46 protein-coding genes (1 of these 46 running past the window's edge) are annotated in these 57671 nt (G+C 33.4%); 26 read left to right on the plus strand and 20 right to left on the minus strand.

Translation table 11 applies throughout. The annotated features are described in order from the left end of the window. The first annotated feature begins 191 nt into the window (after positions 1 to 191). Positions 192 to 923, plus strand: coding sequence for an SDR family NAD(P)-dependent oxidoreductase (locus ASG22_RS05065; protein ID WP_055981543.1), 732 nt, complete (start codon positions 192 to 194; stop codon positions 921 to 923). A gap of 503 nt (positions 924 to 1426) precedes the next feature. On the opposite strand, the gene ligD is transcribed toward ASG22_RS05065, so the two are convergent. The 7 genes from ligD to ASG22_RS05100 all read right to left on the minus strand — a co-directional run bounded on the left by ligD (position 1427) and on the right by ASG22_RS05100 (position 9322). Then, on the minus strand, positions 1427 to 3283 hold the full coding sequence (gene ligD / locus ASG22_RS05070; protein WP_055981546.1) for a DNA ligase D: 1857 nt from the start codon (positions 3281 to 3283) through the stop codon (positions 1427 to 1429). Between the two features lie 77 nt (positions 3284 to 3360). Then, positions 3361 to 3963, minus strand: coding sequence for a DNA polymerase ligase N-terminal domain-containing protein (locus ASG22_RS05075; protein ID WP_055981549.1), 603 nt, complete (start codon positions 3961 to 3963; stop codon positions 3361 to 3363). Then, positions 3963 to 4748 carry a Ku protein gene (locus tag ASG22_RS05080; protein ID WP_055981552.1) on the minus strand — a complete coding sequence of 262 codons (786 nt, stop codon included), beginning with the start codon at positions 4746 to 4748 and terminating at the stop codon, positions 3963 to 3965. The genes ASG22_RS05075 and ASG22_RS05080 overlap by 1 nt, the downstream gene beginning before the upstream one ends. Before the next feature lie 177 nt (positions 4749 to 4925). Then, positions 4926 to 6680, minus strand: coding sequence for an aspartate--tRNA ligase (gene aspS / locus ASG22_RS05085; RefSeq protein ID WP_055981555.1), 1755 nt, complete (start codon positions 6678 to 6680; stop codon positions 4926 to 4928). A 127-nt stretch (positions 6681 to 6807) separates the two neighbouring features. Beyond that, entirely contained in the window at positions 6808 to 8511 is a 1704-nt protein-coding gene (locus ASG22_RS05090; RefSeq protein ID WP_055981558.1) for a S41 family peptidase, read from the minus strand. Positions 8512 to 8522: 11 nt separating this feature from the next. Further along, positions 8523 to 8729: a helix-turn-helix domain-containing protein gene (locus ASG22_RS05095; RefSeq protein WP_055981561.1), complete on the minus strand. Its 207-nt coding sequence runs from the start codon at positions 8727 to 8729 to the stop codon at positions 8523 to 8525. 2 nt (positions 8730 to 8731) lie between these two features. Continuing rightward, positions 8732 to 9322 (minus strand): DUF2975 domain-containing protein, encoded by a 591-nt coding sequence (locus ASG22_RS05100; RefSeq protein ID WP_055981564.1) that lies wholly within the window; start codon positions 9320 to 9322, stop codon positions 8732 to 8734. A gap of 216 nt (positions 9323 to 9538) precedes the next feature. On the opposite strand from ASG22_RS05100, the gene ASG22_RS20685 reads away from it, so the two are divergent. Continuing rightward, positions 9539 to 9655, plus strand: coding sequence for a 30S ribosomal protein THX (locus ASG22_RS20685; protein ID WP_082504945.1), 117 nt, complete (start codon positions 9539 to 9541; stop codon positions 9653 to 9655). Positions 9656 to 9711: 56 nt separating this feature from the next. Here ASG22_RS20685 and ASG22_RS05105 read toward each other — a convergent pair whose 3' ends face one another. Together ASG22_RS05105 and ASG22_RS05110 are read right to left on the minus strand one after the other, a co-directional pair. Further along, positions 9712 to 10365 (minus strand): DUF937 domain-containing protein, encoded by a 654-nt coding sequence (locus ASG22_RS05105; RefSeq protein WP_055981567.1) that lies wholly within the window; start codon positions 10363 to 10365, stop codon positions 9712 to 9714. Between the two features lie 109 nt (positions 10366 to 10474). Then, positions 10475 to 10984: a DUF2480 family protein gene (locus ASG22_RS05110; RefSeq protein WP_055981569.1), complete on the minus strand. Its 510-nt coding sequence runs from the start codon at positions 10982 to 10984 to the stop codon at positions 10475 to 10477. Positions 10985 to 11062: 78 nt separating this feature from the next. Here ASG22_RS05110 and lpxB point away from each other — a divergent pair, with 78 nt between their 5' ends. The 9 genes from lpxB to ASG22_RS05155 all read left to right on the plus strand — a co-directional run bounded on the left by lpxB (position 11063) and on the right by ASG22_RS05155 (position 22100). Then, on the plus strand, positions 11063 to 12172 hold the full coding sequence (gene lpxB / locus ASG22_RS05115; RefSeq protein ID WP_055981573.1) for a lipid-A-disaccharide synthase: 1110 nt from the start codon (positions 11063 to 11065) through the stop codon (positions 12170 to 12172). A gap of 134 nt (positions 12173 to 12306) precedes the next feature. Continuing rightward, positions 12307 to 14076 carry a ComEC/Rec2 family competence protein gene (locus ASG22_RS05120; RefSeq protein WP_055981575.1) on the plus strand — a complete coding sequence of 590 codons (1770 nt, stop codon included), beginning with the start codon at positions 12307 to 12309 and terminating at the stop codon, positions 14074 to 14076. Positions 14077 to 14218: 142 nt separating this feature from the next. Then, positions 14219 to 14881 carry a succinate dehydrogenase cytochrome b subunit gene (locus ASG22_RS05125; protein WP_055981579.1) on the plus strand — a complete coding sequence of 221 codons (663 nt, stop codon included), beginning with the start codon at positions 14219 to 14221 and terminating at the stop codon, positions 14879 to 14881. Between the two features lie 15 nt (positions 14882 to 14896). Continuing rightward, positions 14897 to 16909: a fumarate reductase/succinate dehydrogenase flavoprotein subunit gene (locus ASG22_RS05130; RefSeq protein WP_055981582.1), complete on the plus strand. Its 2013-nt coding sequence runs from the start codon at positions 14897 to 14899 to the stop codon at positions 16907 to 16909. 24 nt (positions 16910 to 16933) lie between these two features. Next, positions 16934 to 17701 (plus strand): succinate dehydrogenase/fumarate reductase iron-sulfur subunit, encoded by a 768-nt coding sequence (locus ASG22_RS05135; RefSeq protein ID WP_055981584.1) that lies wholly within the window; start codon positions 16934 to 16936, stop codon positions 17699 to 17701. Positions 17702 to 17838: 137 nt separating this feature from the next. Then, the gene (locus tag ASG22_RS05140; RefSeq protein WP_055981587.1) at positions 17839 to 19392 is read left to right on the plus strand and encodes a TlpA family protein disulfide reductase; all 1554 of its coding nucleotides are present in this window, start codon (positions 17839 to 17841) and stop codon (positions 19390 to 19392) included. 159 nt (positions 19393 to 19551) lie between these two features. Continuing rightward, positions 19552 to 20958, plus strand: coding sequence for a 23S rRNA (uracil(1939)-C(5))-methyltransferase RlmD (gene rlmD, locus ASG22_RS05145; protein WP_055981590.1), 1407 nt, complete (start codon positions 19552 to 19554; stop codon positions 20956 to 20958). 34 nt (positions 20959 to 20992) lie between these two features. Then, positions 20993 to 21475: a DUF6452 family protein gene (locus ASG22_RS05150; protein ID WP_055981593.1), complete on the plus strand. Its 483-nt coding sequence runs from the start codon at positions 20993 to 20995 to the stop codon at positions 21473 to 21475. After that, positions 21441 to 22100, plus strand: coding sequence for a DUF6048 family protein (locus ASG22_RS05155; protein ID WP_055981596.1), 660 nt, complete (start codon positions 21441 to 21443; stop codon positions 22098 to 22100). The genes ASG22_RS05150 and ASG22_RS05155 overlap by 35 nt, the downstream gene beginning before the upstream one ends. Here ASG22_RS05155 and ASG22_RS05160 read toward each other — a convergent pair. Further along, positions 22097 to 22585 (minus strand): hypothetical protein, encoded by a 489-nt coding sequence (locus tag ASG22_RS05160; RefSeq protein ID WP_055981599.1) that lies wholly within the window; start codon positions 22583 to 22585, stop codon positions 22097 to 22099. The two genes, ASG22_RS05155 and ASG22_RS05160, sit on opposite strands and share 4 nt — an antisense overlap. A gap of 96 nt (positions 22586 to 22681) precedes the next feature. On the opposite strand from ASG22_RS05160, the gene ASG22_RS05165 reads away from it, so the two are divergent. From ASG22_RS05165 to ASG22_RS05180, 4 genes are all read left to right on the plus strand, one after another. Continuing rightward, the gene (locus ASG22_RS05165) at positions 22682 to 24754 is read left to right on the plus strand and encodes a M43 family zinc metalloprotease (protein WP_055981602.1); all 2073 of its coding nucleotides are present in this window, start codon (positions 22682 to 22684) and stop codon (positions 24752 to 24754) included. Between the two features lie 209 nt (positions 24755 to 24963). Next, complete coding sequence (locus ASG22_RS05170) at positions 24964 to 27006, plus strand: M43 family zinc metalloprotease (RefSeq protein ID WP_055981604.1); 2043 nt, start codon at positions 24964 to 24966, stop codon at positions 27004 to 27006. A 162-nt stretch (positions 27007 to 27168) separates the two neighbouring features. Then, positions 27169 to 30207: a reprolysin-like metallopeptidase gene (locus ASG22_RS05175; RefSeq protein WP_055981608.1), complete on the plus strand. Its 3039-nt coding sequence runs from the start codon at positions 27169 to 27171 to the stop codon at positions 30205 to 30207. 561 nt (positions 30208 to 30768) lie between these two features. Beyond that, positions 30769 to 34476, plus strand: a complete 3708-nt coding sequence (locus tag ASG22_RS05180; protein ID WP_055981609.1) for a fibronectin type III domain-containing protein — start codon at positions 30769 to 30771, stop codon at positions 34474 to 34476. Between the two features lie 109 nt (positions 34477 to 34585). Here the strand turns inward: ASG22_RS05180 and coaE are convergent, their stop codons facing one another. From coaE to ruvB, 3 genes are read right to left on the minus strand one after another with little or no spacing between them, the layout of a single operon-like run. Beyond that, complete coding sequence (coaE, locus tag ASG22_RS05185; RefSeq protein ID WP_055981612.1) at positions 34586 to 35221, minus strand: dephospho-CoA kinase; 636 nt, start codon at positions 35219 to 35221, stop codon at positions 34586 to 34588. An 8-nt stretch (positions 35222 to 35229) separates the two neighbouring features. Next, positions 35230 to 36096, minus strand: coding sequence for an MBL fold metallo-hydrolase (locus ASG22_RS05190; RefSeq protein ID WP_055981614.1), 867 nt, complete (start codon positions 36094 to 36096; stop codon positions 35230 to 35232). Between the two features lie 56 nt (positions 36097 to 36152). Further along, positions 36153 to 37175, minus strand: coding sequence for a Holliday junction branch migration DNA helicase RuvB (gene ruvB / locus ASG22_RS05195; protein ID WP_055981617.1), 1023 nt, complete (start codon positions 37173 to 37175; stop codon positions 36153 to 36155). Between the two features lie 230 nt (positions 37176 to 37405). Between ruvB and hutI the strand changes: the two genes are divergently transcribed. The 3 genes from hutI (at position 37406) to ASG22_RS05210 (ending at position 41031) form a co-directional block, all read left to right on the plus strand. Further along, a complete protein-coding gene (gene hutI, locus ASG22_RS05200) occupies positions 37406 to 38629 on the plus strand; it encodes an imidazolonepropionase (protein WP_055981620.1) in 1224 nt (407 codons plus the stop codon). A 51-nt stretch (positions 38630 to 38680) separates the two neighbouring features. Continuing rightward, complete coding sequence (gene hutG / locus ASG22_RS05205) at positions 38681 to 39601, plus strand: formimidoylglutamase (protein WP_055981623.1); 921 nt, start codon at positions 38681 to 38683, stop codon at positions 39599 to 39601. A 137-nt stretch (positions 39602 to 39738) separates the two neighbouring features. Next, complete coding sequence (locus ASG22_RS05210) at positions 39739 to 41031, plus strand: aldehyde dehydrogenase family protein (protein WP_055981626.1); 1293 nt, start codon at positions 39739 to 39741, stop codon at positions 41029 to 41031. A 91-nt stretch (positions 41032 to 41122) separates the two neighbouring features. Here ASG22_RS05210 and pyk read toward each other — a convergent pair whose 3' ends face one another. The 5 genes from pyk to ASG22_RS05235 are packed head-to-tail and all read right to left on the minus strand — an operon-like array spanning position 41123 to position 45301. Beyond that, positions 41123 to 42568, minus strand: a complete 1446-nt coding sequence (gene pyk, locus ASG22_RS05215; protein ID WP_055981629.1) for a pyruvate kinase — start codon at positions 42566 to 42568, stop codon at positions 41123 to 41125. Continuing rightward, positions 42561 to 43034, minus strand: a complete 474-nt coding sequence (locus tag ASG22_RS05220; RefSeq protein ID WP_055981632.1) for an IPExxxVDY family protein — start codon at positions 43032 to 43034, stop codon at positions 42561 to 42563. The genes pyk and ASG22_RS05220 overlap by 8 nt, the downstream gene beginning before the upstream one ends. Further along, entirely contained in the window at positions 43012 to 43773 is a 762-nt protein-coding gene (gene rnc / locus ASG22_RS05225; RefSeq protein WP_055981635.1) for a ribonuclease III, read from the minus strand. Before rnc ends, ASG22_RS05220 begins: the two co-directional genes overlap by 23 nt. A 9-nt stretch (positions 43774 to 43782) precedes the next feature. Then, complete coding sequence (gene fabF / locus ASG22_RS05230) at positions 43783 to 45027, minus strand: beta-ketoacyl-ACP synthase II (protein WP_055981637.1); 1245 nt, start codon at positions 45025 to 45027, stop codon at positions 43783 to 43785. 34 nt (positions 45028 to 45061) lie between these two features. Next, complete coding sequence (locus ASG22_RS05235) at positions 45062 to 45301, minus strand: acyl carrier protein (RefSeq protein WP_002976354.1); 240 nt, start codon at positions 45299 to 45301, stop codon at positions 45062 to 45064. Positions 45302 to 45719: 418 nt separating this feature from the next. On the opposite strand from ASG22_RS05235, the gene ASG22_RS05240 reads away from it, so the two are divergent. From ASG22_RS05240 to ASG22_RS05275, 8 genes are all read left to right on the plus strand, one after another. After that, positions 45720 to 46199 carry a thermonuclease family protein gene (locus ASG22_RS05240; RefSeq protein WP_055981640.1) on the plus strand — a complete coding sequence of 160 codons (480 nt, stop codon included), beginning with the start codon at positions 45720 to 45722 and terminating at the stop codon, positions 46197 to 46199. A gap of 239 nt (positions 46200 to 46438) precedes the next feature. Beyond that, the gene (locus ASG22_RS05245) at positions 46439 to 47731 is read left to right on the plus strand and encodes a phage integrase SAM-like domain-containing protein (RefSeq protein WP_055981642.1); all 1293 of its coding nucleotides are present in this window, start codon (positions 46439 to 46441) and stop codon (positions 47729 to 47731) included. Between the two features lie 10 nt (positions 47732 to 47741). Further along, positions 47742 to 49232 carry a hypothetical protein gene (locus ASG22_RS05250; protein WP_055981645.1) on the plus strand — a complete coding sequence of 497 codons (1491 nt, stop codon included), beginning with the start codon at positions 47742 to 47744 and terminating at the stop codon, positions 49230 to 49232. Positions 49233 to 49348: 116 nt separating this feature from the next. Then, complete coding sequence (locus ASG22_RS05255) at positions 49349 to 49624, plus strand: helix-turn-helix transcriptional regulator (protein ID WP_055981647.1); 276 nt, start codon at positions 49349 to 49351, stop codon at positions 49622 to 49624. 127 nt (positions 49625 to 49751) lie between these two features. Further along, complete coding sequence (locus ASG22_RS05260; protein ID WP_055981651.1) at positions 49752 to 50534, plus strand: DUF5131 family protein; 783 nt, start codon at positions 49752 to 49754, stop codon at positions 50532 to 50534. Beyond that, a complete protein-coding gene (locus tag ASG22_RS05265) occupies positions 50531 to 51385 on the plus strand; it encodes a ParB/RepB/Spo0J family partition protein (protein WP_055981653.1) in 855 nt (284 codons plus the stop codon). Before ASG22_RS05260 ends, ASG22_RS05265 begins: the two co-directional genes overlap by 4 nt. 190 nt (positions 51386 to 51575) lie before the next feature. Further along, positions 51576 to 52877 (plus strand): BT4734/BF3469 family protein, encoded by a 1302-nt coding sequence (locus ASG22_RS05270; protein WP_055981656.1) that lies wholly within the window; start codon positions 51576 to 51578, stop codon positions 52875 to 52877. A 203-nt stretch (positions 52878 to 53080) separates the two neighbouring features. After that, positions 53081 to 56683 (plus strand): YecA family protein, encoded by a 3603-nt coding sequence (locus ASG22_RS05275; RefSeq protein WP_055981659.1) that lies wholly within the window; start codon positions 53081 to 53083, stop codon positions 56681 to 56683. Positions 56684 to 56711: 28 nt separating this feature from the next. Here ASG22_RS05275 and ASG22_RS05280 read toward each other — a convergent pair whose 3' ends face one another. Together ASG22_RS05280 and ASG22_RS05285 are read right to left on the minus strand one after the other, a co-directional pair. Next, positions 56712 to 57530 carry an endonuclease domain-containing protein gene (locus ASG22_RS05280; RefSeq protein WP_055981660.1) on the minus strand — a complete coding sequence of 273 codons (819 nt, stop codon included), beginning with the start codon at positions 57528 to 57530 and terminating at the stop codon, positions 56712 to 56714. A gap of 35 nt (positions 57531 to 57565) precedes the next feature. Continuing rightward, positions 57566 to 57671, minus strand: the end of a protein-coding gene (locus ASG22_RS05285; protein WP_055981663.1) for a phospholipase D family protein. Its footprint extends 944 nt past the window's final position; the window shows 106 of its 1050 coding nt (coding positions 945–1050); the start codon falls outside the window, past its right edge; it ends in the stop codon at positions 57566 to 57568.

A 57671-nucleotide genomic window follows, 5' to 3' on the forward strand; every position in this document is an offset into this window, starting at 1 on the left:
AATGAAAATACAATAGAGATGTAGGAAGAGGTAAAAGTGATTTTATTGAATCAGTCTAACTTGGAACTGTTATTCAAAACATAGCAAAATGTAATGAAGAATTCATTGACAAATTATAAGAATGCATTTCTACTTCGTCGAAATGACACCGTTTGTGAAATTAATACTTAATAAAAAATTATCTTTGCCTCATGAATCAAAACACAAACAAAACCGTTCTCATTTTAGGTGCCAATTCCGATGTTGCCAAACAAAGCATTAAGCAATATTTTCAAAAAGGATTTTCCATCATTGCGGCTTCCAGAAATACAAAATCTTTGGAAGAGTTTGTTCAAAAAAATAATTTAAATTCAAAAGTGACGGTTTTATCTTTCGATTCAGTGGATTTTGATTCTCATCAAAAATTTTATGACGAACTTTCTGTAAAACCTCATATTGTTATGTACGCAGCGGGATTTTTAGTGGATAACGAAACGGCTTTAAAAGACTTTAAAGGAACTCAACAAATGATGTTGGTAAATTATATGGGTGCAGTTTCCATTCTGAATATTATAGCGACAGATGAAAGCAATAAGAATTTAGAAAGAGTCATCGGATTGTCATCACTTTCAGGAGTGAGAGGCCGAAAAAGTAATTTTGTTTATGGAAGTACAAAAGCAGCTTTTACAACGTATTTAGCTGGTTTGCGACAAGAATTAGCTTCAAGAAACATTAAAGTCAATGCTTTAGTAATCGGGTATATCAGAACAAAAATCAATGAAGGATTACAATTGAATGAATCTTTAATTATGGAGCCTGATTATGTAGCAAAATATATCGTAAATGCAGGAAACTCCTTCACCATTGTTCCCAATTTTAAATGGAAAATGATTTATTTGATTTTGAAAATGTTGCCGGCGAGTTTGGTAGCGAAGTTACCTTAAATTTTTCCGATTATGAAAGATGAATTTTTAGAAATAAGAAACTATATTGACAATATAAATTACTATGCTAGTTCGGAGAATTTCGAATATGAACATTATCCTTATTTAAAAAATATTTTGTAAAGCTTTACATCAAAACATCATGATGATTTTGTTGAAGAACTTTTTAAATGGTCTGATTATCAGTTAGATTTTATTGCAAGTTTTTTAAGTTTTACAGATTATGCTTTACAGGGAAAATATAAATCTTCTTATGTTTTCTGTGAATGTTTTTCTAAAATTAATAATGTTGAATGTCTAAAATATCTTGCTCAAAACTTAGAACTCCAATTAATATTCTGTCAAAATAAAAAGGAGTTATCTATTGAGGGAATTGTTAATAATCTTTACTCAGTAATAAATGAAACAAAGGATATTAGCTGGATTGAGACTTATCTAAAAATAATTAATGATTTAAGTAATTGATTTTCTTTGTTGGACAAAAAAACACTTAAAGAAGAATATTATTCGCTTTCCTGCAACAATTCCAACCCCTTCATCATATCAATCCCCTTACCCAAAACAGGTTTAAACAAATCACCTTTTTCCTTAATTCTTTCCAACGCATTATGAATATTAAAATCCGTCGGCCTCAACCCTTTTTTCAATTCCTCCCATTCCAAAGGCATTGAAACGGAAGCTCCTTCTTTCGGTCTTAAACTGTAAACACTTGCCAACGTTTGTCCGGAACGGTTCTGAAGATAATCGAGGTAAATTTTCTTGTCGTTTCTTTTTTGTAAACTTCTTTCTAGAGTGGTTAGTTTCGGTAATTTTTCATTCACCTGTTTCATCAGAATATAGGCAAAATCTTTTACCTGGTCAAAATCATATTTTCCACCCATCTGAATATACACATGAATTCCCGTACTTCCGGAAGTTTTGCAATATCCTTTAATTTTTATAGATTCTAAAACTTCATTTACTTGTAAAGCGGTTTCAATCACATCATCAAAGTTATTTTTCTTCGAAGGATCGAGGTCTAAAACCAAATAATCTGGGTGCTCCAAATCGGGAAGTGACGAGTTCCATGGATTCATATCGATGCAGCCTAAATTATTCAGATAAGCCAAAGTTGCTTTGTCATTACAGTAAATATAATCGATATTTTTGTCGGTAGATTCCGAATAAACTTGCGTCGTTTTCACCCAATCCGGAATATTGTCACTGGCATCTTTCTGATAAAAATTTTGTTCTTCAATGCCATTTGGAAAACGATTCATAGAAAGCGGTCGGTTCTTCAAATGTGGCAAAATATATTCTGCAACCGATTGATAATAATCAATAACATCACCTTTTGTTACCTCATCTTTCGGAAAATAAATCTTATCCTGATTGGTCAGTTTTACTTTATGTCGGTTTAACGTAATTTCGCTTTCTGTCTCAGAAGTTTTAGTTTTTTTTGATGAAGTTTGTGCTTTCATTTCTTTTGGTTTTTCATTAATATCTTTTGGATTTTTATCTTCTCTTATCGCAACAAATACCGGATGTCTAAAAATGCCATCTTTGGTAATTTCAGAATATTTGATTTCGCATACTAATTCAGGTTTAATCCACGTTACCGGCATATTGGTTTTAGGAGCGATGTTGAAAGGTGACTTTTTTACTGCCAGTTTCTCCAGCCGTTGATGAATTTCTTGTAATGATTCTTTATTAAATCCCGTTCCGGTATGTCCTGCGTAGGTCAGTGTCCCATTAATATATTTTCCTAAAATCAAAGCTCCGAAACCTTCCCTTGATCCTCGAGGCTCTGTAAATCCACAGATAATCACCTCTTCAGTATTAGTGAATTTTATTTTAAGCCAATCCGAGCTTCTGCTGTTTTCGGTGTAAATGCTGTCAGATTTTTTAGCAATCATTCCTTCCAGCTGCATTTTTTTCATTTGATTAAAAAAATCAATGCCATTTTCAGAGATATGATCACAGTATTTGATGACATCGGTTTCTATCAAAGCATCTTTCAGCAGTTCTTTTCGTTGTAGTAAGGGAAGTTCCTCGGTAGAATGACCATTCAGCCAAAGCAAGTCGAAAACCTGATAAGTCAAAGCTAAATTCGGATTATCCCCAATCTGTTGGAGCAGTTGAAAATTGGGTTTTCCGTTTTCGTCATAAGCAACAATTTCTCCGTCGAGAATCATTTTATATTTCTGTTGGCTGAAATCGTTAGAAACTTTTTCAAATTTTGATAAGAAAGAAATACCGTTTCGGGAGTAGAAGAGCGGTTGTTTTTTACTGAGATCAGCAATAGCACGATAGCCGTCCCATTTTATCTCGAAAATCCAGTCTTCATCATCAAATGCTTTATCAGACAATTTGGTGAGCATGGGTTTAGTGAAGTTCTCCAGTTTTTTCTCATCAATCAAAGAATTAAATCTTTGAAAATGAGGTTTTAATGCTGAATTTATGACTTTTTTTTGTTGCTTTTTAGGCTTTTTTTTTCCTCTAAAAATTTGGTAACCTCTGAATTTTTAGAAGTATTTTCTTCTGCATCATAATGTTCTTCTGCAAAATCGTCTTTATGTTTAATGAGAAGCCATGCGTTGTTTTCTGCATTTTTCATTTTAACTAAAGCAAATTCTCCTTTCAGTTTTTTGCCGTGAAGAATAAATTTTAAAGAACCTGCTTTTAATTCTTTCAACAGTTCTTTTTCGTCAGAAAGTTTACTGGTTTCATCTAAAGGCTCATACGTTCCGCTGTCCCAGACTTCAACCTGCCCGGCTCCATAATTTCCCTCAGGAATGTTTCCTTCAAAATCTTTATAATCATAAGGATGATCTTCCACCATCATCGCCAAACGTTTGTCATTTGGGTTTAAAGACGGACCTTTAGGAACTGCCCAACTTTTCAGAACGCCTTCCATTTCTAATCTGAAATCATAATGAAGCCGGGAAGCTGCGTGTCTTTGAATCACAAAAATGAGCTGATCTTTACTTTTTTTTGTTTTCCCTTTGGGTTCGGTAGTTTCGTCGAATTTTCGTTTTTGATTATAATCTTTAAGAGCCATTACGATGCGGTTTTAGAGGTTGGACGTTGTAAACTTGCCTTTAACTGCGCCATTAAATCAATCACTTTACCTTCTTTTGCAGGTTCAGATTTTTTAAGTTTTACATTTTTTCCTTTGGCTTTTTTCTTAATGATTTTTAAAAGATCTGCACTGTAATTATTTTTGTAAAATGTAGGATCAAAAGGTTCTGAAAGTTGCTCGATCAGATTTTTTGCCATTTTGAGTTCGGCAGGTTTTGGGGCTTTTTTAGCAGGGATCTTAAGTTCTTTGTAATCTCTGATCTCCTGAGCAAAGCGTAATCTGTTCAGCACTAAAACATCATCATTGTAAGGTCGAATCATACCAATCGCTTCACTGTCTCGGAGTACAAATGTGCCAATTCCGACCATTTTTGTCTGCTGGAGCGCTTTAATTAAAAGGCGATAGGCATTTTCTCCGTTTTTCTGAGGTTCAAGAAAATAAGGCGTTTCAAAATACACAGAATCTACCTCAGCTTCTTTCACAAAATGTTCTATGGAAAGTATTTTAGATTTCTCGGGACTTGCAGCTTCGTAGTCTTCTTCATCTAAAACAATATATTTGTCATCCATGAGATAACCTTTCACAATGTTTTCCCATTTGACTTCTTTGCCTGTTTTCTCGTTAACTCGTTTGAATTTTATATTTGAAAAATCAGATTTATCCAACATATCAAGATCTAATTTGCTGGTTTCAGTCGCAGAATAAATCTTTACAGGGATATTGACTAAACCAAAGCCAATGGCACCGTTCCAAATTGCTTTCATTGTATCGTATTTTGTATTAATAACTTACAATGATTGTGCCGTTGAGATTCAGAAATTATAGTTGGATTAAAGGGAATTTACAAAATTAAAATTTAAAGATAGTTTTTCATTCCGGAGTGTCTCAATTCTATCAATAAAATGAATAAAAAAAGCGGAGAATTTTTCTCCGCTTCTAATTTATGCTTTTAAATTCAATTGTAATTCCAGTTCATCCAGCTGCTCGTTAGCAATGGCTGCAGGTGCATCGATCATTACATCTCGTCCTGAATTATTTTTAGGGAAAGCGATATAATCTCTAATGACTTCGTTTCCGTCAAGAATTGCCACTAAACGGTCAAATCCGAAAGCCAAACCACCGTGAGGCGGAGCTCCGTATTTAAAGGCATTCATTAAGAATCCGAATTGAGCTTCTGCTTCTTCTTTTGAGAATCCTAATAAATCAAACATTCTTGACTGTAAATCTTTATCGAAAATTCTGATAGAACCTCCACCAATTTCGTTTCCGTTTAAGACCATATCGTAAGCGTTGGCTCTTGCTTTTCCGGGATCTGTTTCCAATAAATGGAAATCTTCAGGTTTTGGAGAGGTGAAAGGGTGGTGCATGGCGTGGTAACGTCCGCTTTCTTCGTCAAATTCCAATAACGGGAAGTCAACAACCCAAAGTGGTGCGAACACATTTCCTTTTCTTAATCCTAAACGGTTTCCAAGTTCCATTCTCAAAGCAGAAAGCTGAGTTCTTACTTTGTGCTCGTTTCCGGAAAGAATCAACATTAAATCGCCTTCTTTTGCTCCGAATTTCTCGATGATTTTCGATAAATCTTCTTCGTTGTAGAATTTATTTACCGAAGAAGTTTTTACACCATCATTCTGGAATTTCGCCCAAACCATTCCTGAAGCTCCTATTTGTGGTCTTTTAACCCAATCAACAAGCTCGTCGATTTGTTTTCTTGTATAATCTGCACATCCTTCAACATTGATTCCGACAACCAATTCTGCGTCATCAAATATTTTGAAATCTTTTCCTTTTACTAATTCATTCAACTCCACGAATTCCATTCCGAAACGGATATCCGGTTTGTCGTTCCCGTATTTCTGCATCGCATCAGCAAACGTCATTCTTGGGAAAGTTCCGAATTCCTGACCTGTAATATCTTTAATTAAAGTTTTCGTCATTCCCTCGAAAACATTCATCACGTCTTCCTGCTCTACGAAAGCCATTTCACAGTCGATTTGTGTGAATTCCGGCTGTCTGTCGGCTCTTAAATCCTCATCACGGAAACATTTCACGATCTGGAAATATTTATCCATTCCTCCAACCATCAACAATTGTTTGAAAGTTTGCGGAGATTGTGGCAATGCGTAAAACTGCCCCGGATTCATTCTGCTTGGAACCACGAAATCTCTTGCACCTTCCGGAGTAGATTTGATTAAAACCGGAGTTTCAACTTCGATAAATCCTTCGTCTGAAAGATAATTTCTCACTTTCTGTGCCATTTTGTGACGGAAGATCAGTTTATCTCTTACCGGAGCTCTTCTGATATCCAAATAACGGTATTTCATTCTTAATTCTTCACCGCCATCTGTTTCATCTTCGATGGTAAAAGGTGGAAGTTGAGATTCATTAAGAATCGTTAATTTTTCAACTAAAATTTCAATTTCTCCGGTTGGAATGTTGGGGTTCTTGCTTACTCTTTCGATTACTTTTCCTGTAACCTGAATCACAAACTCACGTCCCAATTTTTTTGCATTTTCCATCAATTCCGCTGAAGAACGGTCTTGGTCGAAAACCAACTGAGTAATTCCGTAACGATCTCGAAGATCTATCCAAATCATAAATCCTTTATCACGAATGGTTTGTACCCATCCTGAAAGTGTAACTTCTTCATTAAGATGTTGAAGAGATAATTCTCCGTTTGTGTGCGATCGAAACATTGTTATTTATTTGAAATTTAAGGTTTGAAATTTGAAATTTGCAGTTGCAAAGATAAGGTTTTTGAAAGTTTCTAAAACAAAAAAACTCCCCGAAGGAAGTTTTTGATTTGAGTTTTTAAGGTATTGGTTAATTTTTAATCCATTCAAGAGCTTTTTCCAAAACTTCATCTTTATTATTTCTGATACCGTCAATTGTTTGTTTTACTTCAACATCAGGAATAATACCGATTCTTTGTGTTTCTTTTCCATCCGGATAATAGACGCCGACACCAGAAATTCCGGTCAATATTTTCCCCGGAAGAGGAATGTAGGATACATCACCGTCTGCTCCTGAAGTCTGTGAGCCGAAAACTTTTGCCTTCGGAGCTTTTTGGAACGCCATGGTATGATATTCTGCAGAGCTTTGCGTTGTTTCATTTACGAGAATAGCGATTTTTCCTTTATAATAGTCTTTATTATTGCTGCCAACGTCGTATTTCTGTGCAAAAATAAAGTAGCCTGGTCTTGTGGGATAAGAAACTGTAAAATCAACAAAAATTTCAGGCTTCGGCATTATGTATTTCGCAAGTTTAAATAGCAGTGCATCTGTAGGATACGTTCTGATATCAATAACTAAACCTTTCGTATTTTTTATTTTTTCAAAAATATCGGGTAAATGGTCAGACTTCAGATTTTGTAAATGGAGATAAGCAGTATCGCCATTGTTCATTTTGAATGACTCGGCAGGTTTTTGGGTGTAATTTATTTCATTGGATCTATAGGTAGGAATCGTAACGGTTTTTTCCAGTCCGTTGCTTAGATATTTAACGTCTATTGTGAGCTCATTTGAATTTAAAAGGATGAATGATAAATTTCTTAATTTCACAGCCTTATTGGAAGCCGGGATATATTTCGAATATTCCTGAAGGATTTTTCCCACTGTTTTTCCATTAACTTCCAAAATGATATCACCAATTTTTATTCCTGTTTCTTTTCCTAATTTTTCGTCATAATAATTTTTTACCACGGCTTTATTTTCAGCAAAAACGATTTCTAAAGGAACTATTCTTTCTCCAAAAAAATGATAAGTGACATTATTAAAGAATCCGCCATGAGAATCATTGATTTTTGTGCTGAGTTCCAGGCAGGCAAGATTATATTCGGTTCCGTCCTGCGCTGAGGTGAATTTTGGAATAAATTCTGTTAAAACGTCCTTCCAGTCTTCCCCGATTGCATATCGGTAAGGAAAATAATATTGAATGATGTTCCAGTAGCGGTATAAGCTTAATAATCTAAAGCCTGCATCCGGTGAAACCATTGTAGAGTATGGATTCTCATTTTCAAAATTTGCATTACCATCGCTGAAAAGGGAAACATAATAATTCGATTTTTTTCTGTCTGCTTTTTTTATCGCTAACAATAAATCCGACAGTTCTTTTGTAAAGCCATAAGAAGTGATCCAATCCAGGTCAGCTTTCATTTTTATATTCTTTGGTTCAGGATAATCTTTGGTTTTAAAGTCACCAAAACTTTTTATCCAGGTTATCAATATCTGATCTCTCTGCTCATCGGAAGTTCCGGCAATTTTGGGTAAAATTTTAAGCAGCTCATCATCCCAGTTATATTTTCCCGAGGAAACATTCGGATGATAATATTTCAGGAATCCCCAGATTAATCCTAAGTTTTGAAGATTTTTAGCGCCTATTTTGTTTAACAGTTCTTCTGAAATCTTAGAATCATTATTAAATTCTGAATGGATGAATTTTTTTTCAGGAGTTTTTGCAGCTTTTTCATTCTGACTAAAAGCGAGTATTCCTAAAAAAGTGAATGCAATGATAAAATATTTTTTCACAATAAGAATTTTTAACTTTTTACGTATTCTAAAATGTCTCCCGGCTGACAATCCAACGCTTTGCAAATGGCTTCCAGTGTTGAAAGTTTTACGGCTTTTGCTTTTCCTGTCTTTAAAATGGAAAGATTGGCCTGGGTAATGCCAATTTTCTCGGCAAGTTCCTGTGACTGCATTTTGCGTTTGGCAAGCATCACGTCTACATTGATGATTATTGGCATAATTATATGGTTAAGTCATTTTCAGATTGAAGTTCAAAACCTTTTTTGAAAAAAGCTACGATAAAATATACCATGATTCCCAACAAAAGATGTATAAATACAATTAATAATATATCCATATTTAAATCACTTTTAAAATTATATAGCCAGTTTAAAACAGATAGCGGAACAAATAGAATATTAAGAATAGAGAATCTTTTTAACCACTCAATAACACTTTGATTAAAAAGTATTTCCTGACTCATTCCGTTAAAAATTTTAAATGCTGAAAAGAAGAACAAAGTATAAAAAGAGAATTGAAGTAAATAATTTAAAAACATATTTAATGAAAAAACACCTGTTACCATTTGCTGATCCGAAAAAGGATATTTAAATCTGAAATAGTTACTTCCTGTTGCTATTTTACCACCCCAATCGATTGTGTTTCCGACATAAAATGTATCATATAAAATTTTGCTATTTGTTTTTAGATTATAATATGAAATTCCATACCCGAATAGTTCATAAATAAGATGAAATGCAAAAAACAAAAAGAGAAGAAAAAGTATACAGCTTAGCGCCGTCGACATTGAATTTTTACCTAATAGTTTCATTGATTTTAATTTTTATTTTTATTATTGCAAATATATAATTAATTATTGTTTTACGATAAATATTTATTGAATTTTTTATATTTTTGAATTGTAATTTTGTGGTCTAAAAAAATTAATAAACTCCAAAAAGCTATTTTTATAGAAATTTTAACAGCTGATATTTTTCATTTAAAACAGGATTTTTTAAATTCGTAATAACAACAAATACTTAATACTATGGGAAAAGGAGACAAAAAATCCAGAAGAGGTAAAATTAATAACGGAAGTTACGGGAAAAGAAGACGCAGAAAGGATGCGAAATCAACAGCAGCTTCCGGAGATAAGAACAAGTAAAAAATAAGAAAGACCGAAGATTTCTCTCCGGTCTTTTTTTATGTAAAAAATTCAATTTATTTTCCAAAAATACCTCCTAAAAGGTCTCCCAATCCTCCTTCTTGTTTTTTCTGTTGGCTTCCACCACCTAAAACACTTCCTAAAATATCGTTCAGCGGGTTTCCTGAAGATGATGATTGCCCGCCACCCAAAACACTGCCTAAAATATCATTCAAAGGACTTGATTGCTGTCCCTGAGCCTGATTGGATGCATTTCCAAGAATTCCTCCCAACAGATCTCCTAAACCTCCGGCTCCTACATTGTTCTGCTGTTTTTCTTTACCGATATATCCCATAATAACTGGAGCAAGCATCGCTAAAATCGGTCCGATTTTGTCTATAGAAATTCCTGTACTCTGAGAAAGATTATTTTCAACATTTTGCTTTTCATTACCAAAAATATGATTTAGAATAGAACCTCCTTCAGATTGTCTGGCTTCTGCCTGCGTAGTATCATCAAGAATGCTTCCGTCGTGGTCTTTATCAAGTGCTTTATTTAAAGCTTCCGCCTCGTTTGTATCTTTTGATTTATTTCTTAGATACGAAATAATTAACGGAGCTGCTACGGCAAGCAAGGCAAGAACCTGATTTCTGCTGATTCCAAATTTATTTTCCGCCTGTTCGGCAACCTGATTGCCTGTGTTTCCTGTAAGTAAATCAATTAAACTCATTGTTTGTGTTTATTAAATGTTAACTCTATCAAAGTTATCAAAAAATATTCCTAATAAGTTTTTTAATTACTATTTGGAAGAAAATACATAGTTTTCCAAAAGTTCAATATTAATTTTTAATTATCGGTACGTTAGAACACGCTTCGCCAAACATCAATGATTTTACAATGGGTTTTAATTGTTCAACTAACTCAATGTAGGCATTTTCGGGAATCTCTTTGTCTGAACAGCCTTTTACCAGGACTCTTTTTCCCTGCATTTCGCTGAAATCATGTCTTTGAATAGCGTTGTGCATTAGAATTACTTCAAGATCTCCACGATTTCCGAAAACTATTTTTTTGGAAGATTCTGTTAATTTGGCTGTTAATAAAAAATAAGCCCAAAGAGGGACGATTGCATCTGCCGAATTATAGATGTAAATGTAAGTATCCCGATATTCCTCCACGTTAATAGCGGCAACTTTTTCACGGAAATCTTTTTCTTTTAAGATCATTTCCATAAAAAGAAAATCTTTAAGATCAATCCCTTTTCTTACACCTTTAGGCACAAGATCAGTAAGGTCAAAATTGATTAAACCGCTTTCCGCAACTTTATTTCTTATTTCAAATTCTTCTGACATTTTTATCATTATCTTTGGACAAAATTACAAATTAAGATTCACGAATAGCTTAATTTGTTCTCTATCCTTATTATAGAAATGAAGTATTACATCATCGCAGGCGAAGCTTCCGGAGATTTGCACGGGAGTAATTTAATGAAAGCTTTGAAGCAGAAAGATCAGGACGCAGAATTCAGGTTTTGGGGTGGCGATCTAATGGCTGCGCAAGGCGGAACTTTAGTGAAACATTATAAAGATCTTGCATTCATGGGCTTTTTAGAAGTGGCGATGAATTTAAAAACGATTTTGAATAACATTAAATTGTGCAAAGAAGATATCAAAAACAACAGACCTGATGTTTTGATTTTGGTTGATTATCCCGGTTTCAATTTAAGGATTGCAAAATTCGCTAAAGAGTTAGGAATTAAAGTTATGTATTATATTTCTCCACAACTTTGGGCCTGGAAAGAAGGGAGGGTCGAGATTATCAAAAAGTACGTTGATGAAATGATGGTAATTCTTCCGTTTGAAGAAGATTTTTATAAAAAACATGGTGTTCATTCACATTTTGTGGGGCACCCATTATTAGATGCCATTTCTACTTTACAGGATATCAATATTGAAAAATTTAAAGCTGAACATAATTTAAACGGAAAAGAAATTATTGCATTATTGCCGGGTTCCAGAAAACAGGAAGTGGAAAAAATGTTGGAAATGATGCTTTCTGTGAGACCACATTTTAAAGAATATCAGTTCGTTATTGCCGGAGCTCCAAGTCTTCCGAAAGAATTTTATCAGAAATATGTAGATGAGAATGTACATTTTGTATCTAACAGAACGTACGATTTATTAAGATGTTCAAAAGCAGCTTTGGTAACATCCGGAACAGCAACCTTGGAAACTGCTTTACTGAATATTCCTGAAGTGGTCTGTTACCGTGGAAGTAAAATTTCTTACGCCATTGCGAAAAGACTGGTTAAAAATATTAAGTACATCTCTTTGGTGAATTTAATTATGGATCGTGAAGTAGTAAAGGAATTAATTCAAAATGATCTCAATACTAAAAATTTAGTTGAAGAATTGAAAAAGATTCTGGAAGGTGAAAAACGATCCCAGATATTGAAAGATTACGAATTGTTGAGAGAAAAGCTGGGCGGTAGTGGAGCAAGCGATCATGCCGCTGAGGTGATTTTAAAGTTTAAAAATTAAATAAATTATAATCAATCGTAGAAATATTTTCTGCGATTTTTCTTTTGATTGACAAATTTGATGCACTTTTTACATTTTGTGATTTTTCTTTTGTGAATTGTTGTTCAATTAGATACATTTGGGAAAACACAATTTTGAATAAACAACCACTTTTGATTCTCGTCATCTGCTTTATCCTCGGTATTTTCTTTCAGGATAATTTTTCTTTGGGTAAAGAATGTATTTATCCGATTATCGGAATTTGTACATTAATCTTAATTTCCACATTTTTAAAGTCGTTTATTTTTCATCAATCAAAACCTTACATCTTAGGTTTTATGTTTTTCGCAATCGGAATTGTTCTGCATTTTTTTAATTCTTTTTCGTCTCAGCATCCTTCGGTTGGCAATAATGAAACAGTTGTTTTCAAGGTTTCTAAAAAATTGAATTCAAACGAAAAGAATAGAAAATATGAAATTGAAGCGCATATAAAAGAAAGTGATTTTAATGCCGTTTTATATGTCCCAAAAGATGAAAAAGGATTAGATTTTAATCATTATTATAAAGCAAAAGGTTATATAACAAAGCCAAAATCTCCGGAATATGATTTTCAATTTAATTATGCAAAATACCTGAGCCGTAAAAATATTGAATATCAGATTTACATCAATGACAGAATTTCTTCGGCACAAAGAAATGATCTGAGTTGGTGTGAAAAGTTTTCACAAAGAAGACTTGAAGTACTTCAGAATATTGATAAAACTGAAATATCACCCAAATCGAAAGAGTTTTTGAAAGGGATTATTCTCGCAGACAGAACAGAAATAGATGTTCAGACTGTTCAGGATTTTAACCGATCCGGACTGACGCATTTTCTGGCAATTTCCGGGACGCATATTGTTGTGATTTTCGGATTGTTTTATTTTTTATTAATTAAAATTTTACCGTTACAATTTAGAAAATATGCAATTATTTCAAGTTTAATTTTTATTTGGCTTTTTACTGTTTTTATTGGTTTTGGAAGTTCGGTTGTCCGCTCCAGTATCATGCTGAGCGTATATTTTATTTACGTTTTGCTCCAACGAAAACCGGATTTACTGCATTCTCTGTCACTATCAGCCTTTGTTATTCTGATTTTTGATACACAACAGATTTTTGATGTCGGTTTTCAATTGAGTTTTCTTGCAGTTCTCGGAATTTTCTGGCTGAATCAACCGATTTTAAATTATTTTCCCGAACAGAATAATTGGTTTAAAAAATTAATTTTTAATACGATTTCAATTTCCATTTCTGCACAATTGGCTACACTTCCGTTGGTTTTGTATTATTTTCATCAGTTTTCGTTTATTTCTGTTATTGCTAATTTTTTTATCGTTCCGTTTTCTGAAATTGTGATTGTTTTTTCATTTTTAATCACGACATTGATTGGTTTCAAGCTTGATTTTGAATTGATAAATATTATGTACGATTTCATTATTCAGATATTATTGAAAATTATTCATTGGTTTGCAGATTTTGATAAATTGTTTTTTGAGAATATTTCAATGAACCTATTTGAAGTTTTTTCTTTGTTTATAATTCTTTATCTGATGAGGTTTGCAATTTTAAAATTAAATGTTAAAAATACTGCGGTATTGATAATGGCTGTTTCCATATTTTTAGTTATCAGAGTCAGTTTCAATATATTTGAAAATAGTAAAAACGAAATTCTAACTCACAGTTTTAGTAAAAAGAAAATTCTATCAATTAAAAAAGGTAATAGTGTTTGCTTTTGGGTAAGTGAGGATGCGGAAAGGGATAAAATTATCCAATATATTATCAATCCTTACTGTTCGTCGAGAAGAGTTGATATTTCTGAAATAAAAACGTTTTCTAAGGATGTGGAGAAGATCGTTTACAACAATAAAATTTATGATTTGAAATAATTCACTGTCCTACTCTTTTTCCTTTATTTATAATATTATAGCTGTTATTTAGAAAGATTACAAACTGTGTAATTGTGAGATTTCTCACTTTTTGATATAGTTAACATTTCTTAATTTTGTGGAAATTGAAATTTAAACTTATATGGCAGGTTTAACGAGTTCTACGATAGGTAGAAAATATGCTATGGCATTATCAGCTTTATTTTTGCTGATCTTTCTTATACTGCATTTGACGACCAATTTTTTATCAGTCCTGAATCGTGATGCATTCAATACGGCATCAGATTTTATGGGCTATAATCCAATGGTACAGTTCTTAATGCAGCCTATTCTTGGTTTTGCGGTTTTTTTCCATTTCATTATGGGATTTATATTAGAAATTAAGAATAGAAATGCACGTCCTGTAAAGTACGATGCAAACAATCCTTCTTCCAATTCTACATGGATGTCGAGAAATATGATTATTTCCGGCGCGGTTGTTTTAGCTTTTCTGGTACTTCACTTTTATGATTTCTGGTGGCACGAGCTTGATTACAAATATGTAGAAGGAATAGCTCCTGACGCAGAACGTTTCTGGCCAGAGCTTCATGAGAAGTTTGCAGACGTTTGGAGAGTAGCTTTGTATGTAATTGCTTTTGTTTTGTTAGGATTGCACTTGGCTCACGGTTTCCAGTCTTCATTCCAGTCAATCGGGGCTAGACACCCAAAATATACTCCGGTAATCAAAGCTTTAGGGAAATGGTATTCTATCCTTATTCCTGCAGGTTTTATTTTTATCGCAATTTATCACTTCGTAACTCAATAATATCAATATACTAATATGAGTAAATTAGATGCAAAAATTCCAGCTGGTCCTTTAAAGGATAAATGGAAAAATCATAAAGATCATATGAACCTTGTTGCACCAAACAACAGAGATAAGATTGATATTATTGTTGTAGGTACAGGTTTGGCAGGAGGTTCTGCTGCAGCTACTTTAGCTGAGCAAGGATATAATGTAAAAGCATTCTGTTATCAGGATTCTCCAAGAAGGGCGCACTCTATTGCGGCTCAGGGAGGTATCAACGCAGCTAAAAATTATCAGGGAGACGGTGACTCTACATACAGATTGTTCTATGACACGATTAAAGGTGGTGACTACAGAGCAAGAGAGGCAAACGTTTACAGATTAGCTGAAGTTTCTGCAAATATTATTGACCAATGTGTTTCTCAGGGAGTTCCTTTCGGGAGAGATTACGGTGGGCAATTAGATAACCGTTCATTCGGTGGGGTTCAGGTAAAAAGAACGTTCTACGCAAAAGGACAAACTGGTCAGCAGTTATTATTAGGTGCATATTCTTCAATGAGCCGTCAAATCGGTAAAGGAAGAATTAAAATGTACAACCGTCACGAAATGATGGAATTGGTAATTGTAGATGGAAAAGCAAGAGGTATCATTGCAAGAAATCTTGTAACAGGAGAGATCGAAAGACATTCTGCTCACGCTGTTGTAATTGCTTCAGGAGGTTATGGAAACGTATATTTCCTATCTACAAACGCAATGGGTTCAAATGTTTCTGCAGCTTGGAAAATCCACAAAAAAGGAGCGTACTTCGCGAACCCTTGTTATGTACAGATTCACCCGACGTGTATTCCTGTTCACGGAACGCAGCAGTCTAAGCTGACTTTGATGTCTGAATCTCTTAGAAACTCAGGAAGAATCTGGGTTCCTAAAAAGATTGAAGATTCTGTAGCGATCAGAGAAGGAAAACTTAGACCTGAAAATATTAAAGAAGAAGATAGAGATTATTATTTAGAAAGAAGATATCCTGCATTCGGAAACTTAGTGCCTAGAGACGTTGCGTCCAGAGCGGGTAAGGAAAGATGTGATGCTGGTTACGGAATTGAAAATAATGATACTAAAGAAGGTGTTTACTTAGATTTCTCTACAGAGATCATTAAAAAAGGTAAAGAAGCTGCTATCGAAAAACATATTCACAATCCTACAGATCAGCAGATCTATGATTTAGGAAAAGCTTGGATTGAGGAGAAATATGGGAACTTATTCGTAATGTACGAGAAAATTACTGCTGATGATCCTTACAAAACTCCAATGAAGATCTATCCTGCGGTTCACTACACAATGGGTGGTGTTTGGGTTGATTATAACTTACAATCTACAATTCCTGGATGTTTCGTAATCGGTGAGGCTAACTTCTCTGATCACGGAGCAAACAGATTGGGAGCTTCTGCTTTGATGCAAGGTTTGGCAGATGGATATTTCGTACTTCCATACACCATTGCAGATTACCTTTCTGCAGACATCAGAACAGGTTCAATTCCTACGAATTCTGCAGATTTTGATAAAGCTGAAAAAGAAATTAAAGATAAAGTAGATTTCTTCTTAAATAATAAAGGAACTCATTCAGTAGATCATTTCCATAAAAAATTAGGACACATTATGTGGAATAAGGTAGGAATGGGAAGAACTCCTGAAGGTTTGAAAGAAGCTATTGCTGAAATCGCTCAGGTGAAAAAAGAATTCTGGGCAGATGTGAAAGTTCCTGGTGATGCCGATGGAATGAACACTGAACTTGAAAAAGCGTTCAGAGTTGCGGATTTTATCGAGCTTGGACAATTAATGGCTATTGATGCTTTACACAGAAACGAATCTTGTGGAGGACACTTCAGAGAAGATCATGCTACTCCGGAAGGGGAGGCAGAAAGAGATGATGTTAACTTTAAATATGTTGGAGCTTGGGAATATCAAACAGATGATATTACAACAGAAGTTCTGCATAAAGAAGACTTGATCTATGACAACATCGAAGTTAAAGCAAGAAGTTACAAATAATCTCCAACCTATAAATATACAATTATGAGTGCAAAAAAAGGCCTTCATCTTACGCTGAAAATTTGGAGACAAAAAAATAATAAGACTAAAGGTCAGTTTGAGACCTATAAAATATCGGATGTTTCTACAGATTCTTCATTCTTGGAAATGTTGGATATTCTGAACGAGAATATCATTAACGAAGGAAAAGAGCCAATCGCTTTCGACCATGACTGTCGTGAAGGTATTTGCGGTATGTGTTCTCTATACATCAATGGTAGAGCTCACGGTCCGGATACGGGTATCACTACTTGTCAGTTGCACATGAGAATGTTCAAAGACGGTGAAACGATTGTTATCGAACCTTGGAGAAGTGCGGCTTTCCCTGTTATTAAAGATTTAATGGTAGACAGAAGTGCATTCGACAGAGTAATGGCTGCAGGTGGTTTCATTTCGGTGAACACTTCAGGTAATACATTGGATGCCAACGCTATTCCGGTTCCAAAAGAAGATGCAGACAAAGCAATGGATGCTGCGGCTTGTATCGGATGTGGAGCTTGTGTGGCTACTTGTAAAAACGGATCTGCAATGTTATTTGTAGGAGCTAAAGTTTCTCAGTACGCACTTTTACCGCAAGGTAGAGTGGAAGCGAAGAGAAGAGTTCTTAACATGGTGAAAGCTATGGATGACGAAGGTTTCGGAAACTGTTCAAATACAGGTGCTTGTGAAGTAGAATGTCCGAAAGGAATTTCTCTTGAAAACATCGCCAGAATGAACAGAGAATATATGGCTGCTCTTGCTGACAGAGGATAAAATTGATTAAAAATACCATAAAAAATCGTCTCCTCACCGGATGGCGATTTTTTTTAGTTAAATCTTTCATAAAAGTAATATTTAGTTGCTTTTAATTTATTGAAAAACTTATTTTTGCGTAATTATTAAAATTCAAAATGAAAAAATATCTTTTATTGTTTATCATTGCTGTTTTTGCAATGTCTTGCTCTAAAAAAGTAGAAGTAAAAGGAAAAATCACTGGAGGTTCTCCATTAGAGAGAATCGAGTTTATCGAGGCTTCAGGTGTTGCCACTTTACCATTAATTAATATCGGTGTTAAAAGCGATGGAACTTTCGAAGGAAGCTTTGATGCTCCAAGAACCGGAATGTATGTGATTTCTTATGCCGGAAAACAAAATTTAATCTATCTAAAAGGAGGTCAGAAACTTGAGATTTCAGGAAATGCAATGGCTTTCCCTACAGAATATGTAATCACGGGAGATGCTAAAAAGAATAATGAATTCTTTACGGCAACTCAAAAATTTCTTTCAACTTACGCTCAAAGCGTTAATATGAATGAATTGATTATGAAAGATGAAAAGTCTTTCTTAAAAGGAATTGAAAAAGTGCAGGCTGATATTACAAAAAATATCGACGAGAATGTAAAGAAATTCAATCCTGACAGCGAAATCGTTACATGGAAGAAAAATGATGTATCAAGCACATTGCTTACTATTTTGAGTCAGTATGAAATGAGTCATAAACAGCAAGTAGGTAATCCTTCTTTCAAATTAACGAAAGCGTTCACTGATTTCGAAAATAAACTTCAGGAAAATAAAGATGTTATGGTAAAGGAAAATCCTTACTACAGACAATATCTTTTAGGTAAAATGAGTCCTGATTTCCAAAAATATGCTCAGGCTAACAGCAAAGGTAAAACGGATGTTGTTACTTCAGAGCTATTTTCTGAATATTTAAAGAAAAACCAAAAAGATCTTTCTCAGGTAACTAAAGATTATCTATTAGCATTCGTAATGGCTCAGTCTGATATTCATCCAGGTTCTCCGGAAAAGACTACTGAGAAAATCAAGAAAATTATTGATACAGATATTAAAGATGCTACCATTAAAGAAGATTTGAAAAAAATTCAGTTTGCGATTAACGGATTCAAAATTGGTGAGCAGGCTCCTGAGGGTGCATTGGTAAAACAAGACGGTAAAGCATATAATCTTTCTGAAAACAAAGGAAAACCTTATTTATTAACATTCTATGCTTCTTGGAATCCTTACATCGGAGAATCGACAACACCTGTATTGAAAGAAGTTGTAAATTTCTATAAGTCTAAAATGAATTTCGTTTATGTAAACGTTGATGATACTAAAGATCAGTTTGTAAAAACAAGCAATTCTTTACTAAAAGGCTTTACAGGAACTAATGTTTATGCTGAAGGAGGTTTAAATTCTGAGATTGCTAAAAAATATGGAGTATATGCGTTCAAATTACCTTGTTTTATTATTATAGATAAAGACGGTAAAATTGCAAGCAAGCCGTTCTTCAATCTTGGAGATCCTGAATTGGTAACAGTACTCGATAAGCAAACAGGACTTTCTGCTCCAAAAGTAAATCCTAATGTACAGCTGCAACAAGGTGGAGGTATGGATCCGGCGGTTGTAGCAGCTCAGCAACAGGCGGCAGAGGCACAATCTCAGCAACCGGCTCAGACAAAATAATTTAAAACTATTATATATAAAAACCTTGTCTTCGGATAAGGTTTTTTTTTATGTATTTTTGCAGACAGATTTGAAACTGAAAGGTTTCAAGGATTTATTAGAAAAATAGAAATTAGATGGAGTTTAATATAAAAACGATCTCTGTCACAGTGTATTGTTATGAGAAAGAAGAAAGATGTAATTCTTGAAAATATAAAGCTTTTTGCAGCAGGTGCAAAAGGAGTAGCTATCGGAAAAACGGAAGAAGGAAAAACCGTTTTGGTTTCAGGGGCAATTCCTGGAGATATAGTGAATGCAAGAGTTAAGAAATCAAAGTCAAAATATTTTGAGGCTGAAGTAAAAGAAATTGTTGAAAAATCACCATTCAGAGTAGAGCCAAAATGCATTCATTTCGGGACTTGCGGAGGTTGCAAATGGCAGAATATGAGCTATGAAAAACAACTTGACTTTAAACAGGAAGAAGTTTACAATAATATTAAGAGAATTGGTGGCATTGATGATTTTGAAACCGTTCCGATTTTAGGAGCTGAAGAGCAATATTTTTACAGGAATAAAATGGAATTTTCTTTTTCCAATGCAAGATGGCTTTCACAATACGAAATCAGTTCTGAAGAGAATTTTGGGAGCAGAGATGCACTTGGTTTCCATATTCCGGGAATGTGGAGCAAAATTTTAGATTTGAAAGAGTGTTTCCTTCAGGAAGATCCTTCAAATGCAATTCGTTTAGCTGTTAAGAAATTCGCAGAAAACAAAGGTTTAGACTTTTTTGATGTGAAAAATCAGGAAGGTTTTCTGAGAACTTTAATGATGAGGCAAAACTCTAAAGGAGAATGGATGGTTTTATTCCAGCTCTATAGAGAAGAAAGAGAAAACCGTACACAGCTTTTTGACTTTTTATTGGAACAATTCCCGCAAATAAAAACATTGGTGTATGCTATTAATCCTAAGCAAAACGATTCAATTTATGATTTGAACGTGAATGTTTATTTTGGAGAAGGATTTTTAATGGAAGAAATGGATGGTTTAAAATTTAAAATCGGACCGAAATCTTTCTTTCAGACTAATTACAAGCAGGCTTTAGAATTATACAGAAAAACTCTGGAATTTGCTGATTTAAAAGGCGATGAAGTAGTTTACGATCTATATACAGGAACGGGAACGATTGCACAATATGTGGCAAGAAATGCAAAACATGTAATTGGTATAGAATCGGTTCAGGAAGCTATTGATGCAGCCATCGAACACGCAGAATTAAACGGTTTGACCAATACTACGTTCTATTGTGGAGATATGAAAAATGTTTTCAATGATGAATTTATGGAAAATCATCCGAAAGCAGATGTACTAATCACCGATCCGCCAAGAGATGGAATGCACCAGAAGGTAGTAGAGCAAATTTTAAAATTAGCTCCTGAAAAAGTAGTGTATGTAAGTTGTAATTCAGCCACTCAGGCAAGAGATTTAGCTTTAATGAAAGAACATTATAAAGTAGTAAAAATTCTTCCTGTTGATATGTTTCCACAAACACATCACGTAGAGAATATTGCGTTATTAATTAAGAAATAATTTATTTACATTTGAATTCCAAATTTTAAAATGAATGAAATATTTTAAATTCCTAATAGCGTTCTGTTTCATTAGTCTACTGTTTTCATGCGGCGGAGACGATGATATTTGTGATAGTGGGGAAGGAACCCCTAGAATGAAATTTTCTTTTCTTACAGAAGCATCGGGAAAAGAGAGAACTGTAGATTCTCTTTTCGTAGCGGTAGATTATGGTTCCGGAAAAGTGCAACTGGGAGCACAGACAAATATTACATCGAGGGTAGTTCCTTTGAGAGTAGACAACTCTCCTTATACTGATGTTTATTTTAAAGTGAGAACTAATGGAGCTGAGTCTAAAGTAAGGGTAAACTATACTACTAAATCATCTTACGTTTCTCCAGGGTGCGGAATAAAAATTAATTACGAAAACCTCAATTCGGTATTAGATCCTACTACAACTACTCCGGTGAAAAGCATAGAAGCCGGACAAAACTTTATAGAGAATGAAAACAAAACTAATCTTTACCTTCTTTTTTAGTGTAATGAGTCTTTTGAGTTTTGCTCAGAAGGATGAAAAGGCTAAGAAAGAAAAATGGAAATATGAACCGAATTTTATGGTTGGTTTTGATGTCTTGAATACAGGTGCTTCTTTCTTTTCCGACAGAAAAATGTATCAGGGTTTTATTTCATCTAAAGTAAAAGGTGATCTTCATGGCATTATTGAAGCAGGGTTTGAATCTAATGTTTATCAAAAGAACAGCTATGATGCCAAAGTGAACGGTCCGTTTTTGAAATTGGGAGTTTTCTATATGTTGGCGAAAGATCCTGAAAATGAATTTAATGGCTTCTACGCAGGCGGAAAATTAGCAGGATCATTTTATACTCAGGAATATTTTGCCGTTCCGGTGCGAGGTTTCGGAGGGAGTAGCTCTTCAGTTGCATTTCCATCATCTACACAGTCATCATATTGGATAGAGGCTACTTTAGGCGGAAGAGTTCAGCTATTTGATACTAATTTTTATATTGATGTAAACCTCCAGCCAAGATATTTAGGGTATACAACAAAACAGGATGACATACAACCGATGATCATCCCTGGTTTTGGAAGAAGTTCTTCCAAGTTCAATATGGGCTTTGCCTGGAATCTTGCTTATAAGTTCTAACGAAACTTAGGTTTGGATTTTTTCATTCCTCCTGTTTTACTTTGTAATAAATTATACAATCCCTCCAGTTCTTTTGGGGGGATTCCTGCATCAAAACTGCTTGACTGATAGGTTTTCCCGTCGGATGTAATAATTATGGTAGAAGCTAATGCCCTGTCAGAATACCTTCCCGTTGTAGGTGCTTTATAAGTTGAGATCTTTGAAAGGTCGATTAGATTAACCTGTTTCACAATATTTTCCCAATCCGAAGATAATAATTCTGATTTTGTTATATTTTCATTCAAAGAAGTGCTTATTGAGCCGGGATTAAAGGTAATTATTCTATTTGTACCTCTTGTTTGTTCTTTTAGTTCTATTTTATCGATTTTATGTTTTTTTTGGAAATTATTTAAATTATTTTCTGGTTTTTCTGTTTTCTGTTGAGGAGTGCAACTTAAATTTAAGCTTACAAGAATGATTAATGACGTAATGATTTGTTTTCTCATTTGTATAATGCTAAATGTTAGTATCTTTTGTTATTTTTAATTAATGAAATAATGTAAAAACTAATATATTTGCAAATCATTATAAAAAAATAAGAAATGCAAAAAATTACCTTTTTTAAGGTCGCTTTTTTATTGCCATTATTTTGTGCTTTAGGTTTGAACGCGCAAAATACAAATAAAGTAGTAAAAAAAGAGACGTTAGCTCAGAAATCTGTGAAATTGGAAAAATCAAATGGCTATGACAGATGTTCTAGTGATGAATATGAAGATTATTTAAAAGGGAAATTTCCAAACAGAATGTCAAAGGAGCAATTTGAATCTTGGCTGGCTCCTCTTATCGAAAAAGCTAAAACCGATCCTGCGAGCAAGTCTCAAAACGGAAATATTATTACAATTCCTGTTGTAGTACACGTTATCCACGCAGGTCAAAATTTGGGTGCTTATCCAAATATTACTGACAATCAGGTAGTATCTCAAATTAATGTTTTAAATAACGACTATCGTAAAGCTTTAAATACACCGGGATATAATTCTAATCCTGTAGGGGCTGATGTTGAAATTCAGTTCGCAATGGCAAAAGTAGATCCTAATGGAAATCCTACTAATGGTATTGACCGTGTAAATATGTGTAGATCAGGCTGGACAATGGCTGCTATTGATGAATTTGTGAAGCCACAGACAATTTGGGATACTACGAAATATCTTAATATGTGGACGGTTGCTTTTGAAGGCGCAGATCTGCAAACTTTAGGATATGCTCAATTTCCATCAAACTCTGGATTAGGAGGTTTAGATGCAAACGGAGGGTTAGCTACAACTGACGGTGTTGTTGCGGCAGCAGGTACATTTGGAAGCAGCACTTATGACGATGGTACTTTCTTATTATATACAGGATATGATAAAGGGAGAACAATGACCCACGAAGTTGGTCACTGGTTAGGTCTTAGACACATCTGGGGAGATAGTGATTCGTGTGTTATGAACGCAACGGATAGTAATAATGACTATTGTTTAGATACTCCGGCAGCGGCGGCGCCAAACTATGACTGCTTAACAATTGATTCTTGTCCAGATGATCCAGGTAATGATATGATTCAAAATTATATGGATTATACTCCGGATGCATGTATGAACATTTTTACTCTTAATCAAAAAACGAGAATTAGAGCGGTGATGGACAACTCTCCAAGAAGAGTTCAATTAAAAACTTCTATTGCTGAACAGGCAATTGCCCTATTTCCTATAGATGCTGAAATTAAGATTGAAAGAGGATGTAATAATATGGCGGCTTGTCCTACAAATACAGTTGCTCCAACTTTAAAATTAACAATTTACAACAGAGGAACTTCTCTTTTAACTTCGGCTACTATTTCTTATTCTGTAAACGGTGGTGCCGCTCAGACATATAACTGGACAGGACAATTAACTCAGGATAAATTTAGCACATTTAGTGTACCGGTAGCGGCTTCTACACCTAGTGGGAACGTTACAGCTTCTATTGTTACGGCTAATGGAGGTGGAGATCAAAGAGCAACTAATAATTCTGCTTCAGGATCTTTTGTTAACCCTGCTTTTGACAGCGCGTTCAATACAACGAATGTTAACTTCAAATTGCAATTGGATTACTATGGTACTGAAACAAAGTGGAGCCTTAAAAACAGTGCTGGAACAACTCTTTACGAGGGAGGTCCATATACAAACTCATTTACACCTGCACTTATCAACCAATCTTGGCAATTGAACTTGAATGATTGTTACGTATTCAAAATTGAAGATACTGAAGGTGATGGATTATCATTTGAATATCCGCCGTACGGATTGGTGCCGGGATCTTACGAATTGAGAACTTCAACAAATCAATTAATTGTTCAAGGGGGATTATTTGGAGAAACAGAATCAAAAGCATTTAGTTTAGGTCCAGTATTGTCAACAAGTGAAGTGAAAAAAGAAATGTTTGCGGTTTATCCAAACCCTGCAAATGATGTACTGAATATCACTAAAGTTTCAAACAAGGCAACATTTGAAATTCATAATGCAGTTGGCCAGCTTGTAAAAGGTGGAACAATTGATAATAATCAGGTAAGAGTTGCTGATTTAGTAAAAGGAACTTATATCATTACAATTAAAGATGGTACTATTTCTGAAAGTATTAAATTTATTAAGAAATAATATATCTCGATATATAATATCAAAAAGCTCTGAGTAATTTACTCAGAGCTTTTCTTTTTTAATATAGAAATTAAATATGTGTTTTTAATTAGTTCAGATATAATATGGTTTTTTAATTTTATTTTACGAAATATCTATTTTAATGTGTTTTTTATCTGTAGATTAACTAAAAAATAATATATTTGTGAAAATCGATAAATGTATATAAGATGAGGAAATCTACTACTTTTAAGGCGATCTTATTTTTAACTTCATTTTTGGCTGCAGGATTTAATGCACAGAATAAAAAAGGAAATAAAAACGCTGAATTTACCGTTAATAAACCTCAAAGTGAGTTGGCGAAATCAAATGGTTTCGACAGATGTGCAACAGTAGAATATGAAAATTATCTTCAGGCTAAATACCCTGGAAGAATGAATGATGCACAATTTGAATCTTGGTTGGCGCCTTTAATTAAAAATGCAAAAGTTGAAAAATCGCAAAATGGAAGTATTATTACAATTCCTGTAGTTGTTCACGTTATCCATAGCGGTCAGGCTTATGGTGCTGCACCAAATATTGTTGACGAGCAGGTGATCTCTCAGATTACTGTGATGAATAATGACTTCCGTAGATTGGCTGGGACTCCAGGATTTAATTCAAATGTTGTAGGAGCAGATACGCAGATTCAGTTTGCATTGGCTAAGGTAGATCCAAATGGAAATCCTACCAACGGTATTGATAGAGTAAATCTTTGTCAGGCTTCTTGGTCTCAAGCACAGATAAATTCTTTTGTAAAACCTGAAACAATCTGGGATCCTACGAAATATATGAATATGTGGAGTGTAAATTTCCCAACAGGTTCTGATTTATTAGGATATGCTCAGTTTCCTTCAGGATCAGGTCTTGGCGGACTTAATGTTAACGGAGGTGAAGCTTATACAGATGGAGTAGTAGCAAGATTCTCTGCGTTTGGAAGCCGTGATTATGATACAAATAATAGTTTCCTACTTATTAATACTTATGATAAAGGTAGAACAATGACTCATGAGGTTGGTCACTACTTAGGGTTAAGACATATTTGGGGAGATACCACATCATGTGTAGTAAATGCAACAGATAGTAATAATGACTATTGTCTTGATACTCCTGCTGCGGCTGCACCTAATTATAATTGCGTAGTAATCGATTCTTGTCCTGCTAATCCGGGGAATGATATGATAGAAAACTACATGGATTATACAAATGATACATGTATGAATATCTTCACTATTAATCAGAAAGATAGGATTACGGCCGTAATGAATAATTCTCCAAGAAGAATGGAGTTGAAAACTTCAACTGCAGATTTGCCTATTACATTGTTCCCTAATGATGCAGAGATAAAATTAGAAAGAGATTGTACCACAGTAAGCTGTGCGACAACTGCGGCTCAAAATGTAAGAATTTCTCTTTACAACAGAGGAACGAGCCCTATGACGTCTGCTGTAATCACTTATACTGTAAACGGAGCTTCTCAGACTTTTAACTGGACTGGAAATTTAGCTCAGGATAAATATGCGATTGTAACACTTCCTATGAATGCAAATTCTTTAGGAGGATGGATGAATATTAATGTTACTTCTGTAAACGGAGCTGTTGACCAAAGAGCTTCAAATAGTAATGTTAATGTAAATTATTTGGGTGCTCCTTCAAGAGTGGATACAAATGTAGTATTCAATCTTCAGTTAGATCAATATGGTAGCGAAATAAACTGGAACTTGAAAAATAGTGCAGGAACTACAGTTTATAGTAGTCCTACTGCTGGATATCCTGACGCTGATCCAAATATGCCTGCATTGATCACTCAAAACTGGGTATTAAATCCTAACGAATGTTATACATTTACAATTAATGATACTTTTGGAGATGGGTTTTATCCTTACGGAGGATATTATAATATGAAGTCTGTATCTGGAACGACTTTATTAACGGGGTCTTATTTTGCAAGTACACAAGTTAAAACACTGAAATCTCAGGTATTGGCAACAAATGAAGTAAAGAATAATAAAGAGACATTTGGTCTTTATCCTAACCCTGCTAATGATGTTCTTAATATCACTAAAGTATCAGATAAAGCTAAATTTGATATTCACAATGCAGTTGGCCAGTTAGTAAAATCAGGTACTATTAACAATAATCATGTAAGAGTAGCTGATTTAGTAAAAGGAACTTATATTATTACCATTAATGATAAAAATAATATTGAAAGTATTAAATTCATTAAAAAGTAAATAAATATTTAAAAAGTTTTATAAGCCTTAGGATTCCTAAGGCTTTTCTTTGTTAAATTAATAAGCCATCTGGATTTTAATTAATTATTAAGCTATTGTTAATTATGTATGGTATAAATTCTTTATATTTGAGCGCTTGTTTAATTATATTAATAATTTTAAATGAAAAAACTTATTACTCTTTTAATGTGTGGAGTTATGGGGGGAACTGCTTTTGCGCAGTGGTCGCCGGCTTCGCCTCAGAGAGGAGGATCCGGAAAGGAGATTTCTCTCGAACAGAACAAAAACTATAAGCTTAATATTGATCAAATCAGAAGTCAGCTTAAAAATGCTAAGGAAACTGGGGCAAACGCTCAGGCTGTAGAAATTTTGCTTCCTACTTTAAGAGGAAAGATGGAAAGATTCGCTGTATACAGTTTTCCTGTTGTTGTAAAAGAATTGGCAGATCAGTATCAGCTTGGCTCTTACGTAGGTGTCGGTATTGATGATCCTACTAAATTTTTAAGATTCTCGCTTTCTCCAAATGATTTTCAATCAATGATTATTAGAGGAGGAGATTATGAATTTATAGAGCCTTTAAAATCAGATAAAACAATTTATACCGTTCATGCAAAATCTAATCCTACTGGTGGAAAAAGTTTTGTTTGTGATACAAATGAAAGTCCTGAAGTGAAGCAACAGATCGATGCATTGCTTGAAAAAGGAAAATCATTTAGCAATCAGCCTACCGATTTCTCAAAAATGTCTGACAGAAAGTACAGAACAATGAGACTGGCAGTATCTGTTACCGGAGAATATTCACAAAAGTTCGGAGGAACTGTTGCTGGAGCTTTAGCACAGGTGAATGCAACTTTAACTAGAGTGAATGGTGTTTTTGAAAAAGATTTTGCACTTCACTTAAACCTACAAAACTTTCCGGGTGTTATTTATCTTAATGCTGCTACCGATCCTTATTCTAATTCGAATGTTGGAACGGCAGCTGCTAATGCAAATAATGCCACTGGTTGGAATGTTCAGCTTCAGAGAACATTAACTACGAATGTAGGAAATGCCAATTATGATATCGGGCATTTATTCGGAGATTCAGGAGGTGGTGGAAACGCGGGCTGTATAGGCTGTGTTTGTATTAACCCAACAGGAGATCCTGCAACTTCTCTTTCTAAACAGAAAGGATCAGGATTTACTTCTCCGGCAGACGGTAATCCTTCAGGAGATAAATTCGATATTGATTACGTGGCTCATGAGATTGGTCACCAGCTTGGGGCTAATCACACATTCTCTCATGCTATTGAAGGTGCTGGTGTGAATGTAGAGCCAGGTTCCGGATCAACAATTATGGGATATGCTGGTATTACCGGAGGTCCTGCTACAGATGTTCAGGCAAATTCAGATGCTTATTTTCATGCTGTAAGTATTAATCAGGTTCAGGCTAATCTTATTGCAAAAACTTGTGATGTTGAAGCAACAACAAATAATAATCCACCTGTAATTGCTGCGTTACCATCTTATACGATTCCTAAAGGAACTGCATTTGTTTTGACAGCATCTGCAACAGATCCTGAAAATAATCCTATGACTTATGCTTGGGAGCAGGTTGATAGTGGAATGACAGCTGCTCAGACTATTAACAGTACAAATATTGGTACTACAACCTATGGAGCTTCATTCAGATCTTTTAGCCCTACAACGAGCCCTACAAGATATTTCCCCAAATTATCATCAGTTTTAGCTGGAGCACTGGATAATTCTTTAAGCACATGGGAGTCAACTTCACAAGTGGCAAGAAGTTCTAAATTTGCGGTGACTGTAAGAGATAATAATCCAGCTGTAGATCAACAGCAGACTCAATATGCTGAACAAAATATTACAGTAGGAGCAGACGGACCATTTAGAATATCTAATGCTGGTGGCTATTTATATACAAACGTTACAAACACATTAACTTGGGATGTTGCTGCAACCACTGCTGCACCTTACAACTCTCCAAATGTTATGATAGATTATTCTACTGATAACGGAGTTACGTGGACTGTATTATCAGCAAGTACGCCAAATGACGGTTCTGAGGTTATAAATATTCCTGCTTCACTTAGCGGACAGTTTGTAGTGGTTAGAGTTTCTTCTATAGGAAATGTATTTTACGCCCTGAAGAAAATGATGTTAACTACTCAGGTTGCTTGTGGAGCTGCTGTAAGTGGAGTATATGTATCCAATATTGCCACGATGACGGCAACAGCTAACTGGGCGCCGGTTACTGGAGCGACATCGTATGTTATCAGATACAAGAAAACAACTGATAATACATGGCAGGAGACAACTTCTACAACTACTTCTGTAAATATTACAGGGCTTGCTGCTAGTTCAACTTATGAAGTACAGGTATCTTCGGTTTGTGGAACTCAAGGTCAATTTTCTAATAGCGTGATTTTCTCTACACAAGCACTTACTTATTGTGCAATTAGTGCTAATAATACTCCCCAATACGAATATATCTCGAATGTAAAAATTACTAACGGAGCATTAACTTTGTTGAATAACCCTAGTGGACCTTCTAACTATAGCAACTATACAACAAATACAGCGCTACAGCCAAACTTGGTTTTAAATACACCTTATACATTTTCAATGACAATTACTAACCCAGATTATGATACAGCACTTGCGTTTATTGATTACAATAATAATGGGGTTTTTGATTCAAATGAGAGAGTATTTAATTATCCTATTAATCTTCCAACAGGTCCTATTTCTGGAAACTTTACTGTACCGGCGTCAGCTGTTACCAATCAGCCTTTAAGAATGAGAGTAATATTGTATTACGCAGGCCAATTTGGTTCAACAGGAGCATCTCAAGTTGGATTTTCATTAAATTCTAGTTATACGGGTTGTGGTACATTTAGCTATGGTGAAGCGGAAGACTATAATGTTATTATAACTGCTACACAGTTATCAACAAGCGATGTAGCAAATCCTAAAGACGGAATTCAGATTTATCCAAATCCGGTATCTGATGTTTTAAATGTAACTAAAGTTTCAGATAAAGCAACTTATAAGGTTTATAGTGCTGCTGGTCAGTTAGTGAAATCAGGAAACATCAGCAACGGACAAATCAACGTTTCTGAATTAGTAAAAGGTGCATATGTAATTACAATCGAAGAAAAAGGAAAAGAATCATTCAATTCTAAATTCATCAAAAAGTAATTAAGGTATAATTTTAATAATATGAATCCTCAGGTTTTACCTGAGGATTTTTTTGCTTTAATATAATTTCATTTCACTAAAAAATATTTTGAACTGACGATATATTGATACCGAATTGTGGAGTTAAATACATGAGGTTTATGTATTATCTACAAGGATTTGATGAATAATAATTACATTAAGCTTTTTTTAATAGTTTTTAAATTCCTGTTAAAAGTGTTAAAAACCCTTTAAATAAAGAGATAATTAAGAATTGAGTCCTTTATTCTTAAATGTTAAATACTTGTTTTATATTGTTGTGAAATTTGTATAAAAAAAATACTTAAGGTTATATATTAATAAATAAAAATCATTAGATTTGTAGTTAACATAAAAATAATATAGCCTATGACAAGATTTTTTACTATTTCCAACTTTCTAACAATTCTACTTTTTTTATATGTATAAATTCAAAAAGTAACTCTTTAATTAAAACATATAACTTTCATATCCATAAAGGATTTAATATTTAATAATATGAGGAAAATTTTACTATTTTTTTTCTTTACGCTTTCATTAATAATGAATGCACAAGTAAGTGCCTACAGTTTTGCACAGTCTTCGGGAACTTATACAGATCTGCCGGCTACTGCGAATGTAATAGCAACTGCGACTGGAAATACGGGTGCTGCTTCATTAGATAATGCTGTTTATCCTGTAACTCTTCCTTTTGGTTTTTCATTTAACGGGAGTAATTATACTTCTATAAATGTTTCTACCAACGGTTTTATTACTTTTGGTGCCACTGCACCAGGAACGGCTACTTACAGCCCGATTTCGGGTACAGAAACGTATGCGGGCGCAGTATCTGCTTGGGGAAGAGATCTTAATACTGTTTTTAACATTGCATCAACAACTGGTATTATCAGTTGGGCTGTTGTAGGGACTGCCCCTAACAGAGAAATTGTAATACAGTGGAAAGATTTCAGACCTTCTTACACTACGTCTACTACTAATGTATATACACTATCATTTCAAGTGAGACTTAGAGAAACTACAAATACTATTGCTGTAGTTTATAAAAGTGGATCATATTTAGCGGGAACTAGCTCTATAAGCAATACAATACAAGTTGGTTTAAGAGGAGCTACCAATGCTGATTATAATAACCGACTTAATTCTACATCTGTATTATTTACAAGTTCAACAGCAGGAACGGGAAATGCAAGTACACAGGCATTTAATACTACAGGTACTACTCCTGGAACACCTACGAATGGGCTTACCTATACTTGGACTCCGCCATCTTGCTTTGGTCCGTCTGGTTTTGTTTCTACAGGAATGACTATTAACAGTGCTTCCGTGAGCTGGGCCACACCGTCTACACCTCCGGCAAATGGGTATGATATCTATTATAGTACAACAACAACTCCACCAGCTACTCCACAAATTACGGGTATTGCGGGTACAGCTACAAGTTATACAATTCCGGGACTGACTCCAAGTACAGCATATTATGTATGGATTAAAGCAAAATGTAGTTCAACAGATCAGAGTGCATTAGTAGGACCAATTAATGTTTATACTGGACATTGTATTCCTACAGGGGGTAGTTCATCAACGAGTTATTATTTAAATAATATTACGACAACCGGAGGATGGACAAACCTTGCTTATACAGCTTCATCATACCAAGCGTATGTAAATTCACCAGGAGTTGCAATGAGCTCTCCAGGATTTACAGTAACTGCAAATTTGGCTTCAGGTGGTGGAGGTACATATTATTACTATGTATGGGTTGATTGGAATAATGACTTAGATTTTAATGATCCGGGTGAAACGATTATAGCGACAACTACTTATACTGCAACAGCAACAGCAAATATTGCTATACCGGCTGGGCAGGCATTGGGTAATTATAAAGTTCGTACATCGACATCTTATATTGGTTCAGTTACAGCTTGTGGACCTGGAGCTTGGGGGAATTATGTAGATTTTACTTTGTCTGTAGTTGCTCCTCCTACATGTTTGCCACCTACAGGTTTGGCAATTTCAAATACAACAACGACAAGTACAACAATTCAATGGACGGTTCCTACTCCGGCTCCTGCAGGTGGTTATGACGTTTATTATAATACAACAGGTGTTGCTCCTGTTGCAGGAACTATTCCTCAATATACAGGGGTAACAGGACCAAGTCAGATAATATCTGGATTAACGCCTAGCACAACATATTATGTTTGGGTACGAGCAAGATGTGTTGGTTCTGATCTTAGTTACTGGTCTGGTCCGCGAACGGTTTACACCAATTATTGTGCACCTACAGGAGGTTCATCCTCAACATCGTATTACTTAAAAACTATTACATCTACAGGTGGATTTACCAATCTTGCATATACGGCTAATACATATAGTGCATATGTAAATAGCCCGGCTACGAGCTTCTCTGTATTGCCAGGAAATTCGGTAGATGTTACTATGAATGCTGGAACGAGTACATATTATTATTATATCTGGATAGATTGGAATAATGATATGATATTTGATCCTGTAACTGAGGAAGTATATTTTTCAGGAGGTTATGTTGCTTCGGCAACCAATGTACCCATTAGTTCCGTAGGTCATGCTTCTGGTTCTTATAGAGCAAGATTTGGAGCATCTTATATTGGTACTATGACTCCTTGTGGACCTGCAGCTTGGGGGAATTATGTAGACTTTACGTTTATTATCAGACCTTGTTCTACTGTAGCACCTACCAATGTGTATGTAGACGCTATCAGCCATGTTGCCGGAACAGTACATTGGACACAATCTCCGGATAATCTTAGTTACAAAGTATATTGGAGAAAACAAGGAACTACACCATGGGCATTTTCATCTGCCGTATTGGCTCCGCCTACCAACAGTTATGTGATGCCAGCTTTAGATCCTGCTACGATTTATGAAGTTAAAGTAGTTGCTGTTTGTAATACGAATGAAGGTCCGGCGACTCCGGTAGTATTTACCACTAAATGTGATCCTACACCTCCAAATGTAACGGTTACTAATATTGGCACTACTTCAGCTTTAATCAGCTGGTCTCCGGTAGCTGCAGCCTCACATTACTACATCAGATACAGACTTACAGGAAGTGGAACTGCAGGATGGGGAGCTCCTATTGCGGTACCGGTAGGTTCAGGAAACTCTTACTTATTATCAGGTCTTAGTGTTTATACTTCGTATGATGTAGAAGTTGCTAATATGTGTGATGCCGATACTACATTAAACCCATGGTCTAATCCTAAAGTATTTGTAACAGACAGAACTTGTGATATTGCTCCTCCGGGACTTACGATTGTAAATATCACTCCAACAACGGCAGAAGTTACATGGGCTTCATTACCTGCTGCAACGGGTTATATTCTTAGATATAGAAAAGTAGGTATTCCGAGCTGGACAACGGTTACAGTTTCTACAAATACGTATACATTAACGGGTCTTTTAGAATTGACTCAATACGAAATGCAGGTAGCCAATATGTGTGGAGGAACTCCTGGAAATTATACATTACCATATTTCTTCACAACGCCTACAGTAGTATACTGTCAAATGTCTTCTACTACATCGGCTACGGAATATATTTCAAAAGTGACGGTAACACCAACTGGTAAAAATAAGATGGAGAATATTTCTCTTGCTTCAAATTATTCGGACTTTACAGGTGTTCCAGCTGCTTATATTGAATTAGTACAAGGTTCTGCAAACAACCAAATTACGATCGATAAAAAATTGGGAGGAGGAACCAAAGCGGGAATTGCAGTTTGGATCGACTTCAACAGAAATGGGTATTTCGATATCAACGAAAGAATCATGGCTGTAGCTCCAAATTCAGATCCTACGGTAAGCGGAACATTTACAGTACCGTCAGACGCATTCATTAGCTTAACAGACTTCAAATATGTCGTAATGAGAGTGGCTATGGAAAAAGACGGTATCCCTGTGAACTGTACAAACTTCCCGAATGGTGAAGTAGAGGATTATACCGTAAGAATTTCTAAGACACCAATTCCTAATGTTCTTAACCAGACGGATATCTTAATTTATCCGAATCCGGTAAGTACAGTATTGTATGTGAAAAATATTAGTAAAAAAGCTAATTATAAGATCTACAACTCAGGAGGACAGTTGGTATCAAATGGTATTATCTTAAACAATAAAATAGATGTACACGCATTGATAAATGGAGTTTATGTAATAGACATTCAGGATGGTGACGCAACAACCGTTCAGAAGAAATTTATCAAAGAATAATATTTAATATTAATCAATTGAAAATCGGCTCTCAGAAATGAAAGCCGATTTTTTTTGGAATAAAATTGCATAAAAAAACTCGCCAGATAGATCTAACGAGTTGAAATTTTTATTCGATGTCGAAGATTACTTTTTCCGTTTGTTCTTTTAAATCTTCTAAAATTGTATTATTATAGATGATGCAGTCGGCAAGTTTTATCTTATCTTTTTCGGGCATTTGTTTTTCCATAACAGCTTCTACTTCCCGATAGGTTTTGTTGTCCCTATCCATGACTCTTTTGGTTCTGATATTGTCTTCAGCAGTGACTAAAACAGATTTATAACATTCTTTATTTAATTTGAGTTCAAACAGTAAAGCTGTTTCTTTAAAGACTAAATATTTGGTTTGCTTTTTTACCCAATTTTCAAAATCAATGCGCACTGCGGGATGAATAATTTCATTTAATTGATGAAGTAAATCTTTATCATTAAAAACCTTTTCGGCTACGAATTTTCTGTTGTAAAGACCATTTTTATCATAAGCCTCATCCCCTAAAAGTTCCTTTATTTTTACCTTTAGATCTTCATTGTCGTTTACAATATCTTTCGCTCTGTCATCCGAATAATATACAGGAAATCCGAACTCCTCAATAAATTTGGCAACGGTTGTTTTCCCCGAACCGATTCCGCCTGTTAACCCAATGATTTTGGGTGCAGATAACGGATCAGGCTCTGCTTTCTGTGTCTCTGAATGTAATTCTTCCATATTCAAAATTAATATCCAAAAACATCATTAAAACTAAACGTTTCATCCAATCTTACTCCTTTTTCGGTCATTTTCAGACTTGCCAATTCGTTGTGAGCATCATGTTCAAAGAATAACAGATATTCATTATCTACACATTGTTTCAGGAATTTTCCTTTTTCTTCCAATGTTAAAAGAGGTCTTGTATCATAGCCCATCACATAAACCTGAGGAATATGTCCTGCAGTAGGAATTAAATCGGCAGCAAAAACAATCGTTTTATCCTGATATTGAAGAACGGGAAGCATTTGTTTTTCCGTATGCCCGTCAACAAATATTACATCCATTTTTAAATCCGGAGCAAAACCATAATTTCCGTTTGTCGGAAGTGGTAAAAAGTTCAACTGTCCACTTTCCTGTATCGGGATAATATTTTCTTTTAAAAAACTTGCTTTTTCTCGTGCATTCGGTTCTGTTGCCCATTGCCAATGGTTTTCATTGGTCCAGAACTGTGCATTTTTGAATGCCGGTCTGTAACCAATTTTGTCGTCGTTCCATTCAATCGCGCCACCACAGTGGTCAAAGTGAAGGTGAGTCAGGAAAACATCAGTAATATCTTCCCTTACAAAACCGTATTTTTTTAAGTTTTTATCTAAATTATCGTCTCCCCAAAGCGAATAATGTCCGAAGAATTTATCGTCCTGTTTGTTTCCAAGACCGCAATCAATTAAGATTAATTTTTTTCCGTCTTCCACAAGAAGGGAGCGGGTTCCCAATTCGATTAGATTTTTTTCGTCTGCAGGATTAGTTTTTTCCCACAAACTCTTTGGGACGACTCCGAACATGGCACCGCCATCCAGTTTAAATTTTCCACATTGTATTGGATATAATTTCATATAATATTAAGTTTAATGTATAATTTGTTTATTAGTTTAATTACATTGAGATGAATCTAAAATAGTTCTCCCGGATTTCTCGGAATAGCAATATTTAAATGCTTATAAGCTTTATCGGTAACTTCACGACCTCTTGGCGTCCGGATGATAAATCCTTCCTGAATTAAAAACGGTTCATAAACTTCTTCCAGCGTTTCAGGATTTTCTGCAATAGATGTTGCCAACGCCGAAATTCCCACAGGTTTTCCTTTGAAGTTTTCAATCATAACACGCATAATTTTGTTGTCCATTTCATCCAATCCAAATTCATCAACATTTAATGAATTTAAAGCATATTTTGTAATGTTGATCTCAATTTCGCCATTCCCTTTTATCTCAGCGAAATCACGGACTCTTCTTAGAAGTGCATTGGCAATTCTGGGTGTTCCACGGCTTCTTCTTGCAATTTCAATCGCTGCGTCTTCATATATTTTCACCCCTAAAACCCTTGCGCTTCTGATGATGATCATGGATAATAATTCAATGGTATAATATTCCAATCTGCTTTGGATCCCGAACCTTGCCAACATTGGCTTGGTCAGCATTCCGCTTCTTGTTGTTGCACCAACCAAGGTAAAAGGATTCAGACCAATCTGAACACTTCTTGCATTCGGACCGGTTTCTAACATAATATCGATTTTATAATCCTCCATTGCAGAATATAGATATTCTTCCACAACGGGAGAAAGTCGGTGAATTTCATCAATGAAAAGCACGTCATTTTCTTCCAGATTGGTTAATAATCCGGCTAAACTTCCGGGCTTATCCAATACAGGACCGGATGTAATTTTACAGTTCACATCAAGCTCATTCGCAATAATATTCGCTAAAGTTGTTTTACCCAAACCGGGTGGACCATGCAGTAAAACATGATCAAGCGCGCCACCACGTTTCTTGGCAGCAGTTACAAATACCTCTAGATTTTCTAAAGTTTTTCTCTGTCCTGCAAAATCTTTAAAGCTCTGCGGACGAATCTGTTCTTCCTGTATGAGCTCGTCATGGGAATAATTGTCTTTGTCTGGATGTAAAAAATCAGGCATTAATTCAATTTCATTTACTGTAAAGATAATGAATTTAGGTTAAGATTTAAAGACCGAGAGATAGTAAAAAATTAAGATTTGAGCGCGACAGATATTTTAAGTATTTTTGAGAGAGAAAATTTTAAAGATAAAAATTCTTAGCTCATAATGATATTGAGGTTCTTTGTAAAGTAAATAAAATATCAAATGTAGCTTTGTTTTTATCTGAATTTTAGCTTTAAACTAAATAAATGAAATTAATTGGTCCTTTCAGGCAAGTCGTAACCCTTGCCAATCTTCCGTTAAGAGGAAAACTTTCTGATGATCAACTTGAAATTATTGTTGATGGCGGAATTATAGTCAATAATGATAAAATTCAGCAAGTTGGAAATTTTGAAATATTAAAATCTGAAAATCAAGATATAGAAATCGAAGCCATTGAAGGTGAACAGGTTTTGCTTCCAGCTTTCGTAGATTCTCACACGCATATTTGTTTTGGTGGAAACCGAGCGAATGATTTTGCAATGCGAAATGCGGGGAAAACCTACCTTGAAATAGCGGAAAGTGGAGGTGGAATCTGGAGTTCAGTTCAGCATACGAGAAGTTCTTCGGAAAAAGAATTGTTGCAAACTTTATTGGAAAGAATCAATTTTCTAATTTCTCTTGGAATTACAACGATAGAAGTAAAAAGTGGTTATGGATTAGACGTTGAAAATGAGTTGAAAATGCTTAGAATCATTAAAAAAGCTCAGGGGCAGACAAAAGCGACTTTAGTTCCGACCTGTCTTTCTGCTCATTTGAAGCCAAGAGATTTTGAAGGAAGCAATAAAGAATACTTACAATATATTTTAACTGAAATTTTACCAAAAGTAAAAGAAGAAGGCCTTGCAAAACGTGTAGACATTTTTATTGAAAAGTCAGCGTTTCAGCCTGAAGAAAGCAAAGAGTTTTTGCTTAAAACTAAAGACTTGGATTTTGAAATTACGGTTCATGCAGACCAATTCACACCGGGAAGCTCAAGAATTGCCGTTGAGGTGGGTGCAAAGTCAGCGGATCATTTAGAAGCAACGATTGATGAAGATATTGAGTTTTTAGCAACATCAGAAACCGTTGCAACGGCTTTACCAGGCGCTAGTTTAGGGTTAGGAGAAAAATTTACTCCGGCAAGAAAATTATTGGATGCAGGAGCTATCGTTGCTATCGCAAGCGACTGGAATCCTGGTTCTGCACCGATGGGAAATCTGATTACTCAGGCTTCGATTTTGGCAACATTTGAAAAACTGACAACGGCTGAGGTGTTGGCAGGAATAACTTTCCGTTCTGCTTTCGCACTTAATTTGGAGGACAGAGGAAAATTAATGGAAGGATTAAAAGCAGATTTTGTAACTTATAGAACCAATAATTTTCAGAATATTCTTTATAATCAAGGGAGCTTGAAGGCAGAGAATGTTTATATTGATGGAGTTAAAATGTAACAATATTTAAAGACACTAAACACACAAAAAATTAAGACAAATTAAATTAATATGAACAATATCTGGCAGGGAAGATTAGACGGTGAAGAACTTCTTTACCATAGACTATTTCAAAGAGTAAAGGAAGAAAGTAATTACGATTTGATTTCAACTAATGATTTCGTTTTACACGGATTTGCGGTGGATGAAGGTGTTCGGAGGAATAGAGGAAGGCAAGGTGCAAAAGATGCTCCGGATATTATCCGAAAAAATATGTCTAATTTTCCCGTAATTCGTCCTGATTTTTCATTGCTTGATTTTGGAAATGTTACCTGCGATGATGGGAATCTTGAAAACACTCAGAATCATCTTGCCAAAAGTATTTCCAAAGTTTTACTGAAAGGAGGAAAATCACTCGTTTTGGGTGGCGGACATGAAGTGACTTACGCTCACTATTTAGGGGTAAAAACGGCTTTTCCGGAACAGAAAATAGGAATTATTAATATTGATGCACACTTCGACAACAGACAACCCGAAGAGGGAGTAGGAGCAAGTTCTGGAACAGGATTCTGGCAAATTGCTCAGGAAGGTGAAATTAATTCGTTACATATCGGGATTCAGCGAAATTCTAACACATTGAAATTATTTGATACTGCCCACCAATATGGAATGAAATACATTCTTGCCGACGAACTTTTTTTTGAAAATCTTCCCTCAATTTATCAGCGTATTAATGATCTTTTGGAGTCAGTTGATTTTGCTTATCTTACAATTTGTTCGGATGTTTTTAATGCTTCCATTGCTCCCGGAGTCTCGGCTTCAGCATACAATGGGATTTTTGCAGATGCGACATTTATGCATTTTTATCGTCATATTTTAAAAAATGAAAAGCTCATTGCGCTTGATGTGGCAGAGGTAAATCCGGTTTTTGATATTCAGGAAAGAACGGCAAGATTAGCAGCTTGCCTTGTCAATGAATGGTTTATCGTTTAAGAAAGAAAATCCTAAATTTGCGATAGAGAAAATCATTATTTTATTTCATATAAAGTAACTAATTTTGTATCTCTCAAAATGCTTTATATAAAGCAATCATAAATTCAATATTTTGAATTTCAAACAGAAATTATAGTATGGAACAATCAATTGAAAATAAACTTATCAAAGCAGATAAGGCATTTTCAGAATGGAGAAAAGTACCGTTCGAAGAAAAACAAAAACTTATTGCAAAAGCAGCAGGAATTTTAAAAACTCAATCTGAAAAGTTTGGAACAATCATTACGAAGGAAATGAATAAACCCATTTCTGAATCGATTGCAGAGGTAGAAAAATGTGCTTTAATGATGAATTATTATGCGGATGCTGAAAATATTTTAAAGCCTGAAAAAGTTGATTCCGAATTTGCTTATTCTGAAGTTCATTATGTTCCAAAAGGTGTAATTTTAGGAGTAATGCCATGGAATTTCCCTTTCTGGCAGGTATTGAGATTTGCCGTTCCTGCGATTTTGGCTGGAAATACGGTTGTTTTAAAACACGCTTCAATTTGTTTTGGAAGTGGTAACGCTATTGTGGATGTTCTTTTGGAAGCTGGTTTTCCGGAAGGAATTTTTCAGAATCTTGAAGTTGGACATAAAGATGTGAAGGAAATTCTTGAGCATGATGTTGTAAAGGGTGTAAGCCTTACAGGAAGCGGAAAAGCCGGAGGAGAAGTAGCATCAATTGCGGGTTTAAATATCAAAAAATCTTTACTTGAATTAGGGGGAAGTGATGCATTTATTATTTTTGAAGATGCTGATTTGGACGAAGCGGTAAAATCGGGAGTAAAATCTAGGCTTCAAAATTGCGGACAAACTTGTACTGCAGCCAAAAGATTTATCATTGATGAGAAAATTGAAGATCAATTTTTACCTAAATTTATTGAAGAGTATAAAAAATATGAAGTTGGTGATCCTTTAAACAAAGAAACTAAATTGGCAGGAATGGCAAGACCCGACTTAGCCGATGAGCTTGAGGCACAGTTTACCAGAGCTTTGGAAAACGGAGCAGAAATTATTATTCCTTTGGAAAGAATCTCGGAAACAGAATTTAAACCTGGTTTAATTCGTGTAAAAGAAGGAAATCCTATTTTACAGGAAGAACTTTTCGGACCTCTGGGAATGATTATGACTGCTAAAAATGATGAGGAGGTATTGAAAATTGCCAATGATATTCCTTTTGGACTTTCCAATTCTGTTTGGACTAAAAACAAAGATCGTCAGTTATTTTTCATCGAAAACCTTGAATCTGGAACTGTAAATATCAACAGAATGACCAGTTCGGATCCACGTTTTCCATTTGGTGGCAGCAAAGCTTCAGGTTATGGTACAGAACTTTCTTTATTGGCATTAAAGGAGTTTGTGACGGCCAAAACTATTGTTGGAAATTAATTAAAATAAAATTCAGACATAAAAAACTCCCGAAATATTCGGGAGTTTCTATTTTATAAAGAATAATGCTGGTTATTATCAGCTTATTTACTTAAACCGTAGTTAATCTCAACGTATTTGTTTTTCCGCCTTCGTAAGATGGAGTCGCATTGATATTGATTACAAAATCTCCAGCCTCAATAAATCCATAATTATGTGTTAACATATTTACCTGAATAATTGTCTCATCGGTAGATTTTTTCATGTCATAATAATAAGCATGAACTCCCCAAAGTAGGTTCAACATGTTGATAACTCTTTTATTTCCACTATAAACGATAATATGAGAATTAGGTCTGTGAGCTGCCAATTGGAACGCAGTATATCCTGAACTCGTTAATGTTACAATAGCAGAAACATTCGTAGTTTTTGCAATTCTTACTGCTGCAAGACAAACTCTGTTAGTAATGAATCTCTCATCAATACAGTTAAAGTCTTTTTCAATAGGTTCATTTTTGTGCTGATAAAAATTAGTCATTTCAATGTTCTTAACAATCTTTGACATATTCTCAACCACCTGAACAGGATATCTTCCTACAGAAGTTTCCCCTGAAAGCATCACGGCATCGGCTCCGTCTAATACAGAGTTTGCAACGTCGTTTACTTCAGCTCTTGTTGGCGTTAAGCTGTTAATCATCGTTTCCATCATCTGTGTAGCGATAATTACAGGCTTAGAAAAGAATCTTGCTTTTTCTACCAATGTTTTTTGGATGGCAGGAACTTCTTCCATCGGAACTTCTACACCTAAATCTCCACGTGCAACCATTAATCCGTCGCACTCTACCAGGATTTCTTCAATATTTTTAACCCCTTCCGGCTTTTCAATCTTTGCAATAATCGGAGTTTTCATTTTCCCGTTAGGATGTTTTGCTATTAATTCTTTCAAATCAATAATATCCTGAGCGTGACGTACGAATGAAAGTGCAATCCAGTCAACCTCCTGATCAAGCATGAAGTTAGCATCCTGAATATCTTTTTCCGTTAAAGCAGGGAGAGAAACGTTTGTATTAGGAAGGTTTACTCCTTTTTTAGAGCTTAATGGTCCTCCTTGTATTGTTTTTGCTCTTACGGTATCTTTTTCGTTGGTTTCAGTAACTTCCAATACCAATTTACCGTCGTCAATTAGAATTCTTTCACCCACTTTTACATCTTGTGGAAACTGTTGATAAGTCATAAAAACTTTCGTAGAATCTCCCTCAATTTTTTCATTGGTAAAAGTAAGGATGTCACCAGGATTAAGATAAGAACCTTCTTTTACAACACCTACTCGTAGTTTCGGACCTTGTAAATCTCCTAAAATACCAACAGAAAAGCCATATTCTTTATTAAGTTCTCTGATGATTTCGATATTTGAACGAACAAGGTCGTAATCTGCGTGCGAAAAATTGATTCTAAAAACATCAACACCTGCTCTCATTAATCCTAACATTACTTCTTTCGACGATGACGCCGGCCCAAGTGTTGCGATAATTTTTGTCTTCTTTAAATACTTATTCATAATACTGGATAATTTGATAAAGTTCCTCTTCAGAACCTAATGTATAATCTTGAATTGGAAACACAAGATTTTCAGGTAGCAAAATTACGGAAAAATCAGGAAACTGTTCCGAACTATGCAGAATATATTCTACATCTACCTGATTATTTAATAAAAATTTAATGTTTTCTTCTTCTGAGAAGAGTTCAGTCTGTATTTTTTTTTGCTTACTTTCAGAACATCTGTTTGAAATGAAAGTAAAACAGGTTTTTGTAAACTTATGGTAAGCTTCAAATCTTGAAAAATGATAATCATAATAAGCGCCTTGAAGAATGAAATCATCAATTCTTCTAAATGTCAGATCGTTTATTTGATTTATTTTGTAGAAAAACTCATGATCGGGTATATTCTTTGCTAATCTTACCAATCCTATGGCAATATCTTCAAATTCTGTATCATCAAGATCATAAAGTTTTTGGATTTCCAAGTATATTTTCTTTTTTGTTTAAAATATAAAATGCTCGCTGTGCTGCTTTCTCTTCCGCTTTTTTCTTGGAAGGTTCAGCTGCATTGGCAATCTTTTCTTCACCAAACCATACATGACAGCGAAAAACAACTGATTTATTCACCTGAATTTCTTCACAGGTTTCATATTTTATATTAAGCTTTTTTTTCTGACTCCATTCCAGCAAAAGACCTTTATAGCTCACGATTTTATTCTCAAGCTTATTGATTTCAGATGGCGTAAGAAGTCTCTCCAAAATGATTCTCTTACAAGTATCATAGTGGAAATCCAGATAAACAGCACCAATTAAAGCTTCGAATAAATTTCCGGAGATATTTTCGCCCAATGCTACGGAGCCTTGTTTTTGTAAAAGATCTGTAAGTCTTAAATCTTCTCCTAATTTATTAAGATTTTTCCTATTAACAATCTTAGATTTCATCTGCGTCAGATATCCTTCATTTGCTTTAGGATAAGTCTGGAACAGGTGACAAGAAATAATTGTACCCAAAACAGAATCTCCCAAAAATTCAAGTCTTTCGTAATTACTGTCTTGATTTTTAGAAGAACTTTTAAGAGAAAAGGCTTCGCGGTAGAGTGCAATATTCTGTACTTCAGATCCCAATATTTTTGTGAGCTCTGTAGTGAGAAAATAATCTCTCTCCGTTAATTGTCTTTTTCTTTTTTTGAGAAGGAATTTAGAAAAGTATTTCTGTAACTCCATTCATTGAATTTAGATTTTCGTAAATAGAACACAAGCGTTATGCCCACCAAACCCAAAAGTATTACTCATGGCTACTTTTACATCTTTCTTCGCAGCTTCGTTGAACGTAAAGTTCAGCCTACTGTCGATATTTTCATCATCAGTAAAATGGTTAATGGTAGGAGGAACAATACCATGAATAATCGTTCCCAACGCAGCAATAGCCTCAATAACTCCTGCAGCACCCAAAAGGTGACCCGTCATTGATTTTGTAGAATTAATCTGAATGTCGAAAGCATGCTCTCCTAATAATTTTGAAATTGCATTTGATTCTGCAATATCTCCTAATGGAGTAGAGGTACCATGCATATTGATGTGGTCTACTTCATCAGCAGTTAATCCTGCATCTTCAAGACAATTTTTCATTACTAAGTAAGCGCCTAATCCTTCAGGATGTGGAGCAGTCATGTGATGTGCATCTGCACTAAGACCACCTCCTTTTAATTCTGCATAGATCGTTGCACCACGTTTTACAGCGTGCTCATATTCTTCAAGGATAATTGACCCCGCACCTTCACCCAATACAAATCCATCTCTGTCTTTGTCAAAAGGTCTTGAAGCTGTTGTAGGATCATCATTTCTTGTAGAAAGTGCCATCATTGCATTGAATCCGCCGACACCACTTGCTGTAACGGCTGCTTCAGAGCCTCCGCAAACAATTACGTCTGCTTTACCCAATTGGATAAGCATTTTGGAATCAATTAAAGCATTTGCTGAAGATGCACATGCAGATACAGTTGTATAATTCGGACCATGGAAACCATATTCAATAGAAATATGCCCCGGTGTAATATCCGCAATCATTTTAGGAATAAAGAAAGGATTAAATCTTGGAATTTCGGTATTTGCCCATCCCAATACTTCGGTCTCGAAAGTCTCTAAGCCTCCGATACCAGACCCCCAGATTACTCCGACTCTGTTTTTATCTACATTGTCTTCAATAATTCTTGAATGTGCCACCGCTTCTCTGGCAGCAACTAAGCCAAGCTGAGTATTTCTATCCATTTTTTTAGCTTCTTTCTTATCGAAATGGTCTAATGGATTGAAATTTTTAACTTCGCAAGCGAATTTTGTTTTAAAGTTTGTGGCATCAAAAAGAGTAATTGGAGCGGCACCGCTCTCACCTTTTAAAAGATTTTCCCAGTATTCTTTTGCATTATTTCCAATAGGCGTTATTGCTCCAAACCCGGTTACAACTACTCTTTTTAATTCCATAAACTTTGTTTAATTTCTTTTTTGTTGAAGAATATTATTTATTTACTACTTCTTCGATATAAGCGATAGCGTGTCCTACAGTAGTAATTTTTTCAGCCTGATCATCAGGGATTTGAATGTTGAATTCTTTTTCAAATTCCATAATAAGTTCAACTGTATCTAAAGAATCAGCTCCTAAATCGTTAGTGAAGCTAGCCTCTGGAGTTACTTCTGTTTCTTCAACGTCAAGCTTATCAGCGATGATAGCTTTTACTCTTGATGCAATGTCTGACATAGTAAATTATTTTTTTTAATTGTTAGATGGTGCAAATATATAAAATTCTTTACGATAAAACATTTTTTTAGTCTTTTTTGTGGCTCGTAGATACGTATTTTGTGATATGTATGTTTAGTGTTTTAGTTTTCAGAGAGTTATATTTTAACATTTCATGTATTGGTTTTAGTTTAATTAAAATAAATTTTTAATCTATTCTCAATATAGTATTTAAGACTGATTTAAATTGAAAATACGATTGCTTTAATACTTTGATTCCTTTCAATAAATTACTTTTTAGATGGTATAATTTTGAAAAATGACTGTTTCAGAACAAAATATATAATCCGAATAATTACATTTGCACTCGCTAATTCTAATGTTTTGAAAAGTTTAAACTCGATATTCTGTGGATTCTAAATTATTGCCATAAATTTTAATGAAAAAATACATCTTACTGCTATTCCTTTTTATTTATATATCAAATTTCTCTCAGATAAAGGGAAAAGTTATTAAAGTAAAAGACGGGGATACTGTTGTTGTTCTTTTGGAAGACAATACTCAAGAAACGTTAAGGTTGGCTGAGGTTGACTGTCCTGAAAAAGGTCAATCTTTCGGTAAAAATGCAAAACAATTTACCAGTTCGAAAGTTTTTGAAAAAGAAGTCATATTTTACAGAACCGGAAAAGACAGATACAGACGTACAATTGCTAAAATCTTTTATAAGAATAATAAATATCTCTCTGCTGAAATCATAAAAGCTGGTTTTGGATGGTGGTATTATAAAGCATCAAAGAATAGCGAACTGCAAAAGATGCAGGATAAAGCGAAAGAAAAGAGGCTTGGTTTGTGGTCTGATCAAAAAGCTGTTTCGCCTTGGGAGTTTAGGGCGAGTAAGAAGAAAAAGAAAGTTTTATGATATTTAAGTAGATTGATTATTAAACAGAAAACCACTGAAATCTTTCAGTGGTTTTCTGTTTAATGTGGAGTTGGAGGGACTAAGTTTTTAAATCTGTTAAAATCTTGGTTAATTTATAAATGCTTTGTACAAGGGCTTCTTAGGGTTATTTAATTAATTTGAATTTATTGAAATTAAACTATATTTGAATTTTTTGGGTACAACTTTGGGTACAACTTTAAATTTTAATCATTTCAATTATGGCATCAGTAAGTTTTTTTATTAGAGGGAAAGTAGCAGATAAAGAAAGTACAATTTGGGCAAAGTTTAGAGATAAGGATATTGATATACGTCTTCCTGTTCCGTATTTGAGCTGTAAACCAAAAGAATGGAAAGAGGGAAGGTGTAAAATGCCGTCTAAAAAAATGCATAAAGATGATGCTGAAACTATAAACACCCGTCTTTCACAATTAGAAGCTAATATTATTTCAAGTTATACGGAGGATAATCCAGAAATCGATTTAAAAGGATGGCTGAAATCAATTATAGAACCTACAACTTTAAAAGCTGAAGATAATAACTATTCGGATGACGTGATTACTTTTATTGATACTTATATATCTTTAAAAAAAGATAGTGTTACGGAATCGACTATTAAGAAGGCTAATGTTGTTAAGCAATTAATGATAAGATATGTAGCTGATAGAAAAATCAGAAAGAAAACATTTAGAGGTTTAAAGTTTAAAGATTTAGATAATTCTTTTAGAATTGATTTTGAAGATTATTGTAATAAGGAGAGCTACAAGATTTCAACTACATATCGCAACCTTAAATTCTTAAAAATGATTTGTAAAGTTGCAGGTTCTTTTGATATTGACGTTCATAAGCATGCGGAATTATGGAAATTTGAAGTTGAGAAAGCAACAAAGCATATTCCCAAATCTATTTATTTAACATTTGAAGAATTAGATAAAATTGAACAGAAAGAAATGCCACATGATTATTTAGATAATGCAAGAGATTGGTTACTTATCTCTTGTTATACGGGTCAACGTGTGAGTGATTATATGAGATTTAATTCCTCAATGATTATTGAGGATAGTGACGGACAAAAATACATTGAATTTACCCAACAAAAGACTAATGCCAAAATGCAAATTCCTTTATTAAAAAAGGTTCAGGATATTTTAGCAAAACGAAATGGAGAGTTTCCACGAAAAATATCGGATGTAAAACTAAATCTTTATATTAAGAATGTATGTGAGATTGCTGAAATAGATGAGATTGTATACAATGGTAGAACTGAGACGATAGAAAAAGATGGGAAGAGTATTACACGCAAAGTTTTTGGCAATTTTCCTAAACATAAACTTGTTACATCTCATATAGGAAGAAAAAGTTTTGCTTCTAACTTTTATGAGAAAATTCCTACTACTTATTTGCTTAATTTTACAGGGCACACAACAGAAAAACAGCTTTTAGCATATATCAATAAAACAGAAGTAGAAAAGGCAAAGTCAACTGCAAAAATATTTAACAGTTTAGGGTATTAATAATTATTGTATGATTAGTATAGAATCGAAAAGAGGAATGGCATTAGATTTCATTGTTTATTTAATAGCTGTTGAAGCCCCTGTTTCAAATCATGGCATACATGAGTTTTTTTTACAAAAATTTGAAATACAAAAATCTGAAAATGTTAATATTGAAAACATAAAAGCAAAGTTAGATTCTTTATCACCTTTTTTTCAGTTCGGTATTGAAAATATGATACTTTCAGAAACAGTCAATGACTTGTTATCATATTACCCAAAAGAACTATCTCCACAAAAGACTGAAAATTCAGCAGATTGTAATGTGGATTATTTTGACTATCTCAACCGTTTTATAGATATAAGTACGATAATTGTTAATGACGAATATATTGATTTTTATGATATTCAATCATCAATTGAAGAAAATTATAATGATGAAGAAATTAATAATATTTTAAATGCGGTTAATTCTATCATTACATCTAACGAATTATACAAACAGAAAAAGAACCAATTTGAAACTTTTTCAATTAATCAATTTGAAATTAATTTAGCATCTATTAAGGAGCATTTTGAAAACTATTTTATGTTGCGAACTGTATCTCCAGATGTTTACATAAGTTACTATGCATCGCTCATATTTTCTTTGAATAAAAGAGCGTCAAATTTTCTTAATCGTTTTATTAGAGAAACCAATGGAGTATCAGAATCAATAGTTATTAATAAATATTTTAATAGCAAAAATTTTAAAAGCAAAGAATACTTAGATTATCAAATTGATGAAAATGAAAAATTACTTTTTCAGTATTCATTTGAAGTTCCACAACTTGATGGTTTTTTTACAAAGAATAATAAATCTTCAACTATTTCTTTACAAGCTTCTCTTAAAAATTACCTTAGCATATTAAGTGCTTCTGAATTACTACAAAATACAAATCTCACAGGGATTAATCCCCACCAATATTTAGAATTAAATGCTGAACATTCTCTTTACGGAATGAAATTAAAATACCTGAATTTTCTGAGGTATGGAGACATAATTCATTCACAGGAAGATAAAGTTCTTGAGAATAATTTGGAAGAGTTAATGGTTGAAAAATCTGATTTTACCGAATATCTTAAATCTAAAAATTTTGATACTGACAAAATTAAAATTATTTTAAACGCATTGTCTGAAAATAAATATAGTAGCATTGGTATTAAGGAAATAGAATTTAAAAATGATATTTATTTCTTTAGGTTTTGCTATTTCTTTTACGTTTTTGATTATTTCCAAGATATTGAAGGAAAGAAATTTGATACAATTGCTTCCTTTGAAAAAATTACTAAATTCAATACGGATAATAGGAGAGAAGTTAAGCAACAATACCATAGGAATTTCATTGAAATTGACAATTCAAATGGTAAACACTTTCCTTTCTCAGCTAAATCCACGGATGCTTTTCTTTCAGAAATTGAATATTCATTAAGAATTGATAGGGAAAAATTAAAACCTATTCCAATGTTGAAAAAATATTAAATTTTTCTATCTGATAATCATTTAGTTATGTTTAGCTAAATGAAAAATATTTTCCCTAAATTTTCCCTATTTCCCCTCTCCCTATACTTGCATCATAATAACAAACAAAAAATATTATGACAAATTCAGCAATTCAATTGATACAAATAGATTTAGATTCTTTTGGTCAATTTATTCAAAAATTAGTGAGAGAGGAATTAGAAAAAGTTATACCTGCTCAATCAACGGAAAAAGAGTTTTATACTCGTGAAGAAACGACAAAACTTTTAGGGGTAAGCCTAACAACTTTGTTTCACTGGAATAATGACGGTACATTGAAAAATACTAAAATCGGCAAAAGAGTGTATTACTCAAAAGATGAAGTATTTTCAAAACTGAAACAAGCTTCTTAAAAACACACATCGGGAAATTCTAGACTACCCGAACATTTCTTAACTATTTACCACACTTTTTAAAGTTTAATCAAGACGCAGTTTGATTGCTGTGTGGGTATCTCTTTGTCATTTCAAAAGTAAAATTATGAGTAAATCAACAATAGAATGGACTTCCAAAACATGGAATCCAACAACAGGATGCACTATTTTCTCGAAAGAATGTGATAACTGTTATGCAAAAACTATGTCCAAAAGATTAGAAGCTATGGGACAGGAAAAATATAAACAAGGATTTGATGTTTTCGTAGAGCATCCCGATACATTGCAAGAACCTGATCGTTGGAAGAAACCTGCTATGGTATTTGTAAATAGTATGTCAGATCTATTTCATAAAGACTGTACCCCTGAATTTCTGAAAAAGATATTTCAAACCATGAATAGAAACCTAAAACATACCTATCAGGTATTGACCAAGAGGGATGATAATCTTTTGAAATTATCCGATCAGCTAACTTGGACAGATAATATTTGGATGGGTGTCTCTGTAGGGAGTGTTGTAAGTGTACGAAAAATAGACCGATTGAGAGAATGCGGAGCAAAAAATAAGTTTCTTTCAATAGAACCTTTGATCGAAGAATTACCAGATCTTGACTTGACAGGAATTGACTGGGTAATTGTAGGTGGTGAAAGTGGATCGGGTAACATAAGACCTATGAAAAAAGAATGGGCACTTAAAATCAAGAAAAATTGTGAAGATCACAATGTGTCTTTTTTCTTTAAACAGTGGGGAAAGGTGAAGTTTAATCCTGATCCGAATGATCCAACTATCAATAAACATCACCCTTACCGTGCCAAAGGAGGCTGTATGCTCGATGGCAAACTTTATCTTAATAATCCTACTGAATCTTTAAAAAACACAACTTTATGACACCAAAAACAATACAATTATTCAACAACGAATATTACGTTATCTATCAACACGGAAACCTTACTACTATTTGGGAATTACAAGCTCACCTTTCAATAGCTGACTCAGCAACATACAATCAATTAAAGCACGACATTAAGCAAAACGGTGTTCATAATCCTATTTTGTATTACACCCTAGGGGACGGAATCAAACTTGTTCTTGACGGTCATTCACGGTTAAAAGCCTGTATAGAACTTAAAATATCGAATTTTCCAACAAAAGAAATCAAAGAAGATTTTGAAACTCTTTCAGATATTCAGTTTTGGATGGTTAAAAATCAATGTCAGAGAAGAAATCTTACGCCTGTGGAAAAATTAAAATTTGCCTGTTTACATGAAGAAACTATTGTAAAAAAAGCAAAAGAAAATCTTTCTAAAGCTGGTAGAGGTGATAATGTGAAAGATAAAATTGATACTATTTTGGAAATTTCCAAATTGGCGGGTATTGGTAGAACTACCACAGCTAGATATAGAAGTGTAATAAATAGTGGCTTCTATGGTATTATCAGGCAAATGATGAATGGAAATTTAAGTATAACTACTGCATATAATCAGGTTCAGGAAAAATTGAAAGTAGGAGTAAATGAAATAAATATTATTTCAGAAATTTATGACATGTTAGAATGCGAATCAAAGCAAAAACATACTGATAAATTTAAAACACAAGAACCAAAATATGTGAATGATATTCATAACGGTTTGCATCTTTTAAGAGATGATGAAGTTGAATATTTTATTATGACAAAAGATAAAAATAAATTATCTCAAAAACTAAATGGCAAGTATGCTGTATTTATCATGGAACAATAACCTTATACACACGGGTACAAGGCTGGGAAAACAAAATCTTTTTACTACGACATCGCACAACTCTGCATGCGCATACCGTAAAAGCCTTGTAAGTTCCTCAAAAATCAACTAAAACTTTACCAAATAAATACTCTAAAGACATGGCAAAAAAGCTATGTACAGCTCTCGCTATGCCTTTTTTTATAACATTATGATAAATAAAATAGATTATTGTACTAATCGTGCTATTACAGGTTCATTCGAAAATATTCAAGAAGTAGTAGAATTTATCCGTAATCCACCACCCGAACATCTTAGAAAGGTTGAATATGCCCGAACTTTAGAGCGAGGTTCTGAGGAGTATAAGACAATAAAAATCCATAAACTTCCTGCAATTACCATAAATTTTAACTTTTCGGATAGCTATATTACAGGAAAAAACGTAGTGGAATCAACAGGCTATCTGTATATTGATGTTGATAATATGACTGAGCAGAATTTTGATATTAATATAGCTTATGTATGTGCTTATTGGAGAAGCTTATCCGATACAGGATTAACTTTAGTAGTAAAAGTGGATGGTTTAACACCTGATAACTTTAAGATTGTCACTCAGGAGATTGCAAAGCTACTGGATATACCTTTTGATAAATATGCAGTATCAATTGATAGGCTTACTGTATTATCATACGACCCGAATGCTTACCATAATGATAATGTAGAGGTTTTTCCTGTTGCGGAAATGATGCCTACGCAGTCTGTAGAACTTGTGCAGGATAATTTGACAATAGATACAGAAAAAAGTACCCAATATAATACTATTTTAAAAACTAATACAATAGGGTATGATTATATTGGGTATAAATTAAGATTTAACAATTTAGATGAGTTACTGCAACACTATGATATTATTTTTGATGAAAACGGTTTGTATGATTTTGGTAGGGAGAATAAGCTTAAATATTCATTAATATATGTTCCATTCAGAAAAATAGTTGAAGGAGAAAGAGAAAATATCCTAAAAAGCATAGCATATCAGTTAATTGCCTTGAATAAAACAGCGGACAAAGATTTGATACTAAAATATCTGTATGCAATTAATTACGGCAAAATGAGTCCGCCCCTTGAAAATCGTGAAATTGAGACAACGGTTAATAAGATTTATAAAAACTTAAATGAGGTTGAACCTTTCCTAAATGCTGAAAGAAGATTTATTTATGACAAGTCCAAAAACTTTACACCAACTGAAAAAAGAAGACTGAATATTAAAAAAGTTCATCAAGATAGAACAAATAAAACTCAATCAGAGCTTTTGGAAGTAATGAAAAACTGGGATCTTGATTTACATGGAAAAATGACCATAAAAAAATTGGCAAAAGTAGCTATTAAAGATCCAAAGACTGTTCAAAAATATTATACTAAATTGAAAAAAGAGATTTTACAGGATTTAGACTATGGGCAAATTCAGATTGCAATAACTCAAAAAATATTATTTAAAAAATTTGTCAAATGAATCCATTATTGAAAGATTTAGATGATTTAATGAAATATGATTTACAGGAAATCTTAAAAATTAATAGTTATATTATTCAATTAGATTTGATATGCTTCGAATATGACTCAAAAAGGTTGGTAATTTGAGCACAAAAGATAATTTCATATGATATTAATTTTAATTATTAGAAGAAAAGTTATATATTTTTATAAATATAATTTATGAAAAACATTTATGATCCATGTAATTGTGGAAGTGGGAAAAAGATAAAATTCTGCTGTGGTATAAAAGGGAATAATGATACTAAATTTAACTTATCGACATATATAAATAATAATAATTCAACAGAATTGCTGAAAATTTTTGCTTTATTACAGGTTTTACCAGAGAATAGTTCGAAAATATTAAGACTTCAGAATATACAAAAAGTTATTTTACAGAATTTAAATACGAATCATGATGCTATTAATTATGAAATTCTCAGAAATGTTGTAAAGAAAAATTTTCCACCGCTTGAACATGAAGATCCTAATGAATGTTGCTTTGTTGAAAACATAATGTTTTTCAATGGAAATAATTTGGTGTTTACTGGGATTACAGATAATACGCGTGAGATAAATCAATATATAATTGATAGCATAATTTCTGACAATGATAAAATATCATCTGAATGTAAAAAAGAAATTTTTGATGGTATAAAATTTCTTTTGCATATTCATCATGAAATAGCACTTAAACTTAACATAAAAAGAAACGAATTTATTGAGAATTACAATGAAGTATTAGAATTCCCTTCTAACGAAAACTTAGAGAACTATAAAGATTTATTCGTTTTTAAACCAGAGAGTATTGATAAAATCTGCATTGATAATGAAATAGATAAAAATATAATCAATGAATTTTTATTAGATATAAAAGTTCTTAACTCAACTGATGATATACTTGATTTAGATTTACTAAAGAGACCATTTATTAATTATAATGGAATGTACTATTTGTATTTACCATCTGCCGAAATGCATGTGCTAAACCAATTTGTAGTTAGTAAGTTAAAGAAATATAATGAGTTGAAAAAATTTGAGGCAACTTTCTATGATCATTTTAGATATATGTCAATTAAAACATTTCTTAAAATGTCTTGGACTCTTAATGATCATTTTGAACATTTTGATATATTTCAATTTGATACTAATAAATTCGCAATTGTGGAATATAGAGTATCTGACTCTACCTTTAATACAAAAACTATTATTGATTTTGTAGAAAGTCAAAATAAGAGTGATGAGTTTATTTACATTACACTAGTGGGAATTTTTGATAAAAAAGGTTTTGGTTATATTGAGCAAAAAAAAATAAATGGTATTAAATACTCATTCATGCTAACTTTAATGGAGTTAAATATTCTAATTGTACTATGGGATCTAAATAGATTATCAATATGGAAATATTTAGTTGCAGATGATATAAGAAATAAAGAAAGTATTCTAATTCCTAATTTATATAATATTCTTGTTAAATATTATTGGTATCAAAAAAATAATTATTCATTTTTACCTAATGATAAAGCGACCCCAGAGCTTATACATTTTGATTTTAAACTTCAAGGTGCTCAGGCTATAAATGCTATACAGAAAACTGATAAACATGTGGTTTTGTTTTATGAGTTAAACGGAGATTTAGTTTTTCGATCAGTTACAAGAACCGAAACTTACGCACCAATTTATTTATCTGAAAATTTTATTAATGGATGGCTTGAAATTGTTTTAGAAAGATATAATTTTCCTATATGGATTACTAGCACTTTAAGATATGATTCTCTAACTAAAAACTTTGCAGATTCTATTCTTTATTGGTTAAATAAATTTTATCCAGAATTGAAAAATTATATTGATAATTATAAATATCCAATAAATGTAGAACTGAGATTTGATGTTGCATTCCATAATTTGGATGGTTTTGATTTTAATCACATAAAAGACTTTTCAAAATCGAGCTTAGATTATATAATAGATTATGAAGTAAAAAAAATATCAATTGATATTCCATTTGCCATGTATAATTTATTTAAAAAAAATGATAATTCTGGAGAAAAAGTATTGTTGCAAACTGTTTTAATAGGTATATCTGATCTTTTAAATTATGATGATATTTCTCTCTCTCAAGATAATATCGATACAATTTTTTCAGAATTTATGCCATTAAGTATGGCTAAAATGATAATTGCTTATGATAATTATGATAACATAAGATATGATAATAGATTTATTCCTCAGCCAAGATATTTGGAGGAGGCTGACACATCAATAATTTTGCAAAATTTAATTAGTTGGGGTAATATAAATATTTCAACAACATTTGATACTAGAGACAAAAAGATTGAGATTTGTAATTTTATTATCAAAACATTAATAGACAAAGTATCAGATATCTTGGTCAATTATAATACAATCGATTTAATACAATTTGTAATGTTACGGAACGAATCTCTACTACATCAACATTCATTTAGCAAAATAAGGATGGTTACATATTATGAATGTTTTAAAGATCATATTGATGCCTTTAATGATTTTTTAGAAAAAGATAATAGAAATGTTAGGACAAGACATGCTACTCGCGGATTAATTGAGTTTATATTGGCCGAAAAACATCTTGGGACTAAAATGCCAAATGATAACGACATAGATTTTCTTACATCATTGCTAGATGAGATTTCTTTTTTTGGAAATATGCTAGATTCAATTAAATTTGAATTTAATGATCCTGATATGTCTATATTACCATCAAAGAGACTTGGTATTAATTATAGTTTTCATAATAAAGTAAATCAGTATAATTTAGAAATGAAAAAGGATGAACATATAGATTCTATAAACTATTTTACTGATATATATGAAGATCATAGTGACCAAAGTGCTTATTATAATAAAATAAATAAGATATATGATGAAGACCTTGGAATAGCCCTATTTAAAATCATTGCAACATATGATAAACTATCTAGATTTATTTTAGAAAATAAAGTATCCGTATATGTATTTAAGACTTCTGATTTTCATCTCTTTTTAAAGCAGGAATGTGAATTGACGGAAAAGGAAATTCATGGGTTCATAAATAATTTTGTTTTAACGTCGAGAGGTGAGATCAGTAAACCTCCACAAAATTATCAATATTCAGATATTCAGCCTTGGAGATATAATAGATCTTTATCTTATTTGATAAGACCAATTGTCTTTGTTGATGAATGTTATATAATTAGTGCAAGGCATTTATCTAGTTCAAGTGAAAACTATTTGGCGAAATTTATGGATGGAACTATTAAATATGATAAAAAACTAAAAGGACTTGCTAAACTTCAAGCAGAAAGAAATAAGATTAAGGGTACACAGTTTAGAAAAGAGGTTTATGAATGGTTGAAAAATGAATATAACAATTTAGAAATAATTCCGTATGAATTTAATATAAATCATAAAATAGCTGATAAGAACTATGGGGATATTGATATTTTAGCTTTTGATAAGAATAAAAAAATTATTTACTCCATTGAATGTAAAAATACTAAACAAGCAAAAATAATATATGAATTCACAACTAATATCAAAAATTATGTAGAAGATAAACTGCCATTACATAATAACAGGAGGATATGGTTAGAAAATAATCTTAAAAAAATGTCTATTGAATTCAAATATGATTTTACTGATTTTAAAGTTAAATCAATTCTAGTGTCCTCATATAAGCTTCCTTTAAATATGATTGGGAATATTAAAAATGTTGAAATATTTTCATTAAATGAATTAAAAAGAAAAGTAGTCACCTTCTAGTTCTTAAAATATAAAGCCTTGTAATTAATTAAAACTTACGTTCATTATATTTTTTCAAAAAATTATATAAATCTTCACTCACACCTACTGGATCTCTAAAAATTTCACTTCCAGAATATCTTATTACATCATAACCGTTTGATTTTAAAAGGCGATCTCTTCTTCTATCGTTTTCAAAAGACTGCTTTGAACTATGAAATTGAAAGCCATCACATTCTACAATAAGCTTTATTTTTTTATTTCCTGGGCACCAAACTAGTATATCAGGTCTAATACTTTTATTGTCGATTTTGAAATTTGGAAATTCGGGTTGTAGTGTAATGTGATAGGAGTTAAAAGTAAAATTCTTAACGATATAATAATGTTCCCACACCTCATAATAATCGACTTCAGTATATTTTCCCACATTAATATACGTTTCTTTGAAGAATGTTTTAAAATTTGTTAAATTAGAATCCCCTGTAGTATTTTTATAATTATTAATGAGTTTTAAAATTGCCTTATGGTTTTTACGGTAATTTCTCATACTGTCTTCTATATCAGGTAGACGTGGAGTTATAGAAAACCCAAGAATTCTATTTTTTATGAATAAAAGAAGTAGTGAACTAATGAAAATTCTTTCTATTGGTGATTGACAGTTTTCAAAAATCAAGTCAGCATGTAATTTCGAATAATTTTCTGTATAAATAGAGTAAAAATTTGAATAATTAAGTTGATTTTCAGGATTTTTTTCTTTTTCTGTTATCTCCTCAGTAGACTTTTTAACAAAGAATTGGAGCAAAGGCAGGAAGCTCTCCTTCGATTCCAAACTTTTTCTTAACAGGGAAAGTTCATCTTTTGGTAGCATAGCTTAGAAATGTCTTTTTATAATCGGGATATTGTCTAGATTTTTTGTAATTCATAATCTATTTTGAAGACTTTATCTAATATATATTTTCCAAATTCCTGTGTGATTTTTAACTTGTCAGCCCCTTGCATTAGACTTCCA

It is taken from the genome of Chryseobacterium sp. Leaf405 (assembly GCF_001425355.1).
GTDB lineage: Bacteria > Bacteroidota > Bacteroidia > Flavobacteriales > Weeksellaceae > Chryseobacterium.

Excerpts from the sequence above, each read along its gene's own strand:
- ASG22_RS05180 (WP_055981609.1), top strand. The coding sequence starts at position 30,769 with ATGAATGCACAAGTAAGTGCCTACAGTTTTGCACAGTCTTCGGGAACT.
- lpxB (WP_055981573.1), top strand. The coding sequence starts at position 11,063 with ATGAAGTATTACATCATCGCAGGCGAAGCTTCCGGAGATTTGCACGGG.
- ASG22_RS05175 (WP_055981608.1), top strand. The coding sequence starts at position 27,169 with ATGAAAAAACTTATTACTCTTTTAATGTGTGGAGTTATGGGGGGAACT.
- ASG22_RS05080 (WP_055981552.1), bottom strand. The coding sequence starts at position 4,748 with ATGAAAGCAATTTGGAACGGTGCCATTGGCTTTGGTTTAGTCAATATC.
- ASG22_RS05255 (WP_055981647.1), top strand. The coding sequence starts at position 49,349 with ATGACAAATTCAGCAATTCAATTGATACAAATAGATTTAGATTCTTTT.
- ASG22_RS05270 (WP_055981656.1), top strand. The coding sequence starts at position 51,576 with ATGATAAATAAAATAGATTATTGTACTAATCGTGCTATTACAGGTTCA.
- ASG22_RS05240 (WP_055981640.1), top strand. The coding sequence starts at position 45,720 with ATGAAAAAATACATCTTACTGCTATTCCTTTTTATTTATATATCAAAT.
- ASG22_RS05265 (WP_055981653.1), top strand. The coding sequence starts at position 50,531 with ATGACACCAAAAACAATACAATTATTCAACAACGAATATTACGTTATC.
- ASG22_RS05140 (WP_055981587.1), top strand. The coding sequence starts at position 17,839 with ATGAAAAAATATCTTTTATTGTTTATCATTGCTGTTTTTGCAATGTCT.
- ASG22_RS05150 (WP_055981593.1), top strand. The coding sequence starts at position 20,993 with ATGAAATATTTTAAATTCCTAATAGCGTTCTGTTTCATTAGTCTACTG.
- ASG22_RS20685 (WP_082504945.1), top strand. The coding sequence starts at position 9,539 with ATGGGAAAAGGAGACAAAAAATCCAGAAGAGGTAAAATTAATAACGGA.
- ASG22_RS05105 (WP_055981567.1), bottom strand. The coding sequence starts at position 10,365 with ATGAGTTTAATTGATTTACTTACAGGAAACACAGGCAATCAGGTTGCC.
- ASG22_RS05250 (WP_055981645.1), top strand. The coding sequence starts at position 47,742 with ATGATTAGTATAGAATCGAAAAGAGGAATGGCATTAGATTTCATTGTT.
- ASG22_RS05110 (WP_055981569.1), bottom strand. The coding sequence starts at position 10,984 with ATGTCAGAAGAATTTGAAATAAGAAATAAAGTTGCGGAAAGCGGTTTA.
- rnc (WP_055981635.1), bottom strand. The coding sequence starts at position 43,773 with ATGGAGTTACAGAAATACTTTTCTAAATTCCTTCTCAAAAAAAGAAAA.
- pyk (WP_055981629.1), bottom strand. The coding sequence starts at position 42,568 with ATGAATAAGTATTTAAAGAAGACAAAAATTATCGCAACACTTGGGCCG.
- ASG22_RS05155 (WP_055981596.1), top strand. The coding sequence starts at position 21,441 with ATGAAAACAAAACTAATCTTTACCTTCTTTTTTAGTGTAATGAGTCTT.
- ASG22_RS05160 (WP_055981599.1), bottom strand. The coding sequence starts at position 22,585 with ATGAGAAAACAAATCATTACGTCATTAATCATTCTTGTAAGCTTAAAT.
- ASG22_RS05165 (WP_055981602.1), top strand. The coding sequence starts at position 22,682 with ATGCAAAAAATTACCTTTTTTAAGGTCGCTTTTTTATTGCCATTATTT.
- ASG22_RS05130 (WP_055981582.1), top strand. The coding sequence starts at position 14,897 with ATGAGTAAATTAGATGCAAAAATTCCAGCTGGTCCTTTAAAGGATAAA.
- ASG22_RS05125 (WP_055981579.1), top strand. The coding sequence starts at position 14,219 with ATGGCAGGTTTAACGAGTTCTACGATAGGTAGAAAATATGCTATGGCA.
- ASG22_RS05170 (WP_055981604.1), top strand. The coding sequence starts at position 24,964 with ATGAGGAAATCTACTACTTTTAAGGCGATCTTATTTTTAACTTCATTT.
- ASG22_RS05100 (WP_055981564.1), bottom strand. The coding sequence starts at position 9,322 with ATGAAACTATTAGGTAAAAATTCAATGTCGACGGCGCTAAGCTGTATA.
- ASG22_RS05280 (WP_055981660.1), bottom strand. The coding sequence starts at position 57,530 with ATGCTACCAAAAGATGAACTTTCCCTGTTAAGAAAAAGTTTGGAATCG.
- ASG22_RS05275 (WP_055981659.1), top strand. The coding sequence starts at position 53,081 with ATGAAAAACATTTATGATCCATGTAATTGTGGAAGTGGGAAAAAGATA.
- ASG22_RS05135 (WP_055981584.1), top strand. The coding sequence starts at position 16,934 with ATGAGTGCAAAAAAAGGCCTTCATCTTACGCTGAAAATTTGGAGACAA.
- ASG22_RS05065 (WP_055981543.1), top strand. The coding sequence starts at position 192 with ATGAATCAAAACACAAACAAAACCGTTCTCATTTTAGGTGCCAATTCC.
- rlmD (WP_055981590.1), top strand. The coding sequence starts at position 19,552 with ATGAGAAAGAAGAAAGATGTAATTCTTGAAAATATAAAGCTTTTTGCA.
- ASG22_RS05245 (WP_055981642.1), top strand. The coding sequence starts at position 46,439 with ATGGCATCAGTAAGTTTTTTTATTAGAGGGAAAGTAGCAGATAAAGAA.
- hutG (WP_055981623.1), top strand. The coding sequence starts at position 38,681 with ATGAACAATATCTGGCAGGGAAGATTAGACGGTGAAGAACTTCTTTAC.
- ASG22_RS05190 (WP_055981614.1), bottom strand. The coding sequence starts at position 36,096 with ATGAAATTATATCCAATACAATGTGGAAAATTTAAACTGGATGGCGGT.
- hutI (WP_055981620.1), top strand. The coding sequence starts at position 37,406 with ATGAAATTAATTGGTCCTTTCAGGCAAGTCGTAACCCTTGCCAATCTT.
- ruvB (WP_055981617.1), bottom strand. The coding sequence starts at position 37,175 with ATGCCTGATTTTTTACATCCAGACAAAGACAATTATTCCCATGACGAG.
- ligD (WP_055981546.1), bottom strand. The coding sequence starts at position 3,283 with ATGCTCACCAAATTGTCTGATAAAGCATTTGATGATGAAGACTGGATT.
- aspS (WP_055981555.1), bottom strand. The coding sequence starts at position 6,680 with ATGTTTCGATCGCACACAAACGGAGAATTATCTCTTCAACATCTTAAT.
- ASG22_RS05235 (WP_002976354.1), bottom strand. The coding sequence starts at position 45,301 with ATGTCAGACATTGCATCAAGAGTAAAAGCTATCATCGCTGATAAGCTT.
- ASG22_RS05260 (WP_055981651.1), top strand. The coding sequence starts at position 49,752 with ATGAGTAAATCAACAATAGAATGGACTTCCAAAACATGGAATCCAACA.
- fabF (WP_055981637.1), bottom strand. The coding sequence starts at position 45,027 with ATGGAATTAAAAAGAGTAGTTGTAACCGGGTTTGGAGCAATAACGCCT.
- ASG22_RS05210 (WP_055981626.1), top strand. The coding sequence starts at position 39,739 with ATGGAACAATCAATTGAAAATAAACTTATCAAAGCAGATAAGGCATTT.
- ASG22_RS05075 (WP_055981549.1), bottom strand. The coding sequence starts at position 3,963 with ATGGCTCTTAAAGATTATAATCAAAAACGAAAATTCGACGAAACTACC.
- ASG22_RS05095 (WP_055981561.1), bottom strand. The coding sequence starts at position 8,729 with ATGCCAATAATCATCAATGTAGACGTGATGCTTGCCAAACGCAAAATG.
- coaE (WP_055981612.1), bottom strand. The coding sequence starts at position 35,221 with ATGGAAGAATTACATTCAGAGACACAGAAAGCAGAGCCTGATCCGTTA.